The 54432-nt window shown below is 70.5% G+C and carries 57 protein-coding genes, 1 tRNA gene and 1 pseudogene (2 of these 59 cut by a window edge); 38 read left to right on the plus strand and 21 right to left on the minus strand.

From position 1 onward, the window contains the following. Together KCH87_RS24870 and KCH87_RS24875 are read right to left on the minus strand one after the other, a co-directional pair. Nucleotides 1-151, minus strand: partial view of a TetR/AcrR family transcriptional regulator gene (locus KCH87_RS24870; protein WP_210588456.1) — the 5' end (the start) only. 470 nt of this gene lie to the left of the window's left edge; the window shows 151 of its 621 coding nt (coding positions 1-151); it begins with the start codon at nt 149-151; its stop codon lies off the left edge, out of view. A 36-nt stretch (nt 152-187) separates the two neighbouring features. Beyond that, nucleotides 188-1366 (minus strand): glutamate dehydrogenase, encoded by a 1179-nt coding sequence (locus KCH87_RS24875; protein ID WP_210588457.1) that lies wholly within the window; start codon nt 1364-1366, stop codon nt 188-190. A 154-nt stretch (nt 1367-1520) separates the two neighbouring features. On the opposite strand from KCH87_RS24875, the gene KCH87_RS24880 reads away from it, so the two are divergent. The 13 genes from KCH87_RS24880 (at nt 1521) to KCH87_RS24940 (ending at nt 13370) form a co-directional block, all read left to right on the plus strand. Next, entirely contained in the window at nt 1521-2348 is an 828-nt protein-coding gene (locus KCH87_RS24880; RefSeq protein ID WP_210588458.1) for an MOSC domain-containing protein, read from the plus strand. Between the two features lie 110 nt (nt 2349-2458). Further along, nucleotides 2459-3712, plus strand: a complete 1254-nt coding sequence (locus KCH87_RS24885; RefSeq protein ID WP_210588459.1) for an MBL fold metallo-hydrolase — start codon at nt 2459-2461, stop codon at nt 3710-3712. Between the two features lie 676 nt (nt 3713-4388). Further along, nucleotides 4389-6407, plus strand: coding sequence for a sensor histidine kinase KdpD (locus tag KCH87_RS24890; RefSeq protein ID WP_210588460.1), 2019 nt, complete (start codon nt 4389-4391; stop codon nt 6405-6407). An 80-nt stretch (nt 6408-6487) separates the two neighbouring features. Beyond that, on the plus strand, nt 6488-6922 hold the full coding sequence (locus tag KCH87_RS24895; protein ID WP_210588461.1) for a roadblock/LC7 domain-containing protein: 435 nt from the start codon (nt 6488-6490) through the stop codon (nt 6920-6922). Nucleotides 6923-6924: 2 nt separating this feature from the next. After that, nucleotides 6925-7296: a DUF742 domain-containing protein gene (locus tag KCH87_RS24900; RefSeq protein WP_210588630.1), complete on the plus strand. Its 372-nt coding sequence runs from the start codon at nt 6925-6927 to the stop codon at nt 7294-7296. After that, entirely contained in the window at nt 7274-7891 is a 618-nt protein-coding gene (locus tag KCH87_RS24905; protein ID WP_210588462.1) for an ATP/GTP-binding protein, read from the plus strand. Before KCH87_RS24900 ends, KCH87_RS24905 begins: the two co-directional genes overlap by 23 nt. Nucleotides 7892-7950: 59 nt before the next feature. After that, on the plus strand, nt 7951-8514 hold the full coding sequence (locus KCH87_RS24910) for a GAF domain-containing protein (RefSeq protein ID WP_210588463.1): 564 nt from the start codon (nt 7951-7953) through the stop codon (nt 8512-8514). Between the two features lie 146 nt (nt 8515-8660). Then, a complete protein-coding gene (gene tdh / locus KCH87_RS24915) occupies nt 8661-9689 on the plus strand; it encodes an L-threonine 3-dehydrogenase (protein WP_210588464.1) in 1029 nt (342 codons plus the stop codon). A 28-nt stretch (nt 9690-9717) separates the two neighbouring features. Then, the gene (locus tag KCH87_RS24920) at nt 9718-10920 is read left to right on the plus strand and encodes a glycine C-acetyltransferase (RefSeq protein WP_210588465.1); all 1203 of its coding nucleotides are present in this window, start codon (nt 9718-9720) and stop codon (nt 10918-10920) included. Then, entirely contained in the window at nt 10917-11819 is a 903-nt protein-coding gene (locus KCH87_RS24925) for a LysR family transcriptional regulator (protein WP_210588466.1), read from the plus strand. Before KCH87_RS24920 ends, KCH87_RS24925 begins: the two co-directional genes overlap by 4 nt. Before the next feature lie 37 nt (nt 11820-11856). Beyond that, nucleotides 11857-12447, plus strand: a complete 591-nt coding sequence (locus tag KCH87_RS24930) for a helix-turn-helix domain-containing protein (RefSeq protein WP_210588467.1) — start codon at nt 11857-11859, stop codon at nt 12445-12447. Continuing rightward, entirely contained in the window at nt 12444-12980 is a 537-nt protein-coding gene (locus tag KCH87_RS24935; RefSeq protein ID WP_210588468.1) for a GNAT family N-acetyltransferase, read from the plus strand. Before KCH87_RS24930 ends, KCH87_RS24935 begins: the two co-directional genes overlap by 4 nt. 30 nt (nt 12981-13010) lie before the next feature. Continuing rightward, the gene (locus KCH87_RS24940) at nt 13011-13370 is read left to right on the plus strand and encodes an MmcQ/YjbR family DNA-binding protein (protein WP_210588469.1); all 360 of its coding nucleotides are present in this window, start codon (nt 13011-13013) and stop codon (nt 13368-13370) included. 169 nt (nt 13371-13539) lie between these two features. On the opposite strand, the gene KCH87_RS24945 is transcribed toward KCH87_RS24940, so the two are convergent. Then, nucleotides 13540-14211, minus strand: coding sequence for a transketolase (locus KCH87_RS24945; RefSeq protein WP_210588470.1), 672 nt, complete (start codon nt 14209-14211; stop codon nt 13540-13542). A gap of 151 nt (nt 14212-14362) precedes the next feature. Here KCH87_RS24945 and KCH87_RS24950 point away from each other — a divergent pair. After that, nucleotides 14363-14436, plus strand: a tRNA-Pro gene (locus tag KCH87_RS24950). Between the two features lie 92 nt (nt 14437-14528). On the opposite strand, the gene KCH87_RS24955 is transcribed toward KCH87_RS24950, so the two are convergent. Next, the gene (locus KCH87_RS24955; protein ID WP_210588471.1) at nt 14529-14855 is read right to left on the minus strand and encodes a helix-turn-helix domain-containing protein; all 327 of its coding nucleotides are present in this window, start codon (nt 14853-14855) and stop codon (nt 14529-14531) included. A 104-nt stretch (nt 14856-14959) separates the two neighbouring features. Here KCH87_RS24955 and KCH87_RS24960 point away from each other — a divergent pair, with 104 nt between their 5' ends. Beyond that, nucleotides 14960-15607 (plus strand): ANTAR domain-containing protein, encoded by a 648-nt coding sequence (locus KCH87_RS24960; protein ID WP_247196763.1) that lies wholly within the window; start codon nt 14960-14962, stop codon nt 15605-15607. Nucleotides 15608-16011: 404 nt separating this feature from the next. On the opposite strand, the gene KCH87_RS24970 is transcribed toward KCH87_RS24960, so the two are convergent. Beyond that, on the minus strand, nt 16012-16926 hold the full coding sequence (locus KCH87_RS24970; RefSeq protein ID WP_210588473.1) for a LysR substrate-binding domain-containing protein: 915 nt from the start codon (nt 16924-16926) through the stop codon (nt 16012-16014). A 144-nt stretch (nt 16927-17070) separates the two neighbouring features. Between KCH87_RS24970 and KCH87_RS24975 the strand changes: the two genes are divergently transcribed. After that, nucleotides 17071-18081 carry an aldo/keto reductase gene (locus tag KCH87_RS24975; protein WP_210588474.1) on the plus strand — a complete coding sequence of 337 codons (1011 nt, stop codon included), beginning with the start codon at nt 17071-17073 and terminating at the stop codon, nt 18079-18081. A gap of 31 nt (nt 18082-18112) precedes the next feature. Next, nucleotides 18113-18532, plus strand: a complete 420-nt coding sequence (locus tag KCH87_RS24980) for an SRPBCC family protein (protein WP_210588475.1) — start codon at nt 18113-18115, stop codon at nt 18530-18532. 48 nt (nt 18533-18580) lie between these two features. Here the strand turns inward: KCH87_RS24980 and KCH87_RS24985 are convergent, their stop codons facing one another. The 3 genes from KCH87_RS24985 to KCH87_RS24995 all read right to left on the minus strand — a co-directional run bounded on the left by KCH87_RS24985 (nt 18581) and on the right by KCH87_RS24995 (nt 21262). After that, nucleotides 18581-19408, minus strand: a complete 828-nt coding sequence (locus tag KCH87_RS24985) for an aldo/keto reductase (RefSeq protein WP_210588476.1) — start codon at nt 19406-19408, stop codon at nt 18581-18583. Nucleotides 19409-19539: 131 nt separating this feature from the next. Then, nucleotides 19540-19980 carry a heme-binding protein gene (locus KCH87_RS24990; RefSeq protein ID WP_210588477.1) on the minus strand — a complete coding sequence of 147 codons (441 nt, stop codon included), beginning with the start codon at nt 19978-19980 and terminating at the stop codon, nt 19540-19542. Nucleotides 19981-20053: 73 nt separating this feature from the next. Further along, complete coding sequence (locus KCH87_RS24995) at nt 20054-21262, minus strand: MFS transporter (RefSeq protein WP_210588478.1); 1209 nt, start codon at nt 21260-21262, stop codon at nt 20054-20056. A gap of 109 nt (nt 21263-21371) precedes the next feature. On the opposite strand from KCH87_RS24995, the gene KCH87_RS25000 reads away from it, so the two are divergent. Then, the gene (locus tag KCH87_RS25000; RefSeq protein WP_210588479.1) at nt 21372-21509 is read left to right on the plus strand and encodes a hypothetical protein; all 138 of its coding nucleotides are present in this window, start codon (nt 21372-21374) and stop codon (nt 21507-21509) included. A gap of 25 nt (nt 21510-21534) precedes the next feature. Then, nucleotides 21535-21897 (plus strand): nuclear transport factor 2 family protein, encoded by a 363-nt coding sequence (locus KCH87_RS25005; protein WP_210588480.1) that lies wholly within the window; start codon nt 21535-21537, stop codon nt 21895-21897. 144 nt (nt 21898-22041) lie between these two features. On the opposite strand, the gene KCH87_RS25010 is transcribed toward KCH87_RS25005, so the two are convergent. Continuing rightward, nucleotides 22042-22434 carry a VOC family protein gene (locus tag KCH87_RS25010; RefSeq protein ID WP_210588481.1) on the minus strand — a complete coding sequence of 131 codons (393 nt, stop codon included), beginning with the start codon at nt 22432-22434 and terminating at the stop codon, nt 22042-22044. Between the two features lie 300 nt (nt 22435-22734). Here KCH87_RS25010 and KCH87_RS25015 point away from each other — a divergent pair, with 300 nt between their 5' ends. Next, nucleotides 22735-23136, plus strand: a complete 402-nt coding sequence (locus KCH87_RS25015) for an SseB family protein (protein WP_210588482.1) — start codon at nt 22735-22737, stop codon at nt 23134-23136. A gap of 232 nt (nt 23137-23368) precedes the next feature. Here KCH87_RS25015 and KCH87_RS49250 read toward each other — a convergent pair. Both KCH87_RS49250 and KCH87_RS25025 read right to left on the minus strand, forming a co-directional pair. After that, nucleotides 23369-23944, minus strand: a pseudogene (locus KCH87_RS49250) (DNA polymerase ligase N-terminal domain-containing protein); the annotation flags it as partial. Continuing rightward, a complete protein-coding gene (locus tag KCH87_RS25025) occupies nt 23944-24237 on the minus strand; it encodes a hypothetical protein (RefSeq protein WP_247196764.1) in 294 nt (97 codons plus the stop codon). The gene KCH87_RS25025 and the pseudogene KCH87_RS49250, both read right to left, overlap by 1 nt. 294 nt (nt 24238-24531) lie before the next feature. Here KCH87_RS25025 and KCH87_RS25030 point away from each other — a divergent pair, with 294 nt between their 5' ends. Both KCH87_RS25030 and KCH87_RS25035 read left to right on the plus strand, forming a co-directional pair. After that, nucleotides 24532-26634 (plus strand): glycosyltransferase, encoded by a 2103-nt coding sequence (locus tag KCH87_RS25030; RefSeq protein WP_308298902.1) that lies wholly within the window; start codon nt 24532-24534, stop codon nt 26632-26634. Nucleotides 26635-26664: 30 nt separating this feature from the next. After that, complete coding sequence (locus tag KCH87_RS25035; RefSeq protein ID WP_210588484.1) at nt 26665-27837, plus strand: LCP family protein; 1173 nt, start codon at nt 26665-26667, stop codon at nt 27835-27837. On the opposite strand, the gene KCH87_RS25040 is transcribed toward KCH87_RS25035, so the two are convergent. Continuing rightward, nucleotides 27838-29025 (minus strand): acyl-CoA dehydrogenase family protein, encoded by a 1188-nt coding sequence (locus tag KCH87_RS25040; protein ID WP_210588485.1) that lies wholly within the window; start codon nt 29023-29025, stop codon nt 27838-27840. A 137-nt stretch (nt 29026-29162) separates the two neighbouring features. On the opposite strand from KCH87_RS25040, the gene KCH87_RS25045 reads away from it, so the two are divergent. After that, complete coding sequence (locus KCH87_RS25045) at nt 29163-30014, plus strand: phosphotransferase enzyme family protein (protein ID WP_210588486.1); 852 nt, start codon at nt 29163-29165, stop codon at nt 30012-30014. A 3-nt stretch (nt 30015-30017) separates the two neighbouring features. Here the strand turns inward: KCH87_RS25045 and KCH87_RS25050 are convergent, their stop codons facing one another. From KCH87_RS25050 to KCH87_RS25060, 3 genes are all read right to left on the minus strand, one after another. Continuing rightward, nucleotides 30018-30965 carry a fumarylacetoacetate hydrolase family protein gene (locus KCH87_RS25050; protein WP_210588487.1) on the minus strand — a complete coding sequence of 316 codons (948 nt, stop codon included), beginning with the start codon at nt 30963-30965 and terminating at the stop codon, nt 30018-30020. Further along, nucleotides 30962-32566, minus strand: a complete 1605-nt coding sequence (locus KCH87_RS25055) for an MFS transporter (protein WP_210588488.1) — start codon at nt 32564-32566, stop codon at nt 30962-30964. Before KCH87_RS25055 ends, KCH87_RS25050 begins: the two co-directional genes overlap by 4 nt. Before the next feature lie 75 nt (nt 32567-32641). Continuing rightward, the gene (locus tag KCH87_RS25060) at nt 32642-33589 is read right to left on the minus strand and encodes an MBL fold metallo-hydrolase (protein ID WP_210588489.1); all 948 of its coding nucleotides are present in this window, start codon (nt 33587-33589) and stop codon (nt 32642-32644) included. 141 nt (nt 33590-33730) lie between these two features. On the opposite strand from KCH87_RS25060, the gene KCH87_RS25065 reads away from it, so the two are divergent. The 6 genes from KCH87_RS25065 (at nt 33731) to nrfD (ending at nt 41001) form a co-directional block, all read left to right on the plus strand. After that, complete coding sequence (locus KCH87_RS25065; RefSeq protein WP_210588490.1) at nt 33731-34384, plus strand: TetR/AcrR family transcriptional regulator; 654 nt, start codon at nt 33731-33733, stop codon at nt 34382-34384. 108 nt (nt 34385-34492) lie between these two features. Continuing rightward, the gene (locus KCH87_RS25070) at nt 34493-35458 is read left to right on the plus strand and encodes an LLM class F420-dependent oxidoreductase (RefSeq protein WP_210588491.1); all 966 of its coding nucleotides are present in this window, start codon (nt 34493-34495) and stop codon (nt 35456-35458) included. Between the two features lie 22 nt (nt 35459-35480). Further along, nucleotides 35481-35852 (plus strand): VOC family protein, encoded by a 372-nt coding sequence (locus KCH87_RS25075; protein ID WP_210588492.1) that lies wholly within the window; start codon nt 35481-35483, stop codon nt 35850-35852. Nucleotides 35853-35945: 93 nt separating this feature from the next. Continuing rightward, nucleotides 35946-39191, plus strand: coding sequence for a formate dehydrogenase (gene fdh, locus KCH87_RS25080; protein ID WP_210588493.1), 3246 nt, complete (start codon nt 35946-35948; stop codon nt 39189-39191). Further along, nucleotides 39188-40069: a 4Fe-4S dicluster domain-containing protein gene (locus KCH87_RS25085; RefSeq protein ID WP_210588494.1), complete on the plus strand. Its 882-nt coding sequence runs from the start codon at nt 39188-39190 to the stop codon at nt 40067-40069. Before fdh ends, KCH87_RS25085 begins: the two co-directional genes overlap by 4 nt. 32 nt (nt 40070-40101) lie before the next feature. Then, nucleotides 40102-41001: an NrfD/PsrC family molybdoenzyme membrane anchor subunit gene (gene nrfD / locus KCH87_RS25090; protein ID WP_210588633.1), complete on the plus strand. Its 900-nt coding sequence runs from the start codon at nt 40102-40104 to the stop codon at nt 40999-41001. An 82-nt stretch (nt 41002-41083) separates the two neighbouring features. On the opposite strand, the gene KCH87_RS25095 is transcribed toward nrfD, so the two are convergent. Beyond that, nucleotides 41084-41686 carry a TetR/AcrR family transcriptional regulator gene (locus tag KCH87_RS25095; RefSeq protein ID WP_210588495.1) on the minus strand — a complete coding sequence of 201 codons (603 nt, stop codon included), beginning with the start codon at nt 41684-41686 and terminating at the stop codon, nt 41084-41086. Between the two features lie 145 nt (nt 41687-41831). On the opposite strand from KCH87_RS25095, the gene KCH87_RS25100 reads away from it, so the two are divergent. Further along, complete coding sequence (locus KCH87_RS25100) at nt 41832-42971, plus strand: acyl-CoA dehydrogenase family protein (RefSeq protein WP_210588496.1); 1140 nt, start codon at nt 41832-41834, stop codon at nt 42969-42971. Between the two features lie 68 nt (nt 42972-43039). On the opposite strand, the gene KCH87_RS25105 is transcribed toward KCH87_RS25100, so the two are convergent. Further along, nucleotides 43040-43729: a TetR/AcrR family transcriptional regulator gene (locus KCH87_RS25105; protein ID WP_210588497.1), complete on the minus strand. Its 690-nt coding sequence runs from the start codon at nt 43727-43729 to the stop codon at nt 43040-43042. 203 nt (nt 43730-43932) lie between these two features. Between KCH87_RS25105 and KCH87_RS25110 the strand changes: the two genes are divergently transcribed. Both KCH87_RS25110 and KCH87_RS25115 read left to right on the plus strand, forming a co-directional pair. Further along, entirely contained in the window at nt 43933-45558 is a 1626-nt protein-coding gene (locus tag KCH87_RS25110; RefSeq protein ID WP_210588498.1) for a GMC oxidoreductase, read from the plus strand. A 13-nt stretch (nt 45559-45571) separates the two neighbouring features. After that, nucleotides 45572-47050, plus strand: a complete 1479-nt coding sequence (locus KCH87_RS25115) for an alpha/beta hydrolase domain-containing protein (RefSeq protein ID WP_247196765.1) — start codon at nt 45572-45574, stop codon at nt 47048-47050. Between the two features lie 34 nt (nt 47051-47084). On the opposite strand, the gene KCH87_RS25120 is transcribed toward KCH87_RS25115, so the two are convergent. The 3 genes from KCH87_RS25120 to KCH87_RS25130 are packed head-to-tail and all read right to left on the minus strand — an operon-like array spanning nt 47085 to nt 49503. Next, nucleotides 47085-47888, minus strand: coding sequence for an SDR family NAD(P)-dependent oxidoreductase (locus KCH87_RS25120; RefSeq protein ID WP_308298903.1), 804 nt, complete (start codon nt 47886-47888; stop codon nt 47085-47087). 27 nt (nt 47889-47915) lie between these two features. Then, complete coding sequence (locus KCH87_RS25125; RefSeq protein WP_210588500.1) at nt 47916-48428, minus strand: nuclear transport factor 2 family protein; 513 nt, start codon at nt 48426-48428, stop codon at nt 47916-47918. A 19-nt stretch (nt 48429-48447) separates the two neighbouring features. After that, the gene (locus KCH87_RS25130) at nt 48448-49503 is read right to left on the minus strand and encodes a zinc-binding dehydrogenase (protein ID WP_210588501.1); all 1056 of its coding nucleotides are present in this window, start codon (nt 49501-49503) and stop codon (nt 48448-48450) included. A 108-nt stretch (nt 49504-49611) separates the two neighbouring features. Between KCH87_RS25130 and KCH87_RS25135 the strand changes: the two genes are divergently transcribed. Then, nucleotides 49612-50232 (plus strand): TetR/AcrR family transcriptional regulator, encoded by a 621-nt coding sequence (locus KCH87_RS25135; protein WP_210588502.1) that lies wholly within the window; start codon nt 49612-49614, stop codon nt 50230-50232. A 50-nt stretch (nt 50233-50282) separates the two neighbouring features. Here the strand turns inward: KCH87_RS25135 and mftR are convergent, their stop codons facing one another. Beyond that, nucleotides 50283-50918, minus strand: a complete 636-nt coding sequence (mftR, locus tag KCH87_RS25140) for a mycofactocin system transcriptional regulator (protein WP_210588503.1) — start codon at nt 50916-50918, stop codon at nt 50283-50285. An 83-nt stretch (nt 50919-51001) separates the two neighbouring features. Between mftR and mftA the strand changes: the two genes are divergently transcribed. The 5 genes in view from mftA to mftE are tightly spaced (at most 21 nt apart) and all read left to right on the plus strand, a layout consistent with a single transcriptional unit that may run on beyond the window. Further along, nucleotides 51002-51142, plus strand: coding sequence for a mycofactocin precursor MftA (gene mftA, locus KCH87_RS25145; protein WP_210588504.1), 141 nt, complete (start codon nt 51002-51004; stop codon nt 51140-51142). 13 nt (nt 51143-51155) lie between these two features. After that, a complete protein-coding gene (gene mftB, locus KCH87_RS25150; protein ID WP_210588505.1) occupies nt 51156-51449 on the plus strand; it encodes a mycofactocin biosynthesis chaperone MftB in 294 nt (97 codons plus the stop codon). Further along, nucleotides 51446-52663, plus strand: a complete 1218-nt coding sequence (mftC, locus tag KCH87_RS25155; protein WP_210588506.1) for a mycofactocin radical SAM maturase — start codon at nt 51446-51448, stop codon at nt 52661-52663. The genes mftB and mftC overlap by 4 nt, the downstream gene beginning before the upstream one ends. Before the next feature lie 21 nt (nt 52664-52684). Then, nucleotides 52685-53869, plus strand: coding sequence for a pre-mycofactocin synthase MftD (gene mftD, locus KCH87_RS25160; protein WP_210588507.1), 1185 nt, complete (start codon nt 52685-52687; stop codon nt 53867-53869). Continuing rightward, a protein-coding gene (gene mftE, locus KCH87_RS25165) for a mycofactocin biosynthesis peptidyl-dipeptidase MftE (RefSeq protein WP_210588508.1) crosses the window boundary here: on the plus strand, nt 53866-54432 show its 5' portion. 114 nt of this gene lie beyond the right edge of the window; 567 of the gene's 681 nt are visible here — the first part of the coding sequence; the start codon lies at nt 53866-53868; its stop codon lies off the right edge, out of view. Before mftD ends, mftE begins: the two co-directional genes overlap by 4 nt.

Below are 54432 nucleotides of genomic sequence, written 5' to 3' on the forward strand. Positions count from 1 at the left end.
AGTGATAGAGCACCAGTGCGTTGCTCACACCGAGTGCCGCGGCCACGTCGGCGATCCGGACGGCCGTGACGCCCCGCGCCTCGATCTGCTCGATGGCGGCTTTCAGCAGCTCCTCGCGCCGCTCAGCCACGCTCAACCGCACCCTGGCCACGCGGTCACCCTACACAGAACATGTCAACGGCCCGCGTCACCGGTACCACCCGAATCGCGCGGCGATCACCGGCAGCCGGTCCGCGACGATGGCGTGAGCGGCGGCCCGCGGTGTCGTCCCATCCGTCTCCGCGCGGGCCAGCATCAGGTTCACCAGGGCGCGCATCGAGCGGCGTGTGTGCGCGAACGCCTCGTCCGCGTCCGCGCCGATGTCACCGAACAGCGTCCACCACCACCAGGCGTTCGTCCCGGAGTTGACGACCACGTCCGGCAGCACGGTGACCCCGCGCGCGGCCAGCAGCTCCTCCGCCTCGGGCAGTACGGGCATGTTGGCCGCCTCGACGATCCAGCGGGCGGTGATCCGCTCCTGGTTCACGGCGTCGACCGCATACGAGACGGCCGCGGGCACCAGCACCTCCGCGTCGGCGGAGAGCCAGGCGTCGCCCGGCAGTTCCCGGTCACCGGGACGCAACACGGAACGGTCGACGGTCCCGTAAGCGTCGCGCCCGGCGAGCAGGGCCTCGACGTCGAGCCCCGCCGGGTTGGCGATCGTGCCCTTGATGTCGGCGACGGCCACGACCGCGAGCCCCGCGCGCGTGAGGAAGCGTGCCGTCGCCCCGCCCATGGTGCCCAGGCCCTGCACGGCGACACGCGTCCCTGCGTACGGCACGCTCGCCCGGTCCAGGGCGGCGAGCGCCGACTCGGCGACCCCGCAGCCGCCGACGAGTTCGTCGAGCCCGATGCCGTCCACCTCGACGGCGAACGCTTCGGCGAGCCGGCACCGGGCCGCGGCCTCGTCGTCCAGCAGCGGGTACACGGCCTGGATCGACGACACGAGCCCCGCCTCCGCGGCCGCCCGGTCCACCAGGTCCTGGGTGAGCCCGAGATCCTCGCCCGTGGTCCAGAAGCTCTCGATGTACGGCCGCATGGCGCGCAGGTAGCGCACCAGAAGCCCGTACGAATCCGGGTCCTGCGGATCGCAGTCGATGCCCCCCTTGGCGCCGCCGAGGGGGATGTACCGTCCCTCGGGGTCGTAGTGCAGCGCCTCCTTCATGGTCATGCCGCGCGCGAGCCCGGTGACCTCGTCGAGGGTGCAGCCCGCCCGCATCCGCAGCCCGCCACTGGACACACCGCGCACCAGCCGGTCGACGACCAGGAAGCCCTGTCGCCCGCTGACGTGGTCGGTCCAGACGAGCGACATCAGGGGGTTGGTCATACGGGCTCCTCGAAATGGCATTACTGAACAGCGAGTCAGTATCGGGACGGGTGGCGTGTCGTGTCAACGTGAAACCGGTTGGAGGGCCGGCGGGTGGAATCAGTAAGTTCTCTCCAACAGCGCACTGACCTGGATCGGAGGGAGCGGACAGGGCATGGCCCACGTCGTCGAACTGATCCACTACCCCATCAAGGGCTGCGCCGGGACCTCACCGGGCGAGGTGATGGTGACCCCCGCCGGCCTCGCGCACGACCGCAGCTTCATGGTCGTCAGTGAGGAGGGTGTGTTCCGGACGCAGCGACGCGATCCTCGGCTCGCAGTCATCCGGCCGGCGGTCGGTGCCGGCGGGGAACTGCTCGTGCTGCGGGCGCCGGGGTTCGAGGCCGTGCGCGTCGACGTGGACGCATCCGGGGCCCGGCGCGCGGTCGATCTCTTCGGAAGTCCGTATCAGGGGATCGACCAGGGGAACACCGCCGCCGCGTGGCTGTCGGACGTGCTCCGGGCACCCAGCAGGCTCGTACGCGTGCCACCCGAGCACGACCGGGTGACCGACGGCCGTACACCGGGCACGTCCGGCTACGCCGACAGCTGTGCGCTGCACCTGCTCTCCCGCGCCACCCTCGACCTCCTCAACGGCAAGGTGGCCGAGCGCGGCGGCAGCCCGCTGCCGATGGACCGCTTCCGCCCGAACGTCGTCGTCGGCGGTTGGGACGAACCGCACACCGAGGACCGCGCCCACCGCATCACCATCGGTGACGCCGAACTGGGCTACGCGAAGCTCGCCATCCGCTGCGCCGTCACCCTGGTCGACCAGGACACCGGGACGAAGGACGGCCCGGAACCGCTGCGCACGCTCGCCGGCTACCGCCGGGCGGGCGGCGGCGGGGTCGCGTTCGGCGCGAAGTTCGCGGTCCTGCGGCCCGGCAAGGTGACGGTCGGGGACGCGGTGGACGTGCAGGTGTGGGGCGACTCCGAGCTGTAGTTCCGCCCCGGGCGGGGAGGGCGGGACATCGCGCTGTGACCGGGGCGACCCGGGGTTGTCAGAGGCGGCGCCCATAATGGAAGTCCTCAGCAATTCCACTTGGAGGTACCGTGACCGGATTCCGTTCCCTGAGCACCGGGCTTCGCGCGCTGCAGCCCGCTGCCTTCGGCGCGGACCCCAGTGGTGAGCGTCTTGCGCGTATCCGCAGATCGCCCCACTTCAAGGACGGGGTCTTCCTGAATCCCGGGGGCGAGGCCCGGACCCGGCCCTCCGGTTCGTCCCTGGAGCTGGCGAAGGGCTTCCTCGACCGGGACACTCGGCCCCGCCGTGCTCCGCAGGGCACGGTTCCGGTGCACGCCACGACCCTCGCCGACATCGCCCGGCCCCCCGCCACGGGACTGCGGCTGACCTGGATGGGCCACTCCAGCGTGCTCGCGGAGATAGACGGCCACCGAGTGCTCTTCGACCCCGTCTGGGGCGAGCGCTGCTCTCCGTTCGCCTTCGCCGGGCCCAAGCGGCTGCACCCGGTGCCCCTGCCGCTGGCCGCGCTCGGCCCGGTCGACGTCGTCGTCATCTCGCACGACCACTACGACCACCTGGACATGCCCTCGATCAAGACGCTGGCGGGCACGGACACCCTGTTCGTCGTGCCGCTCGGCGTCGGCGCCCACCTCGAGCACTGGGGTGTGTCCGCGGACCGGCTGCGCGAGCTCGACTGGCACGAGGACACCAAGGTCGGCGGCCTCACCCTGACCGCCACCCCGGCCCGCCACTTCTGTGGTCGCGGGCTGCGCAACACCCAGCACACGCTCTGGGCCTCCTGGTCAGTCGCGGGCGAGGAACACCGGATCTACCACAGCGGAGACACCGGGTACTTCGAGGGCTTCAAGGACATCGGCGCCGACTACGGCCCGTTCGACGCCACGATGATCCAGATCGGGGCGTACTCCGAGTTCTGGCCCGACATCCACATGACCCCTGAGGAGGGCATGCGTGCCCACCTGGACCTCCAGGGCGGGACACCCCAGGGTGTGATGCTGCCGATCCACTGGGCCACCTTCAATCTGGCGATGCACCCGTGGGCGGAGCCCGGCGAGGGCACCGTCGCGGCCGCCCGCGCGGAGGGCGCTCGCGTGGCTCTGCCCCGTCCCGGCGAGCCCTTCGAACCCACGGCCGAGACCGTGCCCACCGAGCCCTGGTGGCGTGCGGTGGCGTCGGCCCCGGCCGACGGGTGGCCGGACGCCGACCTCCGCACCGGCACATCGACGAAGACCGCGGCCGACGGTCCGACCGATACGGCGGGTGACACTCCGGGCCGTGCGGCCGAGGGCACCGGCGACCCCGAGGCCGTACCGGCGGGGTGATCGAACGCGGGAAATCCGTGGACGGCGAGGGCCGGAGAGCGAAGAGCTCTCCGGCCCTCGCCGTCTGTTCGTGACCACTTCGGACCAGCTGCGATCGCTCTCTTCTCGTTCCAGAACTGGGGTGCGAGAGGTTAATCGGTCTGTCGTACGAAGCCTCATACCAGAGCGGGAAGCTCTCCGGGGGACTTTGTCAACTGCCCACCGCACATGATGCGCAGGCGACTACGGTGAGTGTCCGCCGGGCGACGCAGGGCCGAATTTTTCGGCTCTTTCGACCGGCACCGCGATGGCGCATGTCCGATTCGCGCACCGCACCGGGGGCGTCGCGTGGATCAGGACGGATCAGGGAGCGGGGTCTGGACAGGTGCAGCTGCGAGGCGGCGGAGGGAGTCGACGCGATGGGATCACCTCTGGCTCGACCCCGGCCGGAAGCCGGGGGAAACCGGTGACCGGCGACCGCGGCGCCGCAGCGCCCTCCCGACGCGAGCGCGGCCGGGGGACCGGCGGGGCGCACGCCGGGTCGCCCCGGTCCAGCCGGGCGTACGTCGGGTCTCGCGAGCCCGGGGGAGTGACCGCCCGGGGCCGTGAGCCCTCCGGGGCGCACACCGCAGGCGACACCGGCGGCCACGCGGACCCCCCTGGCAACCAGGCCCGACAGACCAGTACGAGGACACCGATGTCTCAGCTCCGCGCACCGGCAGCACGCGCAGACCGCCGCGAGGGCGGCCGGCACGGGCGGCCGGTCGCCCGCCCTGTACCCGTGCTGCCCGAGGCGCCCATACGACCCCAACTCCTGCGTCTCGCCGTGCTGCCGCCCCTCGCGGTCGCCCTCAGCGCCTCGGCCGCCGTGCTGTTCACCGTCCGCACGACCGGGGCGCAGCCCAGCCTCACCCTGTGGGGCGTGCTCGCCGGTGCGGTCTCGGTGACCTGCGTCGGGATCGCGATCGCCGCCGTGGCCGCGGATCGCGCCGCCAGGTCCGTGAGCGAACGGCTCGGTGCGATGCGCCGGAGCAGCGCGCGCGGCGAGGCCGATCTGCGGGCGCTCGTCGAGGCGCTGCGCCGCGGCGACGCCGCGCCCCAGCGCAAGCCGCGCAGCGGGCCCCCCGAGGACGCCGACGACTTCGAACTCCTCGCCGCCGACCTGGCCCGCGTGCACGACGGTGCCGTCACCGCCGTCGTCCAGGCCGCACAGCTGTCCAGTCAGGCGGGCAGCGAGCAGAAGCTGGAGGTCTTCCTGAATCTCGCGCGGCGCCTTCAGTCGCTGGTGCACCGCGAGATCTCCATCCTCGATGAGCTGGAGAACGAGATCGAGGACCCCGACCTGCTCAAGGGCCTCTTCCACGTGGACCACCTCGCCACCCGCATCCGGCGCCACGCGGAGAACCTCGCCGTGCTCGGCGGCGCCGTGTCACGCAGACAGTGGAGCAACCCGGTCTCCATGACCGAGGTGCTGCGCTCGGCCATCGCCGAGGTCGAGCAGTACTCGCGCGTCAAGCTCGTGCCGCCCATCGACGGCACCCTGCGCGGACACGCCGTCGCCGACGTGATCCATCTGCTCGCCGAACTCGTGGAGAACGCCACGGTGTTCTCCGCCCCGCACACCCAGGTGCTGATGCGCGCCGAACTGGTCACCTCCGGGCTCGCCGTCGAGGTCGAGGACCGCGGACTCGGCATGCCCGTCGGCGAGCAGAGCAAGATGAACGCCCTGCTGGCCGACCCCGACCAGGTGAATGTCGCGAGCCTGCTCGCCGACGGCCGCATCGGGCTGTTCGTCGTCTCCCAGCTCGCACGACGGCACGGCATCAACGTCCGTCTGCAGACCAATATCTACGGCGGTGTCCAGGCCGTACTCGTCGTGCCGCAGGGGCTGCTGGGTACACATCCGGGCGCTCCCGGGGCCGTACCGCGGGCGCAGGACACCAGTGGCGGCGCGGGGGCGGCCGTACCGACGCAGCAGCATCCGCGGCCCGCACCGGCACCCGACGCGGGACAGCGGGTCGTGCCCGCGGCGCCGACCGGTGTGCCGCCCCGGCAGCGGGCCCCTCGGGCGGCCGCACCGATGCCGGACAGCCGCCCACCGGTGCCGCTGCCCGTGCGCGTCCACGAGGAGCGGCCCAATCCGGCCGAGGCACTGCCGGGCATCCGGCCCGAAGACCGTCCGCTCGTCGTCGAGAACACGGGCACACCGCCCCTGCCGCGCACCAGCACCGTGCGCGGCACCATGGGCAAGCCCCAACTGCCCCGGCGCCGCGCCCAGGAACACATCGCGCCCCAGCTGCGCGACGGTCCGGCACCGCGCCAGGACTCGGACCACCTCGCCGGCCACGACCCCGGCCTGATGGCAGCCTTCCAGCGTGGCATCGGCCTCGCGGAGGCGCAGCAGCACATGGAGTCGGGTCACATGGACTCGTCCCACACGGTGTCGGGACACAGGGACTCCGGGCCACACATGGTGTCCGGTCATATGGAGCCCGCACATATGGAGCCCGCACACATCAAACCGGTGCGCACGGAGCCGACGCGCCTCGCACCGACACAGCTGGATGCATCCCACACAGATGCCGAACCCATGACCAGGGCCCATTCCATAGACGGACCGCCCATGGACCCGGCCCACACAACGGAGGCGCGCCCCATGCCGCCCCGCCCCGACCACACCACCACCCGGCACGACGGGAGCGCACCAGCCGGATGACCACCTCCGTAGACACCCCCCTGCCCACCCCCACACCCAGCGCTCCCGCAGACCTTCGTACCTCAAGGAGTCGATCCACCATGGCGAGCGAAGCGCCGACCGGCCATGTATCCGATCTCGACTGGCTGATGAGCGGCCTCGTGCAGCGCGTACCGCACACCACCAGCGCGGTACTCCTGTCCTGCGACGGGCTCGTGAAGTCGGTCCACGGCCTCGACCCCGACAGCGCCGACCACATGGCCGCCCTGGCCTCCGGTCTCTACTCCCTCGGCCGCAGCGCCGGGGTCCGCTTCGGCGACGGCGGAGACGTCCGCCAGGTCGTCGTCGAACTCGACTCGACACTGCTGTTCGTGACGACGGCCGGATCCGGCACCTGTCTCGCCGTGCTCGCCGGCCGCGAGGCCGACGCGGCGGTGCTCGGCTACGAGATGGCGATGCTGGTCAAGAGTGTCCGCCCCTACCTGATGACCGCGCCCCGTCAGCACGCCGTCGAATCCACGGCGTTGAGGCCTTGACCGTGGCGGCGGCCGGCGACGGGCCCTGGCTCGACGACGCGGCCGGACGGCTGGTGCGCCCCTTCACGGTCAGCAACGGCCGCACCCGGCCCACCGTCGCGCTCGATCTCCTGTCGCAGGTGATGGCCACCGGGGCCACCCCTCTCGGCTACCTCGGTCCGGAGCACGCGCAGGCACTGGACCTGTGCCGCGCGCCTGTCTCGGTCGCCGAGGTCGCCGCCCACCTGAAGCTGCCAGCGGTGGTCACCAAAGTCCTGCTTTCCGACCTCGTCGACTGCGGGGCGCTGACCACCAAGCCCCCCGAGTTCCACCACAACCCCACCGACCGGGCCCTTCTGGAGGCAGTGCTCGATGGACTACGACGACAGCTCTGACTACGACGACGGCGCCGACCTCTTCCCCACCGCGCTCAAGATCCTGGTGGCGGGCGGGTTCGGGGCCGGCAAGACGACCTTCGTCGGCGCCGTCAGCGAGATCGCGCCGCTCAGCACGGAGGAGTTGCTCACCACGGTCAGCGCCGCGACCGACAACCTCGACGGAATCGAGAACAAGGTAGAGACGACGGTGGCCATGGACTTCGGCCGCATCACGCTCGACCCGGAACACGTGCTGTATCTGTTCGGCACACCGGGACAGGAGCGGTTCTGGTTCATGTGGGACGAGCTCTCCGAGGGCGCGCTGGGGGCGGTCATCCTCGCCGACACCCGCCGCCTGGAGGACTGCTTCGCCGCCGTCGACTTCTTCGAGCAGCGCGGCATGGGCTTCATCGTCGCGATCAACGAGTTCGACGGCTCCTACCGCTACGACCCCGAGGAGGTGCGCGCCGCCATCGATCTCGACCCCGAGATTCCCGTCGTGCAGTGCGACGCCCGGATCTCCAGCTCCGGCGTCCAGACCCTGCTGACCCTCGTACGGCACCTCATCGCCCATACCCCGGCCGCCGCGCCGAGCCATGGCGCCCACATGTGATCCCCGCACACCCCACGGAGCCCGCCTATGACACATCCCCACAGCGACGGAGTGCGCCCATGAGCTACGACCCGCCACGCCCGGCCGGTCGTCTGCTGCTCACACCCGAGGACAAGGAGGCCCCCGCCCGCGCCGACCGGCTGCGTCGGCTGGGTCTGGGGGAGCGGACCGAGCCCGCCCTCGACGCCTTCGCGGACGGACTCGCCGAGGTGACCGGGGCGCCGTACGCCATGGTCAACTTCATCGACGAGGACCGGCAGTTCTTCGCGGGTCTGCACCTTCCGGCCATCGGCCCGTATGTGAGGAGCGACGGCACCAGTCCGGAGGTCGGCCGGACCCTCCCGCGCGACCATGGGTTCTGCCCACATGTCGTGGTTCGACGCAAGGCGCTCGTCCTGGAGGACGTCTGCGACTATCCGCGGTTCGCGGGCAACCCGGTCGTCGACGAGTTCGGCATCCGTTCCTATCTGGGCGCACCGCTCATCGACAGCACGGGCATGGTGCTCGGCACTGTCTGCGTCGTCGACGTGGCACCCCGGCCCTGGGGGAAGGCCGGGCTGGAGACCATCAAAACGGCGGCCGCGGAACTCACCGTACGACTGGAGCGGTACGGGCAGGTGTGAAGCGGAGCTTCGGCCGCGGTTAAGAAATCCTCGATGGACCCGGGGTGCGGACGTGCGGCAGATTGCCAGTCGACACCACCCCTCTCCCCGGCAAGGGCTCCTTCGGCATGCCCGCGCCCGGGGCCTGAGCGTCAGGAGCCGTAGCGTTGAAGGCGCTGGTCAAGGAGAAGGCGGAGCCCGGGCTGTGGCTCGCGGACGTCCCCGAACCCGTCCTGGGACCGGGCGACGTACTGATCAAGGTGCTGCGCACCGGCATCTGCGGCACCGATCTGCACATCCGGTCCTGGGACGGCTGGGCACAGCAGGCGATCCGTACGCCGCTGGTCGTCGGGCACGAGTTCGTCGGTGAGGTCGTCGAGACCGGCCGGGACGTCGCCGACATCACGGCCGGCGACCGGGTCAGCGGCGAGGGCCATCTGGTGTGCGGGAAGTGCCGCAACTGCCTGGCCGGGCGGCGGCATCTGTGCCGGGCCACGATCGGGCTCGGCGTCGGACGGGACGGGGCGTTCGCCGAGTACGTGGCTCTGCCCGCCGCCAATGTGTGGGTGCACCGAGTCCCCGTCGACCTCGATGTCGCCGCGATCTTCGACCCGTTCGGCAACGCCGTGCACACCGCCCTGTCCTTCCCGCTGGTCGGCGAGGACGTCCTGATCACCGGCGCCGGCCCCATCGGCCTGATGGCGGCGGCGGTGGCCCGGCACGCGGGTGCACGGAACGTCATGATCACCGATGTGAGCGAGGAGCGGCTGGACCTCGCCCGCAAGATCGGTGTGAGCCTCGCGCTCAATGTCTCCGGCACCACGATCGCCGACGGGCAGCGCCGACTCGGCCTGCGCGAGGGCTTCGACATCGGCCTGGAGATGTCCGGCCGTCCCGAGGCGATGCGCGACATGATCGCGAACATGACGCACGGCGGCCGGATCGCGATGCTCGGTCTGCCGGCCCAGGAGTTCCCGGTCGACTGGGCCCGGATCGTCACCTCGATGATCACCGTCAAGGGCATCTACGGCCGCGAGATGTTCGAGACCTGGTACGCGATGTCGGTCCTGCTGGAGGGCGGTCTCGACCTCGCGCCCGTCATCACCGGCCGGTACGGCTACCGCGACTTCGAGGCGGCGTTCGCCGATGCGGCCAGCGGCCGCGGCGGCAAGGTCATCCTCGACTGGACCGCGTAACTCCCTTACATCTTCAGGAGCTTCAGCCATGTTCGACTCCGTGCGCGACGACCTCCGCGTCACCCTCGACGAGATCCGTGCCGCCGGTCTGCACAAGCCCGAGCGGGTCATCGGCACCCCGCAGTCCGCGACCGTCGCCGTCACCGCGGGCGGCCGCCCCGGTGAGGTCCTCAACTTCTGTGCCAACAACTACCTCGGCCTCGCCGACCACCCGGAGGTCGTCGCCGCCGCCCACGCGGCCCTGGACCGATGGGGCTACGGCATGGCCTCGGTGCGCTTCATCTGCGGCACGCAGGAGGTGCACAAGGAACTGGAGGCGAGGCTGTCGGCGTTCCTCGGCCAGGAGGACACGATCCTGTACTCCTCCTGCTTCGACGCCAACGGCGGCGTGTTCGAGACGTTGCTGGGCGCCGAGGACGCGGTCATCTCGGATGCGTTGAACCACGCCTCGATCATCGACGGCATCCGGCTGTCCAAGGCCCGCCGTTTCCGGTACGCCAACCGTGATCTGGCCGATCTGGAACGGCAGTTGAAGGAGGCGCAGTCCGCCAGGCGCAGGCTGATCGTCACCGACGGCGTCTTCTCCATGGACGGTTATGTGGCACCCCTGCGCGAGATCTGCGACCTCGCCGACCGCTACGACGCGATGGTGATGGTCGACGACTCGCACGCCGTCGGCTTCGTCGGCCCGACCGGCCGCGGCACCCCTGAACTGCACGGCGTCATGGACCGCGTGGACATCATCACCGGCACCCTCGGCAAGGCGCTCGGCGGCGCCTCCGGCGGCTACGTCGCCGCCCGCGCCGAGATCGTCGCCCTGCTGCGCCAGCGTTCACGGCCGTACCTCTTCTCGAACACGCTCGCCCCGGTGATCGCCGCCGCGTCCCTGAAGGTGCTCGATCTGCTGGAGTCCGCGGACGACCTGCGGGTCCGGCTCGCCGAGAACACCGCGCTGTTCCGCCGCCGGATGACCGAGGAGGGCTTCGACCTCCTCGCCGGCGACCACGCGATCGCGCCCGTGATGATCGGCGATGCCACCGTCGCCGGGCGGATGGCGGAGCTGCTGCTGGAGCGCGGGGTGTATGTGATCGGCTTCTCCTACCCGGTCGTACCGCAGGGCCAGGCCCGCATCCGGGTGCAGCTGTCCGCCGCGCACTCGAAGGCGGATGTGAACCGTGCGGTCGACGCCTTCGTCGCGGCGCGTGCGGACCTGGGAGAATCGGTCGCATGATCGAAGCGCGGCGGCTCCACATCCTCCGTGCGGTGGCCGACCACCGTACGGTCACGGCGGCTGCCGCCGCGCTGTATCTCACCCCCTCCGCCGTCTCCCAGCAGCTGACGGCCCTGGAGCAGGAGACGGGCCACCGGCTGGTCGAACGCGGCGCGAAGGGGGTACGGCTGACTCCGGCCGGCGAGATCCTGCTCAGCCACACCAATGAGGTCCTCGCCCAGCTGGAGCGGGCCGAGGCGGAACTGGCCGCCTACAGCTCGGGTGCGGCCGGCACGGTCACCGTCGCCTCGTTCGCGACCGGTATCGCCCTGGTCGTCGCGCCCGCGGTGGCCCGGCTCGCCGTGACCGCGCCCGGCATCCGGATCCGCGTCCAGGACGCCGAGGGCGACGCCAGCCTGCCGATGGTGCTGGACCGGCAGGTCGATGTCGCGGTCGCCGTGGAGTACCGCGGGGCCCCGCCCGCCGACGACCCGCGACTGACCCATGTCCCGCTGTACGCCGAGCCGTTCGACGCGGTGGTTCCGGTCAGTCACCGGCTGGCGGATGCCGAGGAGGTTCCTCTGGCGGAGCTGGCCAAGGACCCGTGGATCGGGCCGTACCCCGGCAACCCGTGCCACGAAGTCGTCGTCCTCGCCTGCGAGAGCGCGGGATTCCAGCCCCGCCTCGAGCACTCCTCGGACGACTTCCGCGCGGTCGTCGCCCTCGCCTCCGCCGATGCGGGCGTGGCCCTCGTACCCCGTTCCGCGCTGCACGGCATGGACCTCACGGGCGTGGTGGTCCGCCCGGTCGACGGGATCGCGCCCACCCGCCGGGTCTTCGCGGCGGTACGAAGGGGAGCGGAGGGGCATCCGCTGATCCGGCCGGTGCTGGAGGCGTTGGAAGCAGCCGCTCAAGGCTAGGCTCGACTCGTCTCGCAAATGGGATAGCATCCCGAATATGAAACAAGATGGTGTCGAGGCTGCGCCCGGCCCGGATCCCGTCGACGCCCGGCTCGGCGCCCGTCTCGCCGAGCTTCGGGCCGAACGGGGCTGGTCCCTGGGGGAGTTGGCGGAGCGCAGCGGAGTCAGCCGGTCGACGCTGTCCCGTGCCGAACGCGCGGAGATCAGCCCCACGGCATCTCTTCTCAACCGGCTGTGCGCCGTCTACGGACGGACCATGTCCCAGCTGCTCAGCGAGGTCGAGCAGGAGCCCGCGCTGCTGGTGCGGGCAGCCGAACAGCATGTGTGGGAGGACCGGTCCTCCGGGTTCGTACGACGGTCCGTGTCCCCGCCGCATGCCGGGCTGCGCGGCGAACTCGTCGAGGGGCGGCTCGCCCCGGGCGCCGACATCGCCTACGACCGGCCGCCCGTACCGGGCCTGGAGCAGCACATCTGGGTGCTGGACGGGTCCCTAGAGGTGACCGCGCAGGATGTCGATCACCGTCTCGACACGGGCGACTGTCTGCGGCTGCGGGTGTGGGGGCCGACGCGGTTCCGGTGCGTCGGCACCGAGGAGGCTCGGTATGTACTGGCGGTGGTGCTGCCATGAACGTGGTGCGCTTGGAATCGGGTCAACTGCTGTCAGCAATCGAGGAGTTGACCGACCTGCTGACCGACACCGTGCACGCCGGCGCCTCCGTCGGCTTTCTCGCACCGCTCGACCGTACGGCGGCCGCGGCGTGGTGGACGGAGCGCGCCGCCTCGGTGGCCGCCGGACAGCTTGCGGTGTGGGTGGCACATGACGAGGGCGGCAGGGTGGTCGGCACCGTCAGCCTGGCCTTCGCGGACAAGCCCAACAGCCGTCACCGGGCCGAGCTGGTCAAGCTGATGGTGCACCGGGACGCGCGGGGGAACGGCCTCGGTCGTACGCTCCTGGACACCGCCGAAGGGGCGGCCGCCGCGTCGGGCATCACGCTCCTGCACCTGGACACCGAGACCGACAGCCTCGCCGAACGCCTCTACCGCTCGGCCGGCTGGACCTGGCTCGGAGCGATTCCCGACTACGCGGCGAGCCCGGCCGGGGTGCTGCGGCCGACGACCATCTACTTCAAGCAGGTGGCAGCGAGCACTCTCACCTGCTGACTGTCAGTGGGAGCCGCTACGGTGCGTCTCATGCAGGATGCCGAAGACGTACGACGGATCGCCCTGTCCCTGCCGGACACGACGGAGAAGATCGCCTGGAGCATGCCCACCTTCCGGGTCGCGGGGAAGATGTTCGCCACGCTGCCCGAGGAGGAGACCTCCATCGCCGTGCGCTGCCCGAAGGAGGAGCGCGACGAACTGGTGCTGGCCGAGCCGGAGAAGTTCTGGATCGCCGAGCACGAGGCGATGTTCGCCTGGGTCCGGGTCCGGCTCACGGCTCTGGACAGCGAGGACGAGTTGCGGGACATCCTCGCCGACTCCTGGCGTCAGGCGGCTCCGCCCCGACTGATCGACGCCTACCCGGAGTTGGGGCTGCCGGCCGCGGACTAGGCGCCCCGCTGGAAGGGCCGCGACGGGCCGTCGATCGTCTGCCGCGCCGTCGTGGCTGGTCGCTCCCCCACTCTCGGCTTCGCTCGAGCGGGGGGACCCCCATCGCGGCGGAGCCGCATATCGACACAGCCCCGCGCCCCTTCGGGGCGCTGCCGAACCGCAGCCAGCCTCACCCGACCTGCTCAGCGGCCCACGAATCCCGTGATCCGCTCCCGAAGCGTCCCGGCGTCCAGCCCGCGGCCTCGAAACGGGCGGCGATACCGCCGGGCCGGGCGTGGGCGGCGGACGCGTTGTCGATGACGACGGTGTGCAGCCGCTCCAGCCCGGCGGGACCGGCGAAGGCGATCGCCTCGTGATTGCTGCCCTCGTCCAGCTCGGCGTCTCCGACGAGCGTCCAGACCCGTGGCTCATGGAGCCCCTGGGCGCGCAGCCCCAGCGCCGTCCCGACGGCGATCGGCAGCCCGTGCCCCAGCGAACCGCTGCCGATCTCCGCCCCCGGCACGAGCACCCGGTCGGGGTGATGGCCGAGCGGGGAGTCGTACGAGCCGAAGTCCGGCAGCCAGTCCACGGGTACGAAGCCCTTCGCGGCCAGAACCGTGTAGTACGCCATCGGCCCGTGCCCCTTGGACAGCAGGAACCGGTCCCGCCCGGGGTCGTCCACCCGCTCCGGGCCCACCCGCAGCACCCGGTCGTACAGCACCCACAGCGCATCCAGTGTGGACGTCGCCGCAGGTCCGTGCTTCTCGTCGCCCGTCATCAGACTCATGAGCCGGGGCAGGTCCGCGTAGCCGTATGTGCGCCTGTGTTCCCCGGTGATCGGCTGTCCCTCGGTGATCGTCATGCCGACGATCGTGCAACCTCAATCGAACTTGAGGTCAACTGCGGCGCGGTGGGGCGTCGGCCCTGCGTAAACGAGTGCGCGACCACCGACCCGAGTGCGGTATTGTTTCCATGCGCGTTCGACCGGGGGAAACCCCAGGTCAGACAGGCACCGGGACGTGGCGCAGCTTGGTAGCGCACTTGACTGGGGGTCAAGGGGTCGCAGGTTCAAATCCTGTCGTCCCGACGGTGCGAAGGGTCTTCGCAGGCGAGAGCCTGTGGGGGCCCTTTTCGCGTGGCACTCGGCGGATCTGCTGAACCAGCGGGCCGGTCGCGGGATCAGGTTGCCGTCTGATCGCTGCGGTTGTGGTCGTGCTGGTGGAGGAAGACGAGCAGGTCGGCGACGGTGAGTCCGGTCTCCGCCGGGTGACGGAGGATGGTGTCCGGCTGGATGCGGTAGGCGTTGGTTCTGCCCTCACGGGTGTGCGTGAGATAACCGCCGCCCTCCAGGTCGGCGATGATCTTCTGCACCGCCCTTTCGGTGAGTCGGCAGCGTGCGGCGATGTCGCGGATGCGGGTGGCGTGGTTGCCTGCGATGGCGGCCAGGACGCGCGCGTGATTGGTGAGGAACGTCCAGCCGGTGTGCGGTTCAGGGGCTTCGGCCATCCCCCCAGGCTAGGACATGCTGTTCATGCATTCAAAAACCTGAAATGGATTTCCGGTATCTCTTGACGGGTAATGGTCGGCGGGGCAACCTGAACTGGAGCCAAATGCCCTCGTTGGAGGCGGCCATGCAGCAGCTACGGATCCCGGATCGCTCCGGCGCCGCAGACGGCAACATAACCGTCAGGGTCTGCGGCGAGTTGGACATGGACAGCGAGGAACAGCTGCGGAGTGCGCTGGAGGACTCCGTCAGCCGGTGTGTACGTCATGTGGAGTTGGACCTGAGCGGAGTCACGTTCTGCGACTGCTCGGGGTTGAACCTCCTGCTGGCCGCGCGGTGGCGTGCCGTCAGACAAGGGAAGACCCTCACCGTGCGGGCGGCCAGCCCCGCCGTGCGCAAGCTCCTGGTCGACACGGACACGTGGCCGCTGTTCGCGGGCACCCAGCAGACGGAGGACGTCCTGAGCGAGGGCCAGGAAGACCTGCGGAACGAGGTCGCTCAACTGCGCCGCGCCATGCGAACGCGCCCGGCCATAGACCAGGCCACAGGCATTCTGATGGCCACGTTCTCCCTGAGTTCCGAGGACGCGTGGGCCGTGCTGGTCGCGGTCTCCCAGAACACGAACACCAAGCTTCACCAGGTCGCCGAGGAACTCCTGACGGCCATCAACGGCGAAGCGCTCCCCGACACGCTGCAAACGAACGTGGCCGCGGCGGTGAGCGCGCTCCGCGACGGAGCGGCACCTCCCGGATGACGCCCCCGAGGCGCCATGTTCAGCCCAGGCGTGACCCACCGTGATCACGACGGGGCACGACGTGCGGGGCTGCGTGGACCGGGAGATATTCGAAGAGGGCAGACCCCTGCGGTGTTGTCTCTCTCAGCGACCTGGCTGTCGAACGTGCCAGGCGCAGAAAGAGGAGGAATGTTGTGAGCGCGCACCCCAGTGAGAAACTCGTTGTCCGCGAAACGGGGTGGTCGAAGGCCCGCCATCAGCGTGGACAGGAGATGCGTACCTGCATCCCCGCGGTCGAGGCCGAAGACACCGAACCTGCCGCCGAGTCGGGCCGGGAACCGAAGGCCGTCACCATCGTCAGGGGAGACGACTGACCACTTGGGCGACTTGCCTGGCAACCATCACCGATGAGGGCATGGTGACCGTCAACGGCTTGATGGTTCCTCCTCGTTCCCTGTGTTCAGGACCGTCGCGCGAAATGATGCGACGATCGGGCGGAGATCGATCTGGTGCCAGGCGGCCCACAGGCGTACGGACCTCTGGAACCAGGGGAGTTCACGGACGGTGACGCCTGCTGTGCGGCCGTGCAGCATGCTCTTCTGCACGAATGCCATGCCGAGGCCGGATGCGACGAGGCCGAGCGCGGTGAGGGGGTCGGGGGCTTCGAGGCGGATGTCGGGAGTGAACCCGGCGGCGGCGCAGGCAGCGACGAAGTCGTCCCGCCAGGCGCGGTCCTGGCTGTCCTCGACGACGATCCATGGCTGGGTGTCCAGGTCCGCGGGCAGGACCTCCGGCGCGTCGGCGAGAGGGTGGCTGCTGGGCATGGCAAGGAGCAGGGGGTCCTTGAGGAGGAGCGCGCCGCGCAGGTCCGGGTCCGCTTCGGGGGGCGCCTGTGGGACCAGGGCGATGTCCAGGCTGCGTTGGCGCAAGCCCTCGAACTGCTGGGTCGCGGTGAGGTCGTAGAGGGCGACGTGGATGCCGGGGCGTTCGTCGTGCAGTTCGCGCAGGGCTCGGGGCAGGAGGCCGGTGTGCATCGCGTCGCCGACGTACCCCACGCACAGGCCACCCTCTTCCCCGCGACCGAGGCGTCGGCCGAGGTTCTCCAGGCGAGCGGCGTGCCGTAGCAGGGCCTCGGCCTCGGAGAGGAAGACGCGGCCGTCGGAGGTGAGACGGATGCGCTGCTGGGTGCGTTCGAACAGGGTCAGCCCCAGGTTCTTCTCCAGCTGGGCGATCTGCCGGCTCAGGGGCGACTGGGAGATGTGCAGGCGCTCGGCGGCCCGGCCGACGTGTTCCTCCTCGGCGACGGCCACGAAATAGCGCAGTTGACGCAGGTCAAGCATGTAAGACCTCACGAGACTCAAGTATGTCCAAGTGAGTCTTGGACAGTCTGACCTATCGATCCTAACCTCGACAGAGCAAGAGCCGCGGAGCAGGACAAACCATTCCGAACTCCGCGCTACGCAATGGAGAGAAGGATCTTCCTCATGGGCATCAAGTCCCTTCTGCCGGGCCCTCTCGGCTTCGGCACCGCGCCGCTCGGCAACATGTTCCGCGCCATCCCGGACGAGGAGGCCGCGGCCACCGTCGAGGCCGCCTGGAACGCGGGCATCCGCTACTTCGACACCGCCCCGTTCTACGGCGCCGGCCTGTCCGAGATCCGACTGGGTGAGGTCCTTGCGGGCCGCCCGCGTGACGAGTTCGTGCTCAGTACCAAGGTCGGCCGCGTCATCCTCGACGAGACAGAGGACCCTGCCGCCCGCGAACTCGGCGAGAAGGGCGGCCTGTTCGAGCACGGCCGCCCGAACAAGATGATCGACGTCTACACGGCGGACGCCACCCTCCGCTCCATCGAGGACAGCCTCACCCGCCTGAAGACGGACCGCCTCGACATCGTCTGGGTGCACGACGTCGCCCAGGACTTCCACGGCGACGACTGGCTCGCCGTCTACGAGACCGCGCGCACCGGCGCCTTCCGCGTCCTACAGCGGCTTCGTGACGAAGGTGTCATCAAGGCCTGGGGTCTCGGTGTCAACCGTGTCGAGCCGATCGAGCTCACCCTCGACCTGGACGAGCCCAAGCCCGACGGGTTCCTCCTGGCCGGCCGCTACACCCTCCTCGACCACGACCGGTCCCTGGAGCGTCTGCTGCCCGCCGCCACCGAGCAGGGCGTCGGCATGGTGGTCGGCGGCCCCTACAGCTCCGGCATCCTCGCCGGCGGGCAGCACTTCGAGTACCAGAAGGCCCCGGCGGAGATCATCGCCAAGGTGGAGCGGATAAAGGCACTCGCCGCCGAGCACGGAGTCGGCATCAAGGCCGCTGCCCTGCAGTTCGCCCTGGCCCACCCGGCGACGGCGGCCGTCGTCCCCGGCGCAACCCGGCCCAGCCGTATCGCCGAGGACGTCGCCGCTCTGAACGAGAGCGTCCCGGCAGCCTTCTGGACCGCCCTGCGCGACGAGAAGCTCATCGCCGCCGACGCCCCCACCCCCACTGCCTGACACACGGCACACCACAGAGAGCACCCCCCCCATGGCCACCACCACCGTCTCCCTCGACCTCCCGCAGAGCCCCGACCGCGTCTGGCAGCTGATCGGCGGCTTCGGCTCCCTGCCCGACTGGCTGCCCTACATCCCCCACAGCGAACTCGGTGAAGGCGGCCGCACACGTCGCCTGACCAACCAGGACGGCGGCGTCATCGTCGAACGCCTCCAGGCCTTCGACCACGACGCACGCACCTACTCCTACGCCATCGAACAGGCGCCCTTCCCGGTGACCGCGTACCTCTCCACGCTGAGCGTGCACGCCGTCCCCGGCCGCCCCGACGCCTCGCGCGTCGAATGGTCCGGCTCGTTCACCCCGGTCGGCGTCAGCGACGCCGAAGCCGAGGACCTCTTCCACGGCATCTACGCCGACGGGCTCGCCGCGCTGCTGGAGACCGTGAGCGCCTGAAGCAGAGTGCGGCACACTCGCCCGTCGGTCCGGGAACGAGACGTGGGCTCAGTTGAGGGTGTCGGGATCCGGGCCGGTGCGCAGGCCGCGGTCGAGTGCGGCGATCGCGGTCATCTCCTCGTCCGACAAGGTGAAGTCGAAGACGTCGATGTTCTGCTGGATCCGGGTCGGCGTGACCGACTTGGGGATGACGATGTTGCCCAGCTGAAGGTGCCAGCGCAGAACCACCTGGGCGGGGGACCTGTCGTGCCGGGCCGCGATGTCCGTCAGCGCGGGCTCCTTGAGCATCGCGCCCTGCGCGAGCGGGCTCCAGGCCTCGGTGGCGATGCCGAGCTCGGCGTGCAGGGCGCGCAGCTCGGCCTGCTGGAGACCGGGGTGCAGCTCGATCTGGTTGACGGCCGGCACGAGCGAGGCGCCGTCCAGCAGCCGCCGCAGATGGTCGGGCTGGAAGTTGGAGACGCCGGCGGTGCGGACCCGGCCGTCGGCCACCAGCTTCTCGATGGCCTTCCAGGAATCCCGGTACAGATCACGGGCCGGGGTGGGCCAGTGGATGAGATAGAGGTCGACGTGGTCCAGGCCCAGCTTGGCCAGGCTGGCGTCGAACGCCTTGAGCGTGGCGTCGTATCCCTGGTCGGCGTTCCACAGCTTGGTGGTGACGAACAGCTCGTCACGGGTGAGGTCGGAGCCAGCGAGGGCGTTGCCGACACCGGTCTCGTTGCCGTAGATGGCGGCGGTGTCGATGGAGCGGTAGCCGGCTTCGAGGGCCGCGGTCACGGCCGCGGTGGTCTCGGCGTCCGGGACCTGGAAGACACCGAAGCCGAGCTGCGGGATCTGGGCGCCGTTGTTGAGCGTGACGGTGGGAACGGTGGGGGCCATGTGTGGTTCCTTGCTTTCCATCGGACGGTGCTTGGCGAGTGCCCGGATCTCGAAGCGGAATTCGGTGTTCCCGCTCGGGATCCGGCGTGGGGCAATGACGACCGGCGCGCGGCCGGTAGTGAACTGAACGGTCAGGCCAGGGTCCCGACGGCCGTTGCGGCGAAGCCGTGGTCCTGCTCGGGAGCGCCGCCGCCGACACCGATGGCGCCGATCAGGCGTCCGTCGCGGTGGACAGGCAGGCCGCCCGCGATGAACAGCAGCGGACGGTCGAGCGCGGTGGGCAGGCTGTGGAAGGGGCCGTGGGGCTTGACCAGATCGACGAGGTCGGCGGTCGGAGCGTTGAGCTGGAGAGCGGTGTACGCCTTACGGGTGCTGGTCTCACCGGAGATCAGGACGGCCTGGTCGTCGCGGCGGAAAGCCAGCAGGTGCCCGCCGGCATCCAGGACGGTGACGCTCACGGGGACTCCCGCGGCCTCGGCGGCCCGGCGGGCGGAGGTCAGGAGGACCTCCGCGTCCTGGGTGGTGAGCGGGGCGACAGCGGTGGTGGCAGTGGTGGTGGCAGTGGTGCTCATGGCAGGTTCCTTTCGCGGTGCATGAATTGAGTGGGGTGGGGTGGGGTGGAGTGTGGCGCCGTGTCGCGGTGGCTCAGTGCCGGACGGCTGCCGGTAGGTCCTCGCTCCCCGGGGAAGCGACGACGTGGCCCGCTGCGCGGGTGCGGCGGTCCAGGTGGGCGGCGAGGAAGGCGAGCAGCAGGGCGGTGCCGGAGAGAAGGGCGCCGACCCAGTTGGGGGCGGTGTATCCCAGGCCTGCGGCGATGACGATGCCGCCGAGCCAGGCCGCGAGGGCGTTGCCGAGGTTGAAGGCGCCGATGTTGGCGGCGGAGGCCAGGGTCGGGGCGGCCGAGGCCTGGTCGAGCACCCACTTCTGTAGCGGCGGCACGGTCGCGAAGCCGAGGGCGCCGATCAGGGAGAGGGTGATCGCGGCGAGGACCTTGTTGTGGGCGGTCGCGGTGAACAGCAGCAGGGCCGCGGTCAGGGCCGCGAGGGTGGCGAACAGCATCGGCATCAGGGCACGGTCGGCGAACCTGCCGCCGAGCAGGTTGCCCAGGAACATGCCGACACCGAACAGCACGAGCAGCCACGTCACGGCGCCCTCGGTGTAACCGGCGACCTCCGTCATCATCGGGGTGATGTAGGTGATCGCGGCGAACACTCCGCCGTATCCCAGAACTGTCATCGCCATGGCCAGCCATACCTGCACGTTGCGGAACGCGGCGAACTCGGTGCGTACGTTCTCAGTCTGCGGTCGGCCCATTTCGGGCACCAACCTGGCGACGCCCAAAAGGCCGACGATGCCGAGCGCGGCGACGACGGTGAAGGTGACGCGCCAGCCGGCGGCCTGCCCGATGTAGGTGCCGCCGGGGACACCGACGATATTGGCCACGGTCAGGCCCATGAACATCAGGGAGATGGCCGAGGCCTTCTTCTCCGGGGCCACCAGATCGGCTGCGACCACGGAGCCGATGCCGAAGAACGCGCCGTGCGCGAGGGAGGCGGTGATGCGGCCGATGAGCATGACGCCGAAGCTGGGGGAGGCGGCGGACAGCGCGTTGCCGACGACGAACAACGCCATCAGGAACATCAGCATCTTCTTGCGGGACACCTTGGTGCCCAGCGCGGTCAGGAGCGGGGCGCCGATGACGACGCCGAGGGCGTAGCCGGAGACCAGCCAGCCGGCCGTCGGGATGGTGACGCCGAAGTCATCCGCGACCTGGGGCAATACACCCATGATCACGAATTCGGTGGTGCCGATACCGAAGGCGCCGATGGCCAGGGCCAGGAGCGCGAGAGGCATGGGGAGCTGCCTTCCGAGTGATTGTGTGAGGCGCTTACGGCACATGACAATAGTTGCAGACGCCGTATACGTGCAAGCGCGGTAAACAGTGGAATGTGTTTGTCGTCGTATGCAACTATGGTGGGGCGGTCCGCTGAACGAGGCGGCACTGTGCGAGGCGCTCGAAGAGGCTGCCGAAGATCCACGGCTGGAGGCTCTGGTGCGCACGGTCGAGGCGGTGCAGGTGTCGACGGCGCTCGCCGCGTGAGGGATCACGATTTGAGGAGTTCATCATGACCGCTACATCTGGTACGCCCCAGCGCACTCCCGAGGAGATTTTCGAGGATCACGGAACCCGTCTGGGCACGGCAGATCTCGACAGCATCAGTGCCAACTATGCCGAGGACGCCGTCTTCATCACCCCCGCCGGGGTCCTGCACGGCAGGGAAGGGGTGAAGCGGGGCATAGCCGCTCTGCTGTCCGATCTGCCCGACGCGGACTGGCAGTTGAAGCCGCAGTTCGCCGGGGAGGTACTGTTCTTGGAGTGGTCTGCTGTCAGTCCCCATGGCCGAGTCGATGACGGAGTCGACACCTTCGTCTTCCGCGACGGTCTGATCCAGGCGCAGACCGTGCGCTACGTCCTTCGGCGGGATTGAGCAGGGGCGCTCCGGCCGCGGGGTGCTCACCGGCGTGGGAGCCGCGGAACGCCGTACGGCTCTGGGGCTGGGGCCGACCTCGGTGGTCGTGCTGCTGAGCACTGAGGGCACGGCTGCGAACCCGCTGCGCACTCGGGCGAGGGCTCAGTTCTCCTGAATCACGGACAGGACGTTGCCCGCCGGGTCCCTGAACCAGGCGATCGCCGTTGGGCCGCCTTCGGGGCCCCGGACGATGCCCTTGTCGTCGGATCCGAACTCCGGGTAGCGCTCCATGCTCACGCCGCGCTGCGCCAGCCCGTCGACGGCCGCCTCGATGTCGTCCACGGGGAAGTTCAGGATCGTGAAGCTCGCGGGTGTGTGGTTGTCCTTGGGGTAGACAAAGACGCTTGCGCCGCTGCCCAGCTTGATCGTGAGCATCCTCATGTCGCCTTGCCCGCTCTCCTCCACCTGGAGGCCGAGCGTCTCGCCGTAGAACTGGCGGGCCCTGCCGAGGTCGTCGACCGAGAAGCCGCTGAACGCCTTCGACTGTCCGAACATGCCGTTGTCTCCTTCGCGTGGTCCGTCCCGGATTTCCGAGGCCACCCCCAGCGGACCACCACCCGGACCTCCGCCTCGCGGGCTCGCGTCCGGATGGTCGCCGCGCGTCACCCTCTGGGAGCCTTCGGCGGCCGGCGGATTCCCTCCGCCCTGGGGTGCACGCGTGCGTGCCGTCAATGCCCTCGGCGCGGCTGGAAAGGCACCCAACGGGACACATGGGCCGAGGGACTCCGGGTAGTCGGGCGTTGGCCCTCGATCGGGGCCGTCCCCCTCACCTTCGACCCGCCGATTGGATCAGCCATGACCAACTTCTCTCGCAACGGCGCCGCCCCCGCCGTACATCTGGCCCTGCGCGCCATGGTCGCGGGCGACGCGGACCAAGCCGAGCTGAACACCCTGGCCGGGAGCGCGGTCCTTGTCCCCACCGGTGCCACGGAACTTCAGGAGCAGGATCCCGGGGCAGTGGCCTTGCCCCTCTACGAGCAGGAGGACGGCACGGAACTGGTGCCGGTGTTCACCACCCGGGCACGCATGGAGCAGGCGCACCCTCAGATCACAGAGCATCAGCAGGTGACGCTCGGCGCGCTCGCCCACATCTGGCCGTCCGAGAAGCTGGCGCTGGTCATCGACGGCGGCACACCGGAGGAAGTCGCGCTGACGGCTCAGGGCGTCAGGCAGCTGCTCGATCGCGGCGCCGCCTGAGGCCGAGGGGGGGAGCGCCGCATCTTCTCTTCCCGGCTGCCTAGTGCGGTTGCGGGGTGACGCGCACCCGCGAGCCGAAGGCCAGAGTGCGGCCGTCGCGCACGGCGACGACCTCGGGGTAGGTCGCCTCCAGCGACCGGCCGCCGCTCGACATCAAGCTCGACATCAAGTGCGTCCGGCCGCCGTCCGGCACGGCCAGGGCGCGTACGCCGTCCAGTTCCGTTCGAAGAGCCAGCCGTCGTCGAAGGACCGCCGATTGCTCTCGTCGGGCGGCGGGGAGACGGTCCGGCAGCCCGGTCATCGTCCGTCGTTCTCCTGTCCACCGGCCTCCCGGGCCACCTGCTTCAACGTGCGTCCGCTGAGCACCGCCGCCGTGCAGTTTGGCGCCGTCCAGCCGGAACGAGACGTGGCCCTTGCGCAGGGCATCGGCGAAGGGGATCTCGTCGCCGGACCGGTCGACGGTGAGATTGCTGTAGCTTCCCTCGTCCCACACGATGACGGTGCCTCCGCCGTACTCGCCCTCGGCGATGACGCCTTCGAACTCCCGGTACTCCAGCGGGTGGTCCTCGGTGGGCATGGCCAGCCGCTTTTCGTGCGGGTCGGCGGAGGGCCCCTTGGGGACGGCCCAGGACTTCAGAACCCCGTCCACCTCCAGCCGGAAGTCGAAGTGCATCGTGCTCGCGTCATGAATCTGCACCACGAAGCCGGGCTCGTCGCCGGCCCTCCCGTCCCTGCCCCGCGGCTCTTCGGTCCTGGAGAAGTCGCGCTTGCGGTGGTAATCGGCCAGCGCATCCTTCGTCGCGCTCATCAGTGCTGGAGGTGCGGTCCGGCCATCGTGTCCGGCCCGGCGACCTGCGTGCGTCGGGCGCGCAGGCGGCTGTGACGCCCGTGAACCGCCCCGCGCATCGCCATGGCCAGACCCAGGCTGAAGATCAACGCCAGTGCGAGGCCGGAGCAGAAGATGGCCAGGGTGTTCAGGGTGACGATGTCGTTGCCGAGCACCGACACGGTGTACTCGGGTCCGCCGGACAGGTTGCCGGCGATGGCCAGGCCGGTGAACGTGCCACTGGCCGCGAGGAGGAGCAGTCCGATGAACAGCATCCGAGTCATCTCCTCAGAGAGCCTGAGAGGACCCCCAGGGGTCATGTCGCCGCTACGGGTACCCGTGACCTGGCGGGTCACACGGGCCGGTGGCGTGGACGGGCAGGGCCTGCCCGTCCACGCGAAAGCTGAAGGCGGCCACCGAGCGCCGAGTGAGTAGTGCCGTTATGCCCACGTGATCGAAAACCCGTAACTACACTCGCGCCCCATGCGTACCCCCAGCCTCGCCAAGCAGTGGATGAAGATCTCCTCAGCCGTGGGCAGAGGTGAAACCCGCAGCGGAGGTGGACTCTCGTGACGGCCGGGCTGAAGCCACGCCGGAAAGCCCGTCACAAACAGAGCCGCGACCCACGCGCCCACTGGCTGCTGCTGGCCCTCACTCTCCCCGCCCTGTTCGCCGTGCTGCTCTTCCAGGGCTGGACCGAGCACGAGGTCGATGCCGCGAAGACCCGGTCGCCGTGCACCTCGCCCGTGCCGGATGCCGTGGCGAACGGCGGGCCGGTGATCGGGATCAACCGCAACGGGATACAGACGGCGGCGATGCCGCCCCGCACGGTAGCGCTCACCTTCGACGGCGGGCCCGACCCCGTATGGACTCCGCGCCTGCTCGACCTGCTGCGCACGAACCGGGCACGCGCCACCTTCTTCGTCAACGGCGCCCGAGCGGCCCAGTACCCCGAACTGATCCGGCGGATCCGCGCAGAGGGGCACGAGATCGGCTCGAACACGTACACCGGCGCGGTTCTCGGCGAGTCCTCGACGCCCCGCTTCGACGCCGAACTCGACATGACCCAGGCCGCGTTGGCGGGCGCCACCGGTCTGCACACCAATCTGCTGCGGATGCCGCGGACCACGACACCGGACACGCTGTGCGGCCGCGAGTGGCAGGCGGCCCGGCGTGCCACCGCGTACGGCTACGTGCTCGTCGCCGCCGACAAGGGGTCGCGGAAACCGGCGCTGGGGACGGTCAGGCAGTTGAGCCAGACGGCCACCGCGTACCAGGAGGCGAAGAAGCTGCTCGGGAACCGGAACGTGGACCGGTTCACCACCGTGTCCACGGGACTCGACCTCGTCCCCTACTCCTCCGCCTCCACCCTCGATCGATGGCAGGGGCAGGGACTGATCTGGGCCACGGCCGCCGGGCGCGCCTTCTCCACGGCCATGATCTGGACCCTCGGCATCGCCGGCGGCCTCGGTGTGCTGCGGCTGGTGCTGCTCGCCCTGTTCGCCCGGGCTCATGTGCGCCGGCTGGAGCGGTTCCGGCCGGGGGCGCCCTGGATGCGGGAGGTGACCGGGCCGGTGACGGTGCTGGTGCCGGCGTACAACGAAGAGGTCGGCATCGAGTCCACCGTCCTTTCGCTGCTCGACTCCACCCACCAGAAGCTCCAGATCATCGTGATCGACGACGGGTCGACCGACCGTACGGCCGAGATCGCCGAGGGGATCGGGGATCCGCGCGTGGAGGTGATCCGCAAGCCCAACGAGGGCAAGGCCGCCGCGCTCAACTCCGGGCTGGCGCGGGCGCGGTACGACATCGTGGTGATGGTCGACGCCGACACCGTCTTCGAGCCCGATGCCATCGAGCGGCTCATCCAGCCGCTCGCGCACGCGGCCGTCGGCGCCGTCAGCGGCAACACCAAGGTGGGCAACCGGCGCGGGCTGCTGGCCAGATGGCAGCATCTGGAATACGTCTTCGGCTTCAATCTCGACCGGCGCATGTTCGAGGTCCTGGAGTGCATGACGACGGTGCCCGGTGCCATCGGCGCCTTCCGTCGGGACGTGGTGCTGGGCGTCGGAGGGCTCAGCGAGGACACCCTCGCCGAGGACACCGACCTCACGATGGCCCTGTGGCGGGCGGGCTGGCGGGTGCTGTACGAGGAGTCCGCCGTCGCCTGGACCGAAGTACCCACGTCGGTACGCCAGTTGTGGCAGCAGCGCTACCGTTGGTGCTACGGCACGGTCCAGGCGATGTGGAAGCACCGCGGTGCCTTCTTCAGCGGGGGCACGGCCGGGCGCTTCGGCCGGCGCGGACTGCCGTACATCGCGCTCTTCCAGGTCGCCCTGCCGCTTCTTGCGCCCGTCATCGACGTCTACGCGCTGTACGGCGTGCTGTTCCGCGATCCGCTGGTGTCGGCCCTGGTGTGGTTCGCCTTCCTCGGCGTCCAGCTCGCCACGTCCGGCTACGCCCTGAAACTCGACGGCGAGCGGCTGCGGACACTGTGGACGATGCCGTTCCAGATCATCGTCTACCGGCAGCTGATGTACCTGGTCGTCATCCAGTCCCTGGTCGCCCTGCTGCTCGGCAGCCGGCTGAAGTGGCACCGCGTCAAGCGATCCGGCTCGGCCGCTGAACAGATCGGTGGTCCCGTTCCGTACAAGAGTCTGCGGATGCGTTGACCCTTCGAGCAGAACCAGCGGGACGGGTGGATGAACGACTGGACCGACCATCCAGGAGACCGCCGGACGGCGAGAGCGGTGCCGGGCGCCGTGCCACCGCCCCCGGTGGTGCCTCCGCCCTCGACCCGCACGGCCCCCCTGCCCGGCATGCCCTCGCCCGCCACCCCCGGCCGCTACGACCAGAGCGCCTACGACCGCCGCAGCCGGACCCCGGGGCGCCGCCGCACCCGACGCCGCCGCGTCCTGTGGACGGCGGCCATCCTGTCGGCCGCGCTGCCGCTCTCCGGCGTCGGCGCGTACGTCTGGGCCGACACCCGCCTCAACCAGGAGGTCGACCTCGGCGCCCTCACCGGCCGCGCGCCGCTCGGCGAGGGCACCAACTACCTGGTCGTGGGCTCCGACAGCCGCGAGGGCCTGTCCCTGAAGGACCAGAAGGACCTGAACACCGGCTCGACCGAGGGCCGCCGCACCGACTCGATGATCCTGCTGCACACCGGGGCCGGCGGCACCACGATGCTGAGCCTGCCGCGCGACTCGTGGGTGACCCTCCCGCCGTACGTCGACCCGGACACCGGCAGGCGCTACGCCGCCACACCGAACAAGCTCAACGCGGCGTTCTCGCTCGGCGGCCCCGACCTGCTCGTCCAGACCGTGGAACGCAACACGGGGGTGCGCATCGACCACTACGCGGAGATCGGCTTCGCCGGCTTCGTGGGCGTCGTCGACGCGGTGGGCGGAGTCGACATGTGCCTGGAGAGGGCTGTGCAGGACAAGGACTCGGGCGCCGACCTGCCCAGAGGCTGCCAGACCCTCGACGGCGCCGAGGCCCTGGCGTTCGTACGGCAGCGCAAGCAGGAGGCACAGGGCGACCTGGGGCGCACCCGCAACCAGCAGAAGTTCCTGGCCGCGCTCGCGCAGAAGGCGGTCACGCCGTCCACCCTCCTGGACCCGACCAAGTCCGTCCCGACGGCCGGCGCGGGCCTCGACACCCTGATCGTGGACAAGGGCACGGATCTGCCCGACCTCGTGTCACTGTTCGAGGCGATGCGGGCGACCGCGTCGGGGAAGGGCAACCAGCTCAACGTGCCCGTCTCCGACCCCGACTTCCGTACCTCCAAGGGCAGCGCGGTGAAATGGGACGAGCGGCGGGCGCGGGCACTCTTCACAGCGCTGCGGAACGATCGGGTGACGCCCGCGGGATGACTACAGGAACGGCGTACCCGCGTCGAGCCCGGACAGCACCCGGCCGTACAGCTCCAGGTTGGTGGCCGGGTTGACGAACGAGTGCAGGCTCAGCGCCCGCAGATCGCGCACGGTCCGCTGGATCGGCACGTCCCGGTGCAGTGAGGAGGCACCGGATGCCGAGCCGATCAGCTCGGCGGCCTCCGTGCACAGCCGCGCCACATAGCCGCTCCCTGCCCGGATCCGCGCCCGTTCCTCCGTCGTGTACGGCTCCCCGCTCGCCGCCCGCGACTCGATCAGCGTGACGATGTCGCCGGTCAGCAGCTCGGCACAGGAGACCTTCAGCGCGGCCTCGGCCGCTTGCAGGTGCGTGACGGCGGCCTCGCTCTGCCGCTCGTAGAAGGTGTACGTGATGCCGCGCCGGTGGATCCGCTCCCGGAACTCCGCCAGCGCCGAGCGCGCCAGGCCGAGCGCGTTCGGCGTCGTCCAGGCGCAGAACAGCATCAGCACCGGCATCCGGTAGAACGGGTCGTCCGCGTTGGCCTTGGACGGGAACTCCCCGCCCAGCAACGGCCCGACCGGCAGCACGCGATGAGCCGGCACGACGACGTCCCGGGCGACGACGCTGTTGCTGCCGCTGCCCGCCAGTCCTGTCACGTGCCAGTCGTCGAGGACCTCCAGCTCGGCCATGGGAACGGCGGCCCACAGGATCTCGGGAGGCTCGTCGCCGGACTCGACCCGTGCGGTGAGCAGATGCCAGTCGGCGTCCTGACAGCCGGTGGCGAAGGGGGAGGTGCCGTTGACGACGTACCCGTCCTTGGTGGGGACGGCGGTGGCATCCGGGATGAGAGTGCCGCTGACCCGTACGTCCGGGCCGGTGAAGATCTCGTCCTGCGCCTCGTCGGGAAACAGCGCCGCGATGTACGCGCACCCCGCCTGGATCAACGCCATGAACCCGGCCGAACCGCACGCGGCGGCGACCTCGGCCAACGTGTCGACCTGTGTCCGCAGGCTGCTCTGACAACCGCCGTACCGCCGGGGCACGTTCATCCGGAAGACTCCGGCCTCGGTGAGGGCGTCGACGACTTCACGCGTGACGCGCCGTTCCTGCTCGGTGCGGAAGGCGTGTTCGCGGATGAGGGGACGTAACGCTCGTACGCGGGCCACGAGTTCGGCGTCTGCACCGGACGGTGCGGAGGACGGAGTCATGAACGCACCGTCACGCGGACGACCGGGGCTGTCAACGACGCCTGCCGAGCCGGGAGCAGCCGAAGGGGTAGTAGGGTGCGCAGGTTGCACGGCTTGGAGATGTGTGGCAGCGCCCAAGGGAGAGGGGCCAGGCGACGATGCGGGCGTCAGAGGTCCGGCGTGCGGTTTCCGCGGCCATGTCGATCGCCTCATCACTCGACCTGACAGCCGACGACGCGATCATTCTCAATGACTCGAACAAGCTCACTCTGCGCCTCCTGCCTTGTGACGTCCTGGCCCGGGTGGCACCGGTAGCGCAGCAGGTCGCACAGTTCGAAGTCGAGCTTGCTCAGCGGCTCGCCGAAGCCGGATGCCCTGTCGCTGCTCTGGAGCCCCGAGTGGAGCCACGCGTCCATGACCGTGATGGCTTCGTGGTCACGCTGTGGACCTACTACGAACCCGTGGCACCTCAAGAGATCCCACCGGCCGACTACGCCGGTGGGCTCGCCCGGCTGCATGCCGGCATGCGCGAAGTCGATGTCCCGGCGCAGCACTTCACGGAGCGAGTCGAGCAGGCCCAGCAACTCGTGGCGAACCGCGACCGCACTCCGGCGCTCGTCGACGCCGACCGGGAGCTGCTCGGCGACACGCTACGACGCCTGAGACGAGTGATCGGCGAGCGCGGCGGCGCCGAGCAGCTGCTGCACGGCGAGCCGCACCCGGGCAACGTGCTCACCACGAAGAACGGGCTGCTGTTCATAGACCTTGAGACGTGTTGCCGTGGGCCCGTCGAATTCGACCTCGCCCATGCGCCCGAAGAAGTCGGCGAGCACTATCCGGGTGTCGATCAAGACCTGCTGCGCGAGTGCCGGATCCTCGTGCTGGCGATGATCACAACCTGGCGCTGGGATCGAGACGACCAACTCCCCGACGGGCGCCGGCTGGGCACAGAGTGGCTCGGCCAGATCCGAGCAGCACTCGATCGCAACGGCCTGGATACCCACGGCTGAGGATCAGTGTCTGCGCCGGGCGTGTGGTAGTCGTACGGGCGGGACGCCTTCGACGACGGTGTTGCTGATGGCTCCGATGCCCTGAACGGTCATGGTGACGGTGTCTCCGGGAGCGAGCGGAGGCGGTTCCGGCAGACCGCCGTGGCGGCCCCACAGTTCGGCCAGACAACCGCCGTTGCCGCAGGTGCCGGAGCCCAGGACGTCGCCGGGGCGGATCCATGTGCCGCGGGATGCGTAGGCCACCATCTCCTCGAAGGTCCACGCCATGTTGGCGAGGCTGTCCTGGCCGACGCCTTCTCCGTTGACCTCGACGGTGAGCAGGAGGTCGAGGAAGCCGTCGGTGTCCCGGTGGGGTTCGAGCTCGTCGGCGGTGACCAGCCAGGGGCCGAGGGTGGTGGCGGTGTCCTTGCCCTTGGCCGGGCCGAGTTTCACCTTCATCTCGCGGCCTTGGAGATCGCGGGCGGACCAGTCGTTGAGGACGGTGTAGCCGACGATGTGCTCGCGGGCCTGTTCGGGGGTGAGGTCCCGGCCGGCCCTGCCGATGACCGCGGCCACTTCGAGTTCGAAGTCGAAGCGCTTGCAGCCCGGGGGGACGGGGACGTCGTCGTGGGCGCCGATCACGGCGTACGGGTTGGTGAAGTAGAAGGCGGGGGCGGTGTACCACTCGGCGGGGACCGTGTCGCCGTATCCCTGGGCGATGCCCGCGACATGGCTTTCGAAGGTCATGAAGTCCCTTACCGTGGGCGGCTGAAGCGGGGGCAGCAGCCCTACGTCGGTGAGGGGCAGGGGGACGGACCGGTTCAGGGCGCGTGTGGCGGCGGTGCGCAGGCCGTGCTCGCCCTCTTCGATGAGCTCAAGGAGTTCCCCTGGCCCGTCGAAGGGGTGCACCCGATCGTCGACCACGACTCCCGACTGCTGCTTCCCGTCGTACAGGAACGTCGCGTACTTCATGCCTGGTCCCCTTCTGTCTTTCCGGTGAGGTCGGCGCTGCGCGGCCTGACGCCGAGGAAGACGGCGGCGATCGCGGCGGCGGCCACGCAGGCGGCGGCGGTGAGCAGGAGTCCGTTGTTGTATCCGTCGGCCAGGGCACGCTCGGTGAGCGGGGCGATCTTGGCGCTGAGCGGGCCGAGGTCCGCGGTGTGCAGGGCCAGGGGGCCGCCCGCGTCCAGGACCGCCGTCGCGGTGCCGTGTTCGGCGGGGGTGAGCGGCGCTGCGCCCAGGCTGCCGGTGAGCTGGTCGGCGGCCATGGCGAGCGCGACGGCGCCGACGAGGGCCGGGCCGAGGGTCTGGCCGAGGTCGCGGACCAGGCTGGTGGTGGCGCTGGCCATGCCGGTGAGGTGGGGCGGTACGACGTTGACGGCGGCGGCGGTGACCGCGGCGACGACCAGGCCGAACCCGACGCCGTTGAGGACGAGCGGGCCGAGCAGCGCGGGAACGCCGGTCTCGTGCACCGGTACGGCACGCAGCCACAGTTGGGCGGCGGCCAGGGCGGTGAAGCCGGTGACGAGCATCGGACCGGGGCCGACCTTGTGCAGCAGGCGGGCCAGCAGCGGCCAGATGAACGGGGTGATGCCCTGGATGATCAGGAACGGCACGGCGGCCCGCAGCGGGCTCTGGTGCTGGATGACGCCGAGACGGATGCTCAGGTCGTACGCGCCGCCGAGGAAGCCGAACATGCCGATCACCGCCATGGCCGCCGACGCCGCGAACGCGCGGATGCGGAACAGCTCCAGGCGCAGCATCGGCGAGGCGCTGCGGGTCTCGGCCACGACGAAGGCTCCCAGCATCAGCGCGGCGACGACGAAGGAACCGACCACGGGCACCGATCCCCAGCCGTCGGTGGGGCCCTGGATGATGCCGTACAGCAGCGTCAGCAGGGCGAGAGCGATGGTGATCTGACCGGGCCAGTCCAGCGAACGGCCTTCGGGGGCGCTGGACTCGGCGGTGAGGAACCAGGCCGCGACCGCGGTGATGAGCGCCAGGACGCCGGCGGCGGCGAACGCCCAGTGGAAGGAGGTGTGTTCGACGACTGCGCCGGACAGCAGCGGGGCGATGAAGGCGCCCAGGGACAGCGCGGTGGTCCAGGAGGCCAGGCCGCGGGCGCGTGCGGCCGGGGTCGGGGTGCCTGCGGTGATCATGGCGAGGGAGGCGGGGAAGAGGGCCGCGGCGCCGATACCGGAGAGCGCCTGCCCGGTGATCAGCTGCGCCGGCGAGTCGGAGAGGGCGGAGACCAGGTAGCCGACCGCTGCCAGGAGTGCGCCACCCACCAGCAGTTTCTTACGGCCGTACAGGTCGCCCACGACACCGAAGGTCAGCGCGAGGACGGCGGCGGGGACGAGGAACGCGTCGCTGATCCAGGTGAGTTCGGCACCGGAGGTCTGAAGGGAGCGCTGGATGACACCGTTGATCGCGGCGGGCAGGACGAGGCCGATCTGAGCGAGGCAGACCGCCAGACAGGCCGCGATGATCGTGCCGGTGTGCCGGACGGGCGGGGCGCCGGACGAGCCGACGGGCGGGCCGGTGGGCGGGTCGTATGCGGGGCTGGAGACCATGTCTCCTCCTTGATGGGTACGGCACAGGGCCGGGGGATGCGGCCGAGGAGGCGGAGGGGTCGGGGCCGACGCGGCTCAGTGGCCGGGGCAGGGGGAGCCGAGGTCGGCCATACGGTGGAAGAGCCGGGGGCCGTCGAGCGGGGGCAGTTCGGGGTCGAGCTCCCGGTAGACGGTGTGCACGTTGACCGCGAGGCGTTCGCTCTCGTCGAGGTCGGCGAAGCGTCCGAGACGGATGTCGCGGGCGGCGTCCTCGGCGGGCATTCCGGCGGTGAAGCGGGCGCTCGCCTGCTGGTGGACGTACATCAGGTAGTCGCGGACGTCGCGCACGGTGTCCTTGGTGGCGACCGGGCCGTGTCCGGGCACGACGGTGTCCACGTCGAGGCGGAGCAGGAGATCGCAGGCGGCCAGCCAGTTGGCGAACGGGCCGTGCCACACGACGGGTGTGGACCCGGCGAAGACGATGTCACCGGTGTAGACGGTCCGCGCCCGCGGGACATGGACGATCGTGTCCCCGGTGCTGTGCGCGGGGCCCACGTCGATCAGCCGGACTTCGGTTCCGCCGATGTCGAGGACCGCCTCGCCCTCGAAGATCCGGTTCGGGAGCCGGCCGTGGATGCCGGAGTACTCGAAGCGGCCGAAGATCCGGCGGGCGAACCGCCCGCCCGTGCTCTCTTCGGCGATCAGCGCCCGCATCTCGGCCGGCCCCACCTGCCGCATGTCGGTCAGCGTTCCGCGGGCCGCGATGATCTCCGCATGGGCCACGAGCTGGTTGCCGAACCAGTGGTCGCCGTTGCCGTGCGTGTTGACCACTGCCGAGATCGGTGCGTCCTCGGTCACCGGCGCCAGCCCGTCGAGCATGGCCCGGGTCAGCCGCAGGTCGAAGAGGGTGTCGACGAGCAAGGACGCGCCCCGGCCGGTGACCAGCCCGGCGTTGCTCATCCCCCATCCCGCCGCGTCCGCCATCCAGGCGAAACAGCCATGGCCGAGGTCGACCCGGCCCGCTGGCGAAAGCACGGAAGCCACGCTGCCTCCTGTTCGCGTCCCGCACGCATGCGTCGCGAGACTGCAATCTATTGATGGACTTGAGTCCATCAATAGAGCGCAATCTAAAGAGGTGGCGCGAGGGGGGTCAATACCCGTGCACGCCGTGCTGTACTGGAGGCCATGAAGATCCCGGAGGCAGGAGCCGCATCGGAACCGGTCGCTGCGCCCGGCGGGCGCCGTGAGCGCAAGCGGCAGCAGGTGCGTGACCAGCTCTACGCCGCGGCGCTGGACCTGTTCGTCTCCCAGGGATACGAGGCGACGACCATGGAACAGATCGCCGAGACCGCCGATGTCGCCCGGGCCACCGTCTTCAACCACTTCTCTCAGAAGGTCGGCTTCCTGGAGGAGTGGGGCGCCCGTCGTCGGGCCCGCGCCGCGGAGATCCTCGGTGCGCAGAACGGGGAGGGTCTGTCGGTCGGAGACCGGCTGCGCCGCTATCTCCGCGAAATGGCCGACCTCAATGTCTCCTCCCGCGCGGAGACCGCCGTCCTGATGGACGCCTCCGCCCGGTTCGGTGGCCTCCTCCAGGACCGGTCGCTGGAGATCGAACTGGCGAAGATCGTCCAGGAGGGGTGCCGGCACGGAGAGATCAGGACCGGCGTCGACCCCGACCAGACCGGCGCCATCCTGGCCGCCTGCTACTTCTCCGCCGTCCTGCGCTGGGTCCGGGTCGAGCCCGCTCCGTTCGACCTGCGCGACCGCCTCGACGGCGCGCTCGACATCATCCTGCGGGGTGTCCTCGCCGGGGCGGGCGAGCCTGTCCGAACGGCATGAGATCCCTGCTTCCGCCGGCGCCGGGGACTGGATCGTCGCGGGGCGGGCACTCGGGTGCCGCCCGTGAGGAGAGCGTTTCGGGCACCGCCGATCGGCTAGTAGGAACATATGGTGCAAATCGGATACACGATGATGACCGAGCAGGCCGGCCCCCGTGACCTGGTACAGCACGTGGTGGCTGCCGAGCAGGCCGGATTCGACTTCTCGGTCACGTCCGACCACTACTTCCCCTGGCTGGAGGAACAGCGGCACGCGCCGTACGCGTGGAGCGTCCTCGGCGCCGCGGCGCAGGCCACCTCCACGATCCCCCTCATGACGTACGTGACCTGTCCGACGACCCGCTACCACCCGGCGGTCGTCGCCCAGAAGGCCGCCACCACGCAACTGCTCGCCGAAGGCCGCTTCCGGCTCGGACTCGGATCCGGCGAGAACCTCAACGAACATGTCGTGGGCGGCGGCTGGCCCGCCGCGCACGTACGCCTGGAGATGCTGGAAGAGGCCGTGGAGATCATCCGCGCGCTGTTCGACGGCGAGAACGTCAACCACCACGGCCCGCACTTCGACGTGGAGAACGCCCGGCTCTTCGACCTGCCGGACGAACCGCCCCGGATCGGCGTCGCCGTCTCCGGCGAGCGCTCCTGCGCGCTCGCCGGCCGACTGGCCGACCTGTTGATCGCCACCGAGGCGAAGGCCGAACTGGTCGACTCCTTCGAGCGGCACGGCGGCAGCGGCAAGCCCAAGGTGGGCCAACTGCCCGTCTGTTACGACCCCGACAAGGACGCCGCGATCCGGCGGGCCCACGAACAGTTCCGCTGGGCCCTCGGCGGCTGGCCGGTCAACTCCGAGCTGCCCGGACCGGCGAGCTTCGACACGGCCACCCGGCACATCCGGCCCGAGGACGTCGCGGAGACGATCCCGTGCGGCGACGACGTCGACACCTTCGTCGAGGCCGTACGCCCCTACGTCACCGCCGGATTCACCGAGATCGCCCTCGTCCAGGTCGGCGACGACCACCAACTCCCCTTCCTGGACTGGGCCGAGAAGAAGCTGCTGCCCGCGCTGAAGGACCTCTGAGCGGACGACCGAAGGGACGATCATGGCCATAGCGACGTACTGCCTCGTAGCCCTGGACTGCCCGGACCCACCCGCGCTCGCGGAGTTCTACGCGGGGGTGCTCGGCGGTGAGGTCAAGCAGCACAACGACGACTGGTACGACCTCCACGCCCCTGGCGGACACCGCATCTCCTTCCAGCGGGTCCCGGACCACCGGCCGCCGGACTGGCCGCACGCCGACGAGAACTCCCAGCAGCTGCACCTGGACTTCACCGTGCCGGACATCGACGCGGCCGAGCCCCAGGTGCTGGCCCTCGGCGCCACCCCGCTCGACCTGGACGACAAGGACGGCAGCCGAGGCTGGCGCGTGTACGCGGACCCGGCCGGCCACCCGTTCTGCCTGTGCCGGAGCTGACCGCCGGCGGCTGACGTCGACGGCCGAACGACCGACTGCCGAGTGGCCGACTGCCGACCTACCGAACGTCGAACCACCGACGGAGGAAGCGCGATGGGCGTGCGCAAAAGGCTCCAGGACTGGCCCGTCTACCGCCAGCTCACCGGAGCGGATCCGCTGGGCCGCGGCAGCGCCGTCACCTCGCCGCACACCCGGGGGCTGCGGCCCCGCACCGACACGGCCGAGCGGATCACCCGGTCCGTGTGCCCGTACTGCGCCGTCGGCTGTGGCCAGCAGGTGTACGTGAAGGACGACAAGGTCGTCCAGATCGAGGGCGACCCGGACTCGCCGATCAGCCGCGGCCGTCTGTGCCCCAAGGGCTCGGCGACCCTCCAGCTCACCACCGGAGACGCCCGCCGCCACCAGGTGCTGTACCGGCGCCCGTACGGCACCGAGTGGGAGCCGCTCGACCTGGAGACGGCCATGGACATGGTCGCCGACCGGGTGGTCGAGACCCGGCGCCGCACCTGGGAGTGGGAGCACGAGGGACTGCGTACCGCCCGCACGCTCGGCATCGCCAGCCTGGGCGGCGCGACCCTCGACAACGAGGAGAACTACCTGATCAAGAAGTTGCTGACCGGCCTCGGCGTGGTCCAGGTGGAGAACCAGGCCCGGGTCTGCCACAGCTCCACCGTCGCCGGCCTCGGCACCTCCTTCGGCCGCGGCGGTGCCACCACCTTCATGCAGGATCTCCAGCACTCCGACTGCATCGTGATCCAGGGTTCCAACTTCGCCGAGTGCCACCCTGTGGGCTTCCAGTGGGTCATGGAGGCCAAGGCGCGCGGCGCCCGCATCATCAGCGTCGACCCGCGCTTCACCCGCACCAGCGCTCTCGCCGACCTGTACGTCCCGATCAGGGCCGGCACCGACATCGCCTTCCTCGGCGGGATCATCAACCACGTCCTCACCGAGGAGAAGGACTTCCGCGAGTACGTCCTCAACTACACCAACGCGGCCACGCTGGTCGGCGAGGACTTCCGCGACACCGAGGACCTCGACGGCGTCTTCTCCGGGCTCGACGAGGACAAGCACCACTACGACCCGCGCAGCTGGCAGTACGAGGGCGTCGAGGTCCAGCAGCCCACCGGAGACGCCGACGAGCAGTACGAGGACCGGGTGCGCGAGGCCGCGGGCCCGGAGGCGCACGGCTCCGGCGGCGCCCGTACCGGCCACCTCGCCCCGAGGGACGAGACCCTCCAACACCCGCGCTGTGTCTACCAGGTCCTCAAACGGCACTTCGCCCGCTACACACCCGAGCTCGTCGAGGAGGTCTGCGGCATCCCCCGCCAGACCTTCCTGCGGGTCTGCGACGACCTGACGGCCAACTCCGGCCGCGACCGCACCAGTGCCTTCGCGTACGCGGTCGGCTGGACCCAGCACTCGGTCGGCTCCCAGTACATCCGCGCCGCGAGCATCCTCCAACTGCTCCTCGGTAACATCGGCCGCCCCGGCGGCGGCATCCAGGCTTTGCGCGGCCACGCCTCCATCCAGGGCTCCAGCGACATCCCGACGCTGTTCAACCTGCTGCCCGGGTACCTGCCCATGCCGCATGCCCACGCGAACCAGACGCTCGACGACTTCGTCACGGCCACCCGCACGGAGAAGGGTTTCTGGGCGAACATGCGGGCCTATCTGGTCAGCCTCCTCAAGGCGTACTACGGCGACTCGGCCACGCCCGAGAACGACTTCTGCTTCGGCCATCTGCCCCGGCTGACCGGCTCCCACGCGACGTACGACACGGTCATGGCGCAGCTCGACGGTGTCTGCAAGGGCTACTTCCTGATGGGCGAGAACCCGGCCGTGGGCTCCGCCAACACCAGGCTTCAGCGCCTCGGCATGGCGAACCTCGACTGGCTCGTCGTACGGGACTTCTCGCTCATCGAGTCGGCGACCTGGTGGCAGGACGGACCCGAGATCGAGAACGGGGAGCTGCGCACCGAGGAGATCGGCACCGAGGTGTTCTTCTTCCCGGCCGCCGCGCACACCGAGAAGTCCGGCTCCTTCACCAACACCAACCGCTGGGTGCAGTGGCACCACGCGGCCGTCGAACCCGAGGGGGACGCGCGCAGCGACCTGTGGTTCATGTACCACCTCGGCCGCCGCATCAAGGAGAAGCTGGCCGGCTCCTCCGACCCGATGGACCGGCCGGTCCTGGACCTCGCCTGGGACTATCCGGAGGACGGCCCACTCAGGGAGCCCGTGGCCGACGCCGTCCTCGCCGAGATCAACGGGCATGCGCCGGACGGGAGTCCGCTCAGCGCCTACACCGAGCTCAAGGACGACGGCTCTACGCGGTGCGGCTGCTGGATCTACTGCGGGGTGTACGCGGACGGGGTCAACCAGGCGGCCCGGAAGAAGCCGGAGTCCGAGCAGGACTGGGTCGCCGCCGAGTGGGCCTGGGCCTGGCCCGCCAACCGCCGCATCCTCTACAACCGTGCCTCGGCCGCCCCCGACGGCACTCCGTGGAGCGAGCGCAAGGCGTACGTGTGGTGGGACCAGGCCGAGGGGAAGTGGACCGGCCACGACGTCCCCGACTTCGTGCCCGACCGTGCCCCCGGCTTCGTACCGGACGAGGACGCGACCGGCCCCGACGCGCTGCGCGGTGACGACCCGTTCATCATGCAGGCCGACGGAAAGGGCTGGCTGTACGCGCCCGCGGGGTTGGAGGACGGGCCGCTGCCCACCCACTACGAGCCGCAGGACTCGCCGTTCCGCAACGCCCTCCACCCGTCGACGTCCCGCAACCCGACCCGGCAGCTGCTGGCGCGCGAGGGCAACCGCTACCACCCGAGCGGTGACGAGCCGGGCGCCGACGTCTTCCCGTACGTCGTCACCACCCACCGGCTGACCGAGCACTTCACGGCGGGCGGGATGAGCCGCTGGTCGTCCTATCTGTCCGAGCTGCAACCGGAGTTCTTCTGCGAGGTGTCGCCGGAGCTGGCCGCCGAGCGCGGTCTCACGCACGCCGGCTGGGCCACTGTCGTCACGGCGCGGGGAGCGGTCGAGGCGCGGGTGCTGGTCACCGAACGGATCCGCCCGCTGAGGGTGCAGGGCCGTACGGTCCACCAGATCGCGCTGCCCTTCCACTGGGGCCCGAACGGACTGTCCAGGGGCGACGCCGCCAACGAACTCGTCTCCATCGCGCTCGACCCCAACGCCCACATCCAGGAGGACAAGGCTCTCACCGCCGACATCCTCCCGGGCCGCCGCCCGCGCGGCCCCGAACTGCCCCGGCTGCTGGCCGAGTACCGCAGCCGCGCGGGCATCACCGGCAGCACCGGAACGGAGGTCCGCAAGTGACGGACGAGACGGCGACAGGCAGCCAGGAACGGGTGGGCTTCTTCACCGACACCTCCGTCTGCATCGGCTGCAAGGCCTGCGAGGTGGCCTGCAAGGAGTGGAACGCGATCCCGGAGGACGGCCTCTCCCTGACCGGCATGTCGTACGACAACACACAGGCGCTCGGGGCGTCGACGTGGCGGCACGTGGCGTTCATCGAACAGCCGACGCGACCGACGACGACGGAGCCCGCCACGCCCGACGGTCCGCCCACGTCGGACGGGCGTACCCAACTCCCGCTCGCCGATGGCGAGTTCCGCTGGCTGATGTCCTCCGACGTGTGCAAGCACTGCACCCACGCGGCCTGTCTCGACGTCTGCCCGACCGGGTCCCTCTTCCGCACCGAGTTCGGCACGGTCGTCGTCCAGGAGGACATCTGCAACGGCTGCGGCTACTGCGTGCCCGCCTGCCCGTACGGCGTCATCGAGCAACGGCCTGCCGACGGACGGGTGTTCAAGTGCACCATGTGCTACGACCGGCTCGGCGCCGGACAGGAACCGGCCTGTGCGAAGGCATGTCCGACGGAGTCCATCCAGTTCGGCCCGCTGGACGAACTGCGGGAGCGTGCCGCGCTGCGCGTCGACCAACTGCACGAGGCGGGCGTGGGCGACGCCCGGCTCTACGGCCACGATCCGGACGACGGGGTCGGTGGTGACGGGGCGTTCTTCCTGCTGCTGGACGAGCCGGAGGTGTACGGCCTGCCCCCTGACCCGCGGGTCACCACCCGCGACCTGCCCGCCATGTGGAAGCACGCGGGCGCGGCGGCCCTGTCCCTCGTCGGCACCGTGGCGGTGTCCTTCGTTCTGCCCATGCTCGGCCGGCGGAAGGGGACATCGTGAAGGGCGAGGGCAGGCAGCGGGGTCAGCAACCGATGGTGCCGCGCGCCGAGTTCGAGTCGTACTACGGGCGGCCGGTGATCAAGCCACCGTCCTGGTCCGCGACGGACATCGCCGGGTACTTCTTCCTGGGCGGGCTCGCGGGAGCGGGGTCGGTCCTGGCAGCGGCCGCCCAGCTGACGGGCCATGACAGGACGGCGACCGCGCTGAAGGTGTCCTCGCTGGCCGCCGTGTCGTGCTCCGCGGCGGCGCTCGTCCACGATCTGGGCAGGCCCGCCCGGTTCGCCCACATGCTGCGGGTGTTCAAGCCGACCTCGCCGATGAGCATGGGCTCGTGGCTGCTGAGTGCCTACGGCCCGCTGGCCGGCGCGGCGGCCCTCACCGCCGTCACCGGGCGGCTCCCGAAGGCGGGATCTGCCGTTACCGGGGGCGCCGCCGTGCTGGGCCCGGCGGTGGCCACGTACACGGCGGTGCTCGCGGCGGACACCGCCGTCCCCGCCTGGCACGGGGCCCATCGCGAACTGCCCTATCTGTTCGCCGCCTCCGCGACGGCCGCAGCGGCCGGGATGGCCCTGGTGACCGGGCCCTCGGCGGAATCGGCCCCCGCACGCTGCGCCGCCGTCCTGGCCGCGACCGCCGAGACCGCCGCCACCCGGGCCGCCGAACAGCGTCTCGGCATGGTCGCGGAGACCTACCGTGAGGGCCGCGCGGGCACCCTCCTCCGCGCTGCCAGGGTCCTGACCTGCGCGGGAGCCGTGGGCGCCGCCCTCCTGGGCCGCCACCGCCCGGTCGCCGCCGCGAGCGGCCTCGCCCTGCTGGCGGGTTCCGCCTGCACTCGCTTCGGCGTCTTCGCCGCGGGGGTCGCGTCCGCCGAGGACCCGAAGTACACGGTGGTTCCGCAGCGCGAGGAGGCGGGTGCCGGCAGCGGGAGCTGAGGGCCGTCTGCCGGCTGCGGATTCGATGCGGCTTGCCGCGCACCTCCCCGGCGTTCCAGGAGATCCTCCCGATGCACAGGCCCTAGCGGACCAGACCGTGCAGCAGGAGTTCGGCGAGTTGGGCGTAGGCCTCGGCGTCTCCGAGGCCTGTGGCCGCAGCGACCTGGCGGTTCTGGATGCGGACCATCACCGACGTGATGACGTCGGCCGCGAACGCCACGTGCACCTCGCGGAACACGCCCGCTTCGACGCCTTCGTCGATCAACTGCTCCACCCGGTGGGCGGCCGCCCGCGTGTTGCGTTCGTAGACGTCCGCGGCGGGCCCGAACCCGGCCACGTCGTCGAAGAACTGCGGTGACAGCGGACCGAGTTCCGCCGCCACGGCGTGGAGGTAGGCCGACAGCCGGGCAGCCGGATCGGTCTCGGCCGCCAGAGCGGCATCGACTCGCTCGGTGGCTCCCCGGAAGAAGTGCACGACCGCGGCCCGGACGAGCTGTTCCTTGCTGTCGGCCAGCCCGTACAAGGTGCGCTTGGAACACCGCAGGCGCGCGGCCAGGTCGACGAGCGTGAAGCGGGCGAAGCCCTCCTTGGTGAGCAGCTTCACCAGCGCCTCGAAGAGCTCGGAGCGCCGGGCGGCGCCTCGGCCGGTGAGCTTGGGGCCGGTGGGAGCGGAGGCCTTGATCATCCGGTCAGTATCCCAGGCCCGCATCCCTCGGTATCCGTGGCCGGCATCTCAGTGCCGTCCCGCCCGATCCCGCTGTGACATCCCACCCAGACCCGCTACTCTAAGAGGTACTGACGTACCGCTTTGAGTACCGTTTGGAGCCGTGATGGCCGTCGACCGCATGCTTCCCACCCAAGAAGCAGAAGACCTGATGGCTCTGACCCGGGAACTCGCCGAAAAGGAACTCGGCAAGCGGGTCGAGGCGCACGAGGCCGAGGAGAGCTACCCGGAAGGCCTCTTCGACGTCCTCGGCCGGTCCGGTCTGCTGGGCCTGCCCTACCCGGAAGAGCACGGCGGCGGCGGTCAGCCGTACGAGGTGTACTTGCAGGTTCTGGAGGAGCTGGCGAGCCAGTGGGCCGCGGTCGCTGTCGCCACCAGCGTGCACACCCTGGCCTGCCACCCGTTGTACGCCTTCGGTACCCCGGCTCAACAGGAACGCTGGCTGCCCCGCATGCTGGCCGGTGAGCTCCTCGGCGGCTACAGCCTGTCCGAAGCGCAGGCCGGCTCGGACGCGGCGGCCCTGTCCTGCAAGGCCGAACGCCTACCGGACGGCTACCGCATCACCGGGACCAAGGCATGGATCACCCACGGGGGCAAGGCCGACTTCTACGCCCTCTTCGCCCGCACCGCGCCGGGCAGCCGCGGCATCTCCTGCTTCCTGGCCCCCGGCACGGCGGAAGGCCTCAGCTTCGGCCGGCCCGAGCGCAAGATGGGCCTGCACGCCGTCCCGACCACCTCGGCCATGTGGGACGGCGCGGTCATCGACGCCGACCGGCTGATCGGGGCGGAGGGCCAGGGCCTGGAGATCGCGTTCAGCGCCCTGGACTGCGGCCGGCTGGGCATCGCCGCCTGCGCGACCGGGCTCGCCCAGGCTGCCCTGGACACGGCCGTCGCCTATGCCAACGAACGCACCACCTTCGGCCGGAAGATCGTCGACCACCAGGGACTGGGTTTCCTGCTCGCCGACATGGCCGCGGCGGTGGACTCCGCCCGCGCCACCTATCTGGACGCCGCCCGTCGCCGCGACCTCGGCCGCCCCTTCAGCCGCCAGGCCAGCGTGGCCAAGCTGGTCGCCACGGACGCCGCGATGAAGGTCACCACCGACGCCGTTCAGGTACTGGGCGGCTACGGCTACACGCGGGACTTCCCCGTCGAGCGCTATATGCGCGAGGCGAAGATCATGCAGATCTTCGAAGGGACGAACCAGATCCAGCGGCTGGTCATCAGCCGTCATCTGGCCCGCTGACGCACCATCAATCCATCAACACCGTCTGGTCGTCGGCCTCGCGGCTTGGCGTCTGTGGCGCGCCCCGGCTACGACCCGGGACGTGTATCCGCCCCCGGGAAGCGCATCATCCGCCGACCGGGAGCCGCGGAACGCTCGGAATCGATGAGCTCCGTCATCACATGCAGAGCCTGAGCGAGGGATTCGCGGAGTGGCGGGCCGTCCGGCCGGTCGGGCTGGAAGGCCCAGTTCTCCACGGCGATGCGCAGCGCGGCATTGAACATGCCCGCTTCCAGGCGGACGGCGAGGTCGATTTCGGGCCGGTCGGTGCCTTCGGCGATCGCCGCGGCGAACACCGCCTCTGCGTCGAAGTGCGTCTCCAGCCAGACGGCGCGCAGTCCGGGCTCGTCACGGCTCAGACGTACGAGATCCCGCAGGGCCCCCAGACGCCTGGCGCCGATCACGCCGGGATCGTCGGCGCTCGGCATGGCCCGGGTGAGCGAGCTGCCTCCGCTCCAGTAGTCCCGTAGGCGCTCGGTCACCAGGTCCAGGCCCGCGGTGAGCAGCGGGCGTGCGCACTCCTCCTTGGAGCGGAAGTACCGCCACAGGGTGCGCGTGGACACTCCGGCGGCCGAGGCGATGTCCTCCGCGGTGGTCGCCGCCACGCCCTGGGTGACGAAGAGCCGGACCGCCTCGTCGGCGATCTCCATACGCGTCGCTTCGCGGCGCCGCTCCGTCAACGGTGGTCGCCCCGTGCGGCTACCGGGCTGACCGCCCATGCACCCCTCCTCGACACAGTTGCGCTGATCTTAGTTCATGGCGCACTGCGACTTTGTGGCACACCGAGACAGCTGGTGCTACGGTGACGGACGTTTCAACTTCTCCATGGACACGTCAATTTCGGTTGCTCGCGGCCGACTTCGAGGAACAGGCCGGCGCTGCCTGCCCGCGGCCACGAGGGGCCCCTCCCGACGGGAGTCTCATGTCCGACAGCTCTTCCCCTCGCCTCGCCTCCGGTGTGAGCCGCCGAAAGGTGCTCGGTGCGGCTGCCCTCGGCGCGACCGCACTCGGCGGGTCCCTGGCCGGCGCCGGCCAGGCGTCGGCCGTGACGTCCGCGGCCCCGGCATCCGTGACCGAGCGCCGCGCACGGGCCGTGGTCGTGGGCACCGGCTTCGGCGGCGGCGTGACCGCGCTGCGGCTGGCCCGGGCCGGCGTGTCCACCCTGGTCCTGGAGCGCGGCCTGCGCTGGCGCACCGGCCCCAACGCCACCACGTTCTGCCGCTTCGCGAACATGGACAACCGCTCCGCCTGGCTGACCGACCATGCCGTCGTCGGCGGCGGCAACCAGACGTGGGAGCCCTACACCGGCGTACTCGAACCCGTCGTGGGCAACGGCATGACCGCTATGGTCGGCGCGGCGGTCGGCGGCGGCTCGATCATGTACCACGGTATGAGCCTCCAGCCGACGAAGGCCGACTTCGCCAAGTCGATCCCGGTGGCGGCGGGCCTCTACGACGACCTGAACCTGTGGGCCTACCCGACCGTCGCCCGGATGCTGGGCATCTCCACCGTCCCCTACGACATCCTGGCCTCGGACCCGTACACGTCCTCCCGTCTCTTCCAGGAGGTCGCTCCGAAGGCGGGCCTGACCCCGTTCAAGGTGCCGCTGCCCATCGACTGGAGCTACGCGAGGGGCGAGCTGACCGGCCAGTACCAGCCGACGTACACCACCAGCGACATCGCCTTCGGCGTCAACAACGGCGGCAAGAAATCCATCGACGTCACCTACCTCGCCCAGGCGGAGTCCACCGGCCTGGTCGAGGTGGCGCCCCTGCACGTCGTGCGTGATATCGCCATGGACGCGAACAAGCGCTGGGTGCTGTCCGTCGACCGCATCGACACCGCCGGCACGGTGCAGGAGCAGATCCGCATCACCGCCGACGCCGTCTTCCTCAACGCCGGCTCCCCGGGCACCACCCGCCTCCTGGTCAAGTCCCGCGCCAAGAACCTGATCCCCGACCTGCCCGACGCCATCGGCACCGGGTGGGGCAACAACGGTGACCGGATCTGGGCCTGGATCAACCCGACCGCCGGCGACGCCGGAACCATTCAGGGCGGCCCCGCCTGCATCGGCGGCACGGACAACACGAGCTCCATCCCGCTCACCGTCATCCACGCCGGCTCGCCCATCCAGCAGGCCGGCGTCACCGCCCTGACCGTCGTCGGCTTCGGCATCGTCGAGGGCGCGGGCACCTGGGCCTACGATGCCGCCGCCGACGACGCCGTCCTCACCTGGCCCGCCGCGGCGGAGGCGGAACTCCAGGCACAGATCGCGATCCGTATGCAGGCCATCGCCACGGCCGGCGGCGGCATGATGATCGACACCAACGCGACCGCCCCCTCCACCTGGCACGCCCTCGGCGGCGTCCCGATGGGCGACGCCGTCGACCTCACCGGCCGCGTCCTGGGCCACAAGGGCCTCTACGTCCTCGACGGCGCCCGCATCCCCGGCTCCACGGGTGCCTGCAACCCCTCCCTGACCATCGCCGCCCTGGCCGAACACAGCATGCAGACCATCGTCCGCCAGGACGTCGGCCGCGTTTTCTAAGGCAGGAGATGTCATGCACATCGATCTCACCGGGGCGGCACGAGTCCGCCCCCACCTCTTAGTGGCAGCCGCGCTGATCTTCCCGCTCCTCCTCGGAGCCCCCGCCTCGGACGCCGACCCCATCGCCCACACGGCGGCGAGCCCGACCGTCACCGGCCCGGTGACGGGCGGAAAAGGTGCCGTCGTGCTGGCGGGGACGGCATTCGACCTCGGCAGTGTGGGATACACACAGTCCGAGTTCTTCCTCTCCGGGAACGCCGAGTCCTACGTACCGACCGCGCCCCTCGACTCCGACGGACGCTGGCAGGTGACGCCGGCGGGCACCGCCCCGTACACCACCCGCGTCGTCGTGAACCGGCCCGCCGATCCGGCCGACTTCAACGGCACCGTCGTCGTGGAATGGCTGAACGTCACCGGCGGGGTGGACGCGGCCCCGGAGTGGATCTACACCCACAACGAGCTGATCCGCGAGGGCTACGCCTGGGTCGGCGTCTCCGCCCAGGCCACCGGAGTGACCGCCACCGAGACGGCGGACCCGGTCCGCTACGCGGCCTTGTCCCACCCCGGTGACAGCTACTCCTACGACATCTTCAGCCAGGCCGGCCAAGCCGTACGGGACTCGGCCGCCACGGTCCTCGACGGGCTCCGTCCCCGCACCGTGCTGGCCAACGGCGAGTCGCAGTCGGCCTTCCGGCTCACCACGTACATCAACGCGATCCAGCCCCTGGTGTCCGTGTACGACGGATTCCTCGTGCACAGTCGCAGGGACACCGGCGCGCCCCTGTCGCAGGCACCCCAGGAGGACGTCCCGGCTCCGGCGGTCGTCCGCTTCCGCACGGACACGGACGCACCGGTGCTCGCCGTGCAGACCGAGACCGATGTGATCGCGCTCGGTTCCCTGGCCGCCCGGCAGGACGACACCTCCCGCCTCCGGCTCTGGGAGGTGGCCGGCACCGCGCACGCCGACGCCTACATCGGCCTCGGCGCGGGTGACGACGGCAGCGGCGCCGCGGGACTCCTGGGGCTGAACGCCCTGCTCAGTCCCCCGACCCGGCCCGGCTGCGGCTCACCGATCAACACCGGCCAGGCGCACTACGTCCTGGATACCGCGGAGTTCGCGCTGAACCGCTGGGTGACGACCGGTGTCCCCCCGGCCAGGGCGCCCCGCCTCCAGGTGGACACCTCCGGCTCCGCACCCGCCTTCGTCCTCGACGCCCACGGCAACGTCGAGGGCGGGATCCGCACACCATCGGTCGACACACCGGTGGCCAAGTTGTCCGGTCTCGGGCAGTCCGGGGCGTCGTTCTGCTTCCTGTTCGGTACGACCACCCCCTTCACCGCCGAGAAGCTGACGGCCCTGTATCCCACCCACGCCGCGTTCGTCCGGCAGTGGACGGCGGCCACCGCGCAGGGGGTCGGCGCCGGCTTCCTCCGCCCGGCCGACGCGGCGGAACTGGTCGGTGCGGCAAGGCAGTCCGGCATCGGCGGCTGACCCGCCGCCCTCCGATACGGCGTCAGACAGGACTTCAGCGCTCGATGCTCCTTTCCTTGCTCGCCGCAGCGCCCCGGCTCATCGCGAGCACGGCGTCACGGCGGCTCAGCGGGCCGAACGGCGAACCACCGGTCGGGTTCTCGCTGCCGTGGATCCAGGTGGGACCGTCGGCGAGATGGGTGAGCGCCGCCTCCGCGACGTCCGCGGGGTCGGCGAGCGGGCCGCCGTACGACTCGCCTTCCGCCTCGCGCATCCGGCGGTGGGACGGGGTGTCGGTCCTGCCGAGCACGAGCCCCAGAACGTCCACACCGCTGCCTCGCCACTCCGCCCACAGGCTCTCCGCGAGGATGAGATCGAACGCCTTGGTGGCCCCGTAGGTGGCGAGTGCGGCGCCGCCGGCCCAGGCCGCGCCCGAGGTCACCAGCACCATGCCCCCTCGGCCCCGCGCCACCATCGGGGCGCCGAAACGGTGGGCCGCTTCGAGTACGGCGGTGCAGTTGCGGTGGACCAGTTCCAGGTGGGTGCCGAGGTCCCGGTCGAGGAACGCGACGCTGCGGGTGTCGGCGCCGGCGTTGTACACGAGGAGCCCGACCTCCAGGTCCGAGGTGACGCGCTCGAGTTCCGCCAGGGCGCCCGGGGCGCTGAGGTCGAGCGCGACCGTCCGCACCTCGACGCCGTGCCGGGCCCGGAGGTCGTCCGCGGCCGCCTCCAGTACGGGGATGCGCCGCGCCACCAGTACGACGTTGATGCCCCGCGAGGCCATGCCATGCGCGAACGCGACACCGACTCCGTCGGACCCGCCCGCGACGATGCCCCAGGGGCCGTATGCGCTGGTCACAGTTGCCTTCACCTTTCGATTGACCGGCTACGCGGACGTGCCGTCGGCCGCGGGCGGCGCCAGCATCGCGCGGGGTCCGGGGGTGCCGTCGAGGTTGGCGTTGATCCGCTCGGCGATGCGCCAGCCCTGTGCGGTGCGCACCCAGTGCCAGGTGTTCGCGGAGACCTGGAAGACCCAGAAGCGGCCGGCGTCGGTGTCCCAGCGCAGGTGCAGCGCGTGGCTGCGGCCGGTGGCCCGGTCGCCGTCGACGACCACGTGCGGCGTGGTCAGGACGTGGCCGCAGCCGTTGTGGAGCACGCTCTGGTGGCCTGCGCCGTGGACCATGCCGGCGATGTCGTCCCGGCCTTCCATCCGCAGGTGGGGGATCGCGTCGAAGACGCCGTCCTCGGTCCAGAGCCCGGCCGCGGCCTCGCCCGAACCACTGTCGACGGCGGGCCCGTACTGCGCGACGAGCTGCATGATGTCGACCTGGTCCTGAAGGGTGTGAACCTGCGCCGCCAGTCTCTCGACGGTGGCGCGCAACTCGTCGATCTCACTCATCTTCCGTGTTCCTTCACGGTCAGGGCACGACGACGATGCGGGCCGGTCCGCCCGCGTCCCGTGCCGCGTCGAGCGCGTCGGGCACCTCGTCGAGCCCGACGGTTCCGCCGAGCATCGGCCCGACGTCGAGGCTGCCGGAGCAGACCGCCTCGAACGCCTCGTCCCAGTGGGCCATCGACGGACCACCGCCGAACTGGATGTTGAGGCCCTTCCGCTTGGCGGTCAGGGTGTGCAGGTGATCGCCCTCCGGCGGACCACCCACGGAGAAGATCCGGGTGCCGCGCTCGCACCCCTTGACGATCGAGTCGAGGACGCCCGGGACACCGACGCACTCGAACACGACGCAGCCCGGCAGTCCGGCCGTGGCCATCAGCTCCTTCGCCGACTCGGCCGTTCCGCGGGCGACATCACGCCATGCCCGGTACGGCGAGATCCCGGCGGGGTCGATGACCACGTCGGCTCCCATGGCCAGCGCGGTCGCCCGTCGCGAGGCCACGAAGTCGACCGCCACGACCGGCCCCACGCCGAGGCGCCCGAGCTGTGCGATCACCGACAGGCCGATCGCGCCGCAGCCGATGACGAGCGGTGCCTCCATGGTCGTGACCTGGGCACGCGACGCGGTCGACCAGCCCACCGAGATCGCGTCGGCGACGCACACGACCTCGCCGGGGAGGCCGGAGACCACGACCCGGGTGATGGCCTCGGTCAGCAGCAGGTACTCGCCGAATCCGCCGGGGGAGTCCGGGTTCTGCCCGATGATCCTGCGGCCGGCGGCGGTGGACAGCACCGGCAGTGAACTCACCCGGGTGCCGACGGGGATACGGCGCTCGGTGCCGGGGCCGTGGTCGACCACCTCGGCGCAGTACTCGTGGCCCATGACGATGTCGGCGTCCTGGTCGTACGTCGACATCCCGCTGTCGTCGTCGGCGCCCGCCTCAGGATGATCCATGAAGTGGAGGTCCGACGCGCAGATCCCGCACGCGAGCGATCGGACGAGGAGCTGGCCCGGTCCGGGAACCGGATCGTCGATGGTCCGCACCTCGACCGTCCCACCCCGCAGCACGGCAGCACGCATCAGGTTCCCCCATCCGAGAAGACGGTTCTCGCCTCCGTCCTGGGACTGTAGCGACGTCGTGCGAGTTATAGAAGACCGTCTCCTATAAATGCGGCTACGATGCACGGCATGCCAGAGTCCCGCCGTCGCCCGGGTCGTCCACGTGACACGAGCATCGACGAACGGGCTCTCGCGGCCACGCGCGAACTCCTCGTCCGGCGTGGTTTCGACGCGACGACGATCCAGGCCGTCGCGGAGCGCTCCGGCGTGCATGCGTCCGCCATCTACCGTCGCTGGCCGTCACGGATCGAGCTGATCGAGGAAGCGACCTTCCCCGGGCTCAGCCCGATGAGCGTGCGGCCGACGGGCGATCTCCGTCGCGATGTCCGCCGGTTCATCCGCGCCTACCTGGCGGCCTTCAACGCGCCGGCGGCGCGTGCGGCCGCGGCCGGTCTCCTCGCGCACCACCAGGCGTCGAGGCGGCCGCGTCCGCCGGAGTTGGACCTGAGGGTGTCGGCACGGCCGCAGTTCCAGGACATCCTGCGCGCCGCACCGCCCGGAAGCGTCGACCCCGCCGTCGACCCGGACGACGTCTTCGACATGCTCCTCGGCGCCGTGCTGGCCCGCACCCTCCTCCTCAACGTCACGACGCGCCAACGTCCTCTGGAGCGCACCGTCGAGATGGTTCTCCGGCTGCTACGCCCCCTCGACGGCGGCGAAGCCGCCGAGCCGCCCTCCCGGCAGCGGTAGTCCAGGCGGCAACCAATCAGGTCGATCGCCACGCCGGGAGCGGGAGTTGCTCACGTCTCAACTGTCGTTTCGTACGCCTGAAATCCGGGCGCGAGCGCGCGCAGTGCCTGGTCGAGGAAGTCGCTGAGGTCGGAGCCGTCGTGGCGCAGCCACTGTTCGTAGGCGGCCACGGCGGCGCCCAGGCAGGCGTGGGCGATCACCTGGGGCAGCAGAGCGTCGGTCGGGCGGCCGAGACGTGGGGCGACGAACTCGGCGACCACGGCGCGCCATTCGGCGTACCGGAGCGTGGAGTGGGCCTGTAGCGCGGGCACTTGCATGATCAGCGACATCCGCACGCGGTGCCAGGGGAGCTGGGACGCGTCGAGACGGTTGAAGTCGACGATCGCTTCCCGCAACGCGTCCATCATCGGCAGGTCGCTCGGGTACGCGGCGAGCACCGCCCGCATGCGTTGCAACTCCTCCTCGAAGTTGCCCCAGACCGCGTCGTTCTTCGACCTGTAGTAGCGGAAGAACGTGCGGCGTCCGATGCCGGCGGCGGCCGCGATGTCCTCCACGGTGACCTCGTCGAAGCCGCGCGCGGAGAAGAGCCGCAGGGCGTGCTGTTCGAGTTGCGCGTGGGACGTCGACGGCCGGCGTCCGGTGCGGGAGGCCCGGTCGGCGCTGGGTGAACTCGGCGACTTCTGCACGCACTCTTCCTTTCGGCACCAGGTGCCATTATGGTCCCGGACAGTGGAGAACGTTCATATCCGGCAATGAGAGGGAGCTTCTCATGGGTGCTGCGACACCGGCCTCCGATCCCTTTGCCCAGGACGAGCGGGCACGCGAGGCGGACCTCGCGGACCAGGACCTGGTCGAGGACGACCTGCTGGTCGAGGAGGTCTCCATCGACGGCATGTGCGGCGTGTACTGAACCGGGTCGACCGATGCCGCCTTTCGATCTGGACCGGGCCTGGACCCTGCACCCGCAGGTCGCGGTGCGCCCGGAATCCTTCGGTGCCCTGCTCTACCACTTCGGAACCCGGCGGCTGTCGTTCCTGAAGGACCGCAGACTCCTCGCCGCGGTACGGCACTTGGCCGACCGGCCGAGCGCCGCGGCCGCCTGCGCGGACGCCGGTATCCGTGAGGACGAACTGGCGCGCTACCGGACGGCACTGGCCACGCTGGCGACTTCGCACATGATCGTGGAGCGCAACTCCCCTGAAGAGGAGGCGACATGACAGCACCGGCGGCCCGCCTGGTGGATCACTTCCAGTACGGCCTGGACGCCCCGATCTGCCTGACCTGGGAGCTGACCTACGCCTGCAACCTGTCCTGTGTGCACTGCCTCTCCAGCTCGGGCCGCCGCGACCCGCGTGAACTGAGCACCGAGGAGTGCAAGGCCGTCATCGACGAGCTCGAGCGCATGCAGGTCTTCTACGTCAATATCGGCGGCGGCGAACCCACCGTCCGCCCCGACTTCTGGGAACTGGTCGACTACGCCACCGCCCATCGTGTGGGCGTGAAGTTCTCCACCAACGGTGTCAGGATCACCCGGGACACGGCACGCCGCCTCGCCGCCTCCGACTACGTGGATGTGCAGTTGTCCCTGGACGGCGCCACCGCCGAGGTGAACGACGCCGTGCGCGGGGAGGGTTCGTACGCCACCGCCCTGCGTGCGATGGGGCATCTGCGGGAGGCGGGCTTCGCCGGGTTCAAGATCTCCGTGGTGGTCACCCGGCACAATGCCGGCCAACTCGACGCGTTCCAGGAGCTCGCCGCCCGTTACGGCGCCCAACTGCGGCTCACCCGGCTGCGGCCGTCCGGTCGCGGCGCCGACGTCTGGGACGAGCTGCATCCGACCGCCGGGCAGCAGAAGGAGCTGTACGACTGGCTGGTGGCGCGCGGCGAGAACGTGCTCACCGGTGACTCCTTCTTCCACCTGTCCGCCTACGGCGACCCGCTGCCCGGGCTGAACCTCTGCGGCGCCGGCCGGGTGGTCTGCCTGATCGACCCGGTGGGTGACGTCTACGCCTGCCCGTTCGCCATCCACGACGCCTTCCGGGCCGGAAACGTGCGCGACGAGGGCGGCTTCACCCGGGTGTGGCGCGCGTCGGACCTCTTCGCCGACCTGCGGCGTCCGCAGACGGGTGGCGCGTGCACGAACTGCTCGGCGTTCGACGCCTGCCGGGGCGGCTGCATGGCGGCGAAGTTCTTCACCGGGCTGCCGCTGGACGGCCCGGACCCGGAGTGCGTACGGGGTCATGGCGAGGCGGCCCTGGCGGATCCGCACCGTACGGTCCCGGCTCCCGCCCAGGACCACTCGCACCGCACCAGCCGTGAACCGGCCGCCCGCGAGCCGGTGTTCGTGACCATCGGCAGCCGGTCCGGCCCCCGGACACCGCCGGTGTCCGCGTGCGAGGACCACCCGCTCGCCGGGTTCCGTCTCCCTTAGACAACGAAGAGGTACGTCGTCATGGGCAACCGTTGGTTCGAGACCGTCGAACACGCCCGGCAGCGGGCCGCGAGGCGACTTCCGAAGTCCGTCTACAGCGCCCTGCTGGCGGGCTCGGAGGCCGGTGTGTCGTACCGGGACAACACCGCCGCCTTCCAGGAACTGGGCTTCGCCCCGCACGTGGCGGACCTGTCCGCCGAGCGGACCACGGCGACCACGGTCATGGGCCAGGAGATCGCCCTCCCGGTGATCATCTCGCCCACGGGCGTCCAGGCCGTCCACCCCGACGGGGAGTTGGCCGTCGCGCGGGCCGCCGCCGCGCGGGGGACCGCGATGGGGCTGAGCTCCTTCGCGAGCAAACCGGTCGAGGAGGTCGTGGCGGCCAACCCGCGCACGTTCTTCCAGATGTACTGGCTCGGGTCGAAGGACTCCATGATCCGGGTGATGGAGCGGGCCCGCGCCGCGGGCGCGGTCGGTCTCATCGTCACCCTCGACTGGTCCTTCTCCCACGCCCGGGACTGGGGCAGCCCCTGGATTCCGGAGCGGCTCGACCTGAAGGCGATGGTGAAACTGGCCCCGCAGGGCCTGTCCCGGCCGGGCTGGCTGCTCGACTACGCACGCTCCGGCAGCCTCCCGGACCTCACCCTTCCCAACCTGGCGGGCCCCGAGGGCACAGCACCGGCCTTCTTCGGCGCGTACGGGGAGTGGATGGGCACCCCGCCGCCCACCTGGGACGACATCCGCTGGATGCGCGACGAGTGGCAGGGCCCGTTCCTGCTGAAGGGCATCTCGCGCGTCGACGACGCCCGGCGCGCGGTGGACGCCGGGGTCACCGCGATCTCGGTGTCCAACCACGGCGGCAACAACCTCGACTCCACGCCCGCGCCGATCAGACTGCTGCCCGCGGTGGCGGACGCGGTCGGCGACCAGGTCGAGGTGCTCCTCGACGGCGGTGTCCGGCGGGGCGGGGACGTCGTGAAGGCCCTGGCGCTCGGTGCGCGGGCCGTGCTGATCGGCCGCGCGTATCTGTGGGGGCTCGCGGCGGCGGGGCAGACGGGAGTGGAGAACGTCCTCGACATCATGGCCGGGGGCATCGACTCCGCGCTGCGTGCCCTTGGCCGGTCCTCGGTCCATGAACTCACCCCGGACGACGTCCTGATCCCGCCCGGCTTCACCCGCACGCCGGGAATCAGGGAGCCGGTATGACGGACCTGACCCGGATGGCCTGGCCCACCGTGCCGGACCGGCCCCTCGTCCTGGTACCGCTCGGGTCCGTCGAACAGCACGGCCCCCATCTGCCCCTGGACACGGACACGAGGATCGCCGACGCCGTCGCCCGCGGTGCGGCCCGGCGGCTGCCAGGACCGGTGCTCGTGGCGCCGCCGGTCGCGTACACCGCCAGCGGTGAGCACCAGTCCTTCCCCGGTACCGTCTCCATCGGCAACGAGGCGCTGCGCTGCGTGCTCCTGGAGCTCGTCCGCTCGCTGTCCCTCTGGTCGGGCCGCATCGTGTTCGTCAACGGCCATGGCGGCAACGTCCGTTGCCTCGCCGAAGCGGTCGGCCGACTGACCGAGGAGGGACACGACGTCGAGTGGGCGCCCTGTTTCCCCGCGGGAGGCGACGCACACGCCGGTCACACCGAGACCTCGCTCATGCTCCATCTCGCCCCGGATCTGGTGGACATGACCCGGGCACGACCAGGAAACCCCGCGCCTCTCGCCGAGTTGATGCCCGCGCTCCTCGCCGGGGGCGTCGGTGCCGTGTCGCCG

It is taken from the genome of Streptomyces sp. GESEQ-35 (assembly GCF_017948485.1).
GTDB lineage: Bacteria > Actinomycetota > Actinomycetes > Streptomycetales > Streptomycetaceae > Streptomyces.

Bases quoted from the DNA above. Each gene is read 5' to 3' on its own strand.
- KCH87_RS24925 (WP_210588466.1), top strand. From the start codon at position 10,917: ATGATCGAAGCGCGGCGGCTCCACATCCTCCGTGCGGTGGCCGACCAC.
- KCH87_RS24935 (WP_210588468.1), top strand. From the start codon at position 12,444: ATGAACGTGGTGCGCTTGGAATCGGGTCAACTGCTGTCAGCAATCGAG.
- KCH87_RS25075 (WP_210588492.1), top strand. From the start codon at position 35,481: ATGGCCATAGCGACGTACTGCCTCGTAGCCCTGGACTGCCCGGACCCA.
- KCH87_RS25010 (WP_210588481.1), bottom strand. From the start codon at position 22,434: ATGTTCGGACAGTCGAAGGCGTTCAGCGGCTTCTCGGTCGACGACCTC.
- KCH87_RS25045 (WP_210588486.1), top strand. From the start codon at position 29,163: ATGCGGGCGTCAGAGGTCCGGCGTGCGGTTTCCGCGGCCATGTCGATC.
- KCH87_RS25035 (WP_210588484.1), top strand. From the start codon at position 26,665: ATGAACGACTGGACCGACCATCCAGGAGACCGCCGGACGGCGAGAGCG.
- KCH87_RS25005 (WP_210588480.1), top strand. From the start codon at position 21,535: ATGACCGCTACATCTGGTACGCCCCAGCGCACTCCCGAGGAGATTTTC.
- KCH87_RS25015 (WP_210588482.1), top strand. From the start codon at position 22,735: ATGACCAACTTCTCTCGCAACGGCGCCGCCCCCGCCGTACATCTGGCC.
- KCH87_RS24920 (WP_210588465.1), top strand. From the start codon at position 9,718: ATGTTCGACTCCGTGCGCGACGACCTCCGCGTCACCCTCGACGAGATC.
- KCH87_RS25135 (WP_210588502.1), top strand. From the start codon at position 49,612: ATGCCAGAGTCCCGCCGTCGCCCGGGTCGTCCACGTGACACGAGCATC.
- KCH87_RS25055 (WP_210588488.1), bottom strand. From the start codon at position 32,566: ATGGTCTCCAGCCCCGCATACGACCCGCCCACCGGCCCGCCCGTCGGC.
- KCH87_RS25095 (WP_210588495.1), bottom strand. From the start codon at position 41,686: ATGATCAAGGCCTCCGCTCCCACCGGCCCCAAGCTCACCGGCCGAGGC.
- KCH87_RS25070 (WP_210588491.1), top strand. From the start codon at position 34,493: ATGGTGCAAATCGGATACACGATGATGACCGAGCAGGCCGGCCCCCGT.
- KCH87_RS24910 (WP_210588463.1), top strand. From the start codon at position 7,951: ATGAGCTACGACCCGCCACGCCCGGCCGGTCGTCTGCTGCTCACACCC.
- KCH87_RS25115 (WP_247196765.1), top strand. From the start codon at position 45,572: ATGCACATCGATCTCACCGGGGCGGCACGAGTCCGCCCCCACCTCTTA.
- KCH87_RS24880 (WP_210588458.1), top strand. From the start codon at position 1,521: ATGGCCCACGTCGTCGAACTGATCCACTACCCCATCAAGGGCTGCGCC.
- KCH87_RS25000 (WP_210588479.1), top strand. From the start codon at position 21,372: ATGCAACTATGGTGGGGCGGTCCGCTGAACGAGGCGGCACTGTGCGAG.
- KCH87_RS25040 (WP_210588485.1), bottom strand. From the start codon at position 29,025: ATGACTCCGTCCTCCGCACCGTCCGGTGCAGACGCCGAACTCGTGGCC.
- KCH87_RS24960 (WP_247196763.1), top strand. From the start codon at position 14,960: ATGCCCTCGTTGGAGGCGGCCATGCAGCAGCTACGGATCCCGGATCGC.
- mftD (WP_210588507.1), top strand. From the start codon at position 52,685: ATGGGCAACCGTTGGTTCGAGACCGTCGAACACGCCCGGCAGCGGGCC.
- KCH87_RS25125 (WP_210588500.1), bottom strand. From the start codon at position 48,428: ATGAGTGAGATCGACGAGTTGCGCGCCACCGTCGAGAGACTGGCGGCG.
- mftB (WP_210588505.1), top strand. From the start codon at position 51,156: ATGCCGCCTTTCGATCTGGACCGGGCCTGGACCCTGCACCCGCAGGTC.
- KCH87_RS24995 (WP_210588478.1), bottom strand. From the start codon at position 21,262: ATGCCTCTCGCGCTCCTGGCCCTGGCCATCGGCGCCTTCGGTATCGGC.
- mftC (WP_210588506.1), top strand. From the start codon at position 51,446: ATGACAGCACCGGCGGCCCGCCTGGTGGATCACTTCCAGTACGGCCTG.
- KCH87_RS25130 (WP_210588501.1), bottom strand. From the start codon at position 49,503: ATGCGTGCTGCCGTGCTGCGGGGTGGGACGGTCGAGGTGCGGACCATC.
- KCH87_RS24970 (WP_210588473.1), bottom strand. From the start codon at position 16,926: ATGCTTGACCTGCGTCAACTGCGCTATTTCGTGGCCGTCGCCGAGGAG.
- KCH87_RS24985 (WP_210588476.1), bottom strand. From the start codon at position 19,408: ATGGCCCCCACCGTTCCCACCGTCACGCTCAACAACGGCGCCCAGATC.
- fdh (WP_210588493.1), top strand. From the start codon at position 35,946: ATGGGCGTGCGCAAAAGGCTCCAGGACTGGCCCGTCTACCGCCAGCTC.
- KCH87_RS25065 (WP_210588490.1), top strand. From the start codon at position 33,731: ATGAAGATCCCGGAGGCAGGAGCCGCATCGGAACCGGTCGCTGCGCCC.
- KCH87_RS25105 (WP_210588497.1), bottom strand. From the start codon at position 43,729: ATGGGCGGTCAGCCCGGTAGCCGCACGGGGCGACCACCGTTGACGGAG.
- KCH87_RS24940 (WP_210588469.1), top strand. From the start codon at position 13,011: ATGCAGGATGCCGAAGACGTACGACGGATCGCCCTGTCCCTGCCGGAC.
- KCH87_RS25025 (WP_247196764.1), bottom strand. From the start codon at position 24,237: ATGCTGTTCATCGGACTGCTCCTCCTCGCGGCCAGTGGCACGTTCACC.
- KCH87_RS24905 (WP_210588462.1), top strand. From the start codon at position 7,274: ATGGACTACGACGACAGCTCTGACTACGACGACGGCGCCGACCTCTTC.
- KCH87_RS24990 (WP_210588477.1), bottom strand. From the start codon at position 19,980: ATGAGCACCACTGCCACCACCACTGCCACCACCGCTGTCGCCCCGCTC.
- KCH87_RS24975 (WP_210588474.1), top strand. From the start codon at position 17,071: ATGGGCATCAAGTCCCTTCTGCCGGGCCCTCTCGGCTTCGGCACCGCG.
- KCH87_RS24980 (WP_210588475.1), top strand. From the start codon at position 18,113: ATGGCCACCACCACCGTCTCCCTCGACCTCCCGCAGAGCCCCGACCGC.
- KCH87_RS24875 (WP_210588457.1), bottom strand. From the start codon at position 1,366: ATGACCAACCCCCTGATGTCGCTCGTCTGGACCGACCACGTCAGCGGG.
- nrfD (WP_210588633.1), top strand. From the start codon at position 40,102: ATGGTGCCGCGCGCCGAGTTCGAGTCGTACTACGGGCGGCCGGTGATC.
- KCH87_RS25100 (WP_210588496.1), top strand. From the start codon at position 41,832: ATGGCCGTCGACCGCATGCTTCCCACCCAAGAAGCAGAAGACCTGATG.
- KCH87_RS24945 (WP_210588470.1), bottom strand. From the start codon at position 14,211: ATGACGATCACCGAGGGACAGCCGATCACCGGGGAACACAGGCGCACA.
- KCH87_RS24930 (WP_210588467.1), top strand. From the start codon at position 11,857: ATGAAACAAGATGGTGTCGAGGCTGCGCCCGGCCCGGATCCCGTCGAC.
- KCH87_RS24895 (WP_210588461.1), top strand. From the start codon at position 6,488: ATGGCGAGCGAAGCGCCGACCGGCCATGTATCCGATCTCGACTGGCTG.
- KCH87_RS24955 (WP_210588471.1), bottom strand. From the start codon at position 14,855: ATGGCCGAAGCCCCTGAACCGCACACCGGCTGGACGTTCCTCACCAAT.
- mftA (WP_210588504.1), top strand. From the start codon at position 51,002: ATGGGTGCTGCGACACCGGCCTCCGATCCCTTTGCCCAGGACGAGCGG.
- KCH87_RS24890 (WP_210588460.1), top strand. From the start codon at position 4,389: ATGTCTCAGCTCCGCGCACCGGCAGCACGCGCAGACCGCCGCGAGGGC.
- KCH87_RS25050 (WP_210588487.1), bottom strand. From the start codon at position 30,965: ATGAAGTACGCGACGTTCCTGTACGACGGGAAGCAGCAGTCGGGAGTC.
- KCH87_RS25110 (WP_210588498.1), top strand. From the start codon at position 43,933: ATGTCCGACAGCTCTTCCCCTCGCCTCGCCTCCGGTGTGAGCCGCCGA.